Source organism: Microbacterium sp. 1S1, assembly GCF_008271365.1.
Lineage (GTDB): Bacteria > Actinomycetota > Actinomycetes > Actinomycetales > Microbacteriaceae > Microbacterium.
On record NZ_CP043430.1, the window covers coordinates 1,571,293 to 1,628,061 of the forward strand.

Annotated in this window: 56 protein-coding genes and 3 tRNA genes (2 of these 59 cut by a window edge); 46 read left to right on the forward strand and 13 right to left on the reverse strand. The window is 69.8% G+C overall.

Annotation, left to right across the window (positions count from 1 at the left end):
- The 3 genes in view from FY549_RS07695 to FY549_RS07705 are tightly spaced (at most 26 nt apart) and all read left to right on the forward strand, a layout consistent with a single transcriptional unit that may run on beyond the window.
- Positions 1–116: the 3' end of an ABC transporter permease gene (locus tag FY549_RS07695; protein ID WP_149084518.1), read on the forward strand. Its footprint begins 1,345 nt before the window's first position; 116 of the gene's 1,461 nt are visible here — the last part of the coding sequence; its start codon lies beyond the left edge, outside the window; its stop codon occupies positions 114–116.
- 18 nt (positions 117–134) lie between these two features.
- On the forward strand, positions 135–794 hold the full coding sequence (locus FY549_RS07700) for a 2-phosphosulfolactate phosphatase (RefSeq protein ID WP_149084519.1): 660 nt from the start codon (positions 135–137) through the stop codon (positions 792–794).
- Positions 795–820: 26 nt separating this feature from the next.
- A complete protein-coding gene (locus tag FY549_RS07705) occupies positions 821–1,213 on the forward strand; it encodes a DUF3054 domain-containing protein (RefSeq protein ID WP_149084520.1) in 393 nt (130 codons plus the stop codon).
- A 2-nt stretch (positions 1,214–1,215) separates the two neighbouring features.
- Here FY549_RS07705 and FY549_RS07710 read toward each other — a convergent pair whose 3' ends face one another.
- The 4 genes from FY549_RS07710 to FY549_RS07725 all read right to left on the reverse strand — a co-directional run bounded on the left by FY549_RS07710 (position 1,216) and on the right by FY549_RS07725 (position 4,515).
- Complete coding sequence (locus tag FY549_RS07710; protein ID WP_149084521.1) at positions 1,216–1,704, reverse strand: SprT-like domain-containing protein; 489 nt, start codon at positions 1,702–1,704, stop codon at positions 1,216–1,218.
- A gap of 44 nt (positions 1,705–1,748) precedes the next feature.
- A complete protein-coding gene (locus FY549_RS07715; protein WP_149084522.1) occupies positions 1,749–2,276 on the reverse strand; it encodes a hypothetical protein in 528 nt (175 codons plus the stop codon).
- 81 nt (positions 2,277–2,357) lie between these two features.
- Positions 2,358–3,218 (reverse strand): spermidine synthase, encoded by an 861-nt coding sequence (locus FY549_RS07720; RefSeq protein WP_149084523.1) that lies wholly within the window; start codon positions 3,216–3,218, stop codon positions 2,358–2,360.
- 31 nt (positions 3,219–3,249) lie between these two features.
- Positions 3,250–4,515, reverse strand: a complete 1,266-nt coding sequence (locus FY549_RS07725; RefSeq protein WP_149084524.1) for an LCP family protein — start codon at positions 4,513–4,515, stop codon at positions 3,250–3,252.
- A gap of 147 nt (positions 4,516–4,662) precedes the next feature.
- Here FY549_RS07725 and FY549_RS07730 point away from each other — a divergent pair, with 147 nt between their 5' ends.
- The 5 genes from FY549_RS07730 to FY549_RS07750 are packed head-to-tail and all read left to right on the forward strand — an operon-like array spanning position 4,663 to position 10,185.
- Entirely contained in the window at positions 4,663–5,952 is a 1,290-nt protein-coding gene (locus FY549_RS07730; protein ID WP_149084525.1) for a sugar ABC transporter substrate-binding protein, read from the forward strand.
- Between the two features lie 15 nt (positions 5,953–5,967).
- On the forward strand, positions 5,968–6,942 hold the full coding sequence (locus FY549_RS07735; protein ID WP_149084526.1) for a carbohydrate ABC transporter permease: 975 nt from the start codon (positions 5,968–5,970) through the stop codon (positions 6,940–6,942).
- Complete coding sequence (locus tag FY549_RS07740) at positions 6,939–7,772, forward strand: carbohydrate ABC transporter permease (RefSeq protein WP_149084527.1); 834 nt, start codon at positions 6,939–6,941, stop codon at positions 7,770–7,772. Before FY549_RS07735 ends, FY549_RS07740 begins: the two co-directional genes overlap by 4 nt.
- Positions 7,769–9,295, forward strand: coding sequence for a glycoside hydrolase family 3 protein (locus tag FY549_RS07745; RefSeq protein ID WP_149084528.1), 1,527 nt, complete (start codon positions 7,769–7,771; stop codon positions 9,293–9,295). The genes FY549_RS07740 and FY549_RS07745 overlap by 4 nt, the downstream gene beginning before the upstream one ends.
- A gap of 14 nt (positions 9,296–9,309) precedes the next feature.
- Positions 9,310–10,185, forward strand: coding sequence for a MurR/RpiR family transcriptional regulator (locus FY549_RS07750; RefSeq protein ID WP_149084529.1), 876 nt, complete (start codon positions 9,310–9,312; stop codon positions 10,183–10,185).
- 9 nt (positions 10,186–10,194) lie between these two features.
- Here the strand turns inward: FY549_RS07750 and FY549_RS07755 are convergent, their stop codons facing one another.
- Positions 10,195–11,115: a sugar kinase gene (locus tag FY549_RS07755; protein WP_149084530.1), complete on the reverse strand. Its 921-nt coding sequence runs from the start codon at positions 11,113–11,115 to the stop codon at positions 10,195–10,197.
- A 167-nt stretch (positions 11,116–11,282) separates the two neighbouring features.
- Between FY549_RS07755 and FY549_RS07760 the strand changes: the two genes are divergently transcribed.
- From FY549_RS07760 to FY549_RS07830, 15 genes are all read left to right on the forward strand, one after another.
- Positions 11,283–12,956, forward strand: a complete 1,674-nt coding sequence (locus FY549_RS07760) for an ABC transporter substrate-binding protein (protein WP_149084531.1) — start codon at positions 11,283–11,285, stop codon at positions 12,954–12,956.
- An 83-nt stretch (positions 12,957–13,039) separates the two neighbouring features.
- Positions 13,040–14,044, forward strand: a complete 1,005-nt coding sequence (locus FY549_RS07765; protein WP_149084532.1) for an ABC transporter permease — start codon at positions 13,040–13,042, stop codon at positions 14,042–14,044.
- Between the two features lie 34 nt (positions 14,045–14,078).
- Positions 14,079–15,044 carry an ABC transporter permease gene (locus FY549_RS07770; RefSeq protein WP_149084533.1) on the forward strand — a complete coding sequence of 322 codons (966 nt, stop codon included), beginning with the start codon at positions 14,079–14,081 and terminating at the stop codon, positions 15,042–15,044.
- Positions 15,041–16,756 (forward strand): ABC transporter ATP-binding protein, encoded by a 1,716-nt coding sequence (locus FY549_RS07775; protein ID WP_187614945.1) that lies wholly within the window; start codon positions 15,041–15,043, stop codon positions 16,754–16,756. Before FY549_RS07770 ends, FY549_RS07775 begins: the two co-directional genes overlap by 4 nt.
- Before the next feature lie 286 nt (positions 16,757–17,042).
- Complete coding sequence (locus FY549_RS07780; RefSeq protein WP_149084534.1) at positions 17,043–20,546, forward strand: DNA-directed RNA polymerase subunit beta; 3,504 nt, start codon at positions 17,043–17,045, stop codon at positions 20,544–20,546.
- Between the two features lie 87 nt (positions 20,547–20,633).
- Positions 20,634–24,509 (forward strand): DNA-directed RNA polymerase subunit beta', encoded by a 3,876-nt coding sequence (gene rpoC / locus FY549_RS07785; RefSeq protein ID WP_149084535.1) that lies wholly within the window; start codon positions 20,634–20,636, stop codon positions 24,507–24,509.
- 205 nt (positions 24,510–24,714) lie between these two features.
- Positions 24,715–25,644: a PfkB family carbohydrate kinase gene (locus tag FY549_RS07790; RefSeq protein ID WP_149084536.1), complete on the forward strand. Its 930-nt coding sequence runs from the start codon at positions 24,715–24,717 to the stop codon at positions 25,642–25,644.
- Positions 25,645–25,730: 86 nt separating this feature from the next.
- Positions 25,731–25,815: transfer RNA gene (locus tag FY549_RS07795), tRNA-Tyr, on the forward strand.
- A gap of 72 nt (positions 25,816–25,887) precedes the next feature.
- Positions 25,888–26,379, forward strand: coding sequence for an FBP domain-containing protein (locus tag FY549_RS07800; protein ID WP_149084537.1), 492 nt, complete (start codon positions 25,888–25,890; stop codon positions 26,377–26,379).
- Positions 26,380–26,424: 45 nt separating this feature from the next.
- Complete coding sequence (locus tag FY549_RS07805; protein ID WP_149084538.1) at positions 26,425–27,225, forward strand: enoyl-CoA hydratase/isomerase family protein; 801 nt, start codon at positions 26,425–26,427, stop codon at positions 27,223–27,225.
- 116 nt (positions 27,226–27,341) lie between these two features.
- Positions 27,342–28,325, forward strand: coding sequence for a hypothetical protein (locus FY549_RS07810; RefSeq protein WP_187614946.1), 984 nt, complete (start codon positions 27,342–27,344; stop codon positions 28,323–28,325).
- A gap of 48 nt (positions 28,326–28,373) precedes the next feature.
- Complete coding sequence (locus FY549_RS07815) at positions 28,374–29,171, forward strand: inositol monophosphatase family protein (RefSeq protein ID WP_149084539.1); 798 nt, start codon at positions 28,374–28,376, stop codon at positions 29,169–29,171.
- A gap of 239 nt (positions 29,172–29,410) precedes the next feature.
- A complete protein-coding gene (locus FY549_RS07820) occupies positions 29,411–30,559 on the forward strand; it encodes a M23 family metallopeptidase (protein ID WP_259614066.1) in 1,149 nt (382 codons plus the stop codon).
- A 68-nt stretch (positions 30,560–30,627) separates the two neighbouring features.
- A tRNA-Thr gene (locus tag FY549_RS07825) sits at positions 30,628–30,699 on the forward strand.
- Between the two features lie 32 nt (positions 30,700–30,731).
- A tRNA-Met gene (locus tag FY549_RS07830) sits at positions 30,732–30,805 on the forward strand.
- Positions 30,806–30,878: 73 nt separating this feature from the next.
- Here FY549_RS07830 and FY549_RS07835 read toward each other — a convergent pair.
- Entirely contained in the window at positions 30,879–31,703 is an 825-nt protein-coding gene (locus tag FY549_RS07835) for a type II CAAX prenyl endopeptidase Rce1 family protein (RefSeq protein ID WP_200838847.1), read from the reverse strand.
- Positions 31,704–31,862: 159 nt separating this feature from the next.
- Between FY549_RS07835 and FY549_RS16500 the strand changes: the two genes are divergently transcribed.
- Complete coding sequence (locus FY549_RS16500; RefSeq protein ID WP_159463287.1) at positions 31,863–32,018, forward strand: hypothetical protein; 156 nt, start codon at positions 31,863–31,865, stop codon at positions 32,016–32,018.
- A 6-nt stretch (positions 32,019–32,024) separates the two neighbouring features.
- On the opposite strand, the gene FY549_RS07840 is transcribed toward FY549_RS16500, so the two are convergent.
- Complete coding sequence (locus FY549_RS07840) at positions 32,025–33,695, reverse strand: MDR family MFS transporter (protein ID WP_149084541.1); 1,671 nt, start codon at positions 33,693–33,695, stop codon at positions 32,025–32,027.
- Entirely contained in the window at positions 33,695–34,306 is a 612-nt protein-coding gene (locus tag FY549_RS07845) for a TetR family transcriptional regulator (RefSeq protein WP_149084542.1), read from the reverse strand. Before FY549_RS07845 ends, FY549_RS07840 begins: the two co-directional genes overlap by 1 nt.
- 176 nt (positions 34,307–34,482) lie before the next feature.
- On the opposite strand from FY549_RS07845, the gene FY549_RS07850 reads away from it, so the two are divergent.
- The 9 genes from FY549_RS07850 (at position 34,483) to FY549_RS07890 (ending at position 38,555) form a co-directional block, all read left to right on the forward strand.
- The gene (locus FY549_RS07850) at positions 34,483–34,917 is read left to right on the forward strand and encodes an Asp23/Gls24 family envelope stress response protein (RefSeq protein WP_200838849.1); all 435 of its coding nucleotides are present in this window, start codon (positions 34,483–34,485) and stop codon (positions 34,915–34,917) included.
- Positions 34,914–35,105: a DUF2273 domain-containing protein gene (locus FY549_RS07855; RefSeq protein ID WP_149084544.1), complete on the forward strand. Its 192-nt coding sequence runs from the start codon at positions 34,914–34,916 to the stop codon at positions 35,103–35,105. Before FY549_RS07850 ends, FY549_RS07855 begins: the two co-directional genes overlap by 4 nt.
- Entirely contained in the window at positions 35,102–35,443 is a 342-nt protein-coding gene (locus tag FY549_RS07860) for a hypothetical protein (RefSeq protein WP_149084545.1), read from the forward strand. The genes FY549_RS07855 and FY549_RS07860 overlap by 4 nt, the downstream gene beginning before the upstream one ends.
- Entirely contained in the window at positions 35,440–36,006 is a 567-nt protein-coding gene (locus FY549_RS07865) for a hypothetical protein (RefSeq protein ID WP_149084546.1), read from the forward strand. The genes FY549_RS07860 and FY549_RS07865 overlap by 4 nt, the downstream gene beginning before the upstream one ends.
- Positions 36,003–36,701: a hypothetical protein gene (locus FY549_RS07870; RefSeq protein WP_149084547.1), complete on the forward strand. Its 699-nt coding sequence runs from the start codon at positions 36,003–36,005 to the stop codon at positions 36,699–36,701. Before FY549_RS07865 ends, FY549_RS07870 begins: the two co-directional genes overlap by 4 nt.
- A gap of 14 nt (positions 36,702–36,715) precedes the next feature.
- Complete coding sequence (locus FY549_RS07875) at positions 36,716–36,889, forward strand: CsbD family protein (protein ID WP_149084548.1); 174 nt, start codon at positions 36,716–36,718, stop codon at positions 36,887–36,889.
- Between the two features lie 114 nt (positions 36,890–37,003).
- Positions 37,004–37,570 carry an RNA polymerase sigma factor gene (locus tag FY549_RS07880; RefSeq protein ID WP_149084549.1) on the forward strand — a complete coding sequence of 189 codons (567 nt, stop codon included), beginning with the start codon at positions 37,004–37,006 and terminating at the stop codon, positions 37,568–37,570.
- On the forward strand, positions 37,567–38,169 hold the full coding sequence (locus FY549_RS07885) for a hypothetical protein (RefSeq protein ID WP_149084550.1): 603 nt from the start codon (positions 37,567–37,569) through the stop codon (positions 38,167–38,169). The genes FY549_RS07880 and FY549_RS07885 overlap by 4 nt, the downstream gene beginning before the upstream one ends.
- On the forward strand, positions 38,169–38,555 hold the full coding sequence (locus tag FY549_RS07890) for a hypothetical protein (RefSeq protein ID WP_259614061.1): 387 nt from the start codon (positions 38,169–38,171) through the stop codon (positions 38,553–38,555). The genes FY549_RS07885 and FY549_RS07890 overlap by 1 nt, the downstream gene beginning before the upstream one ends.
- Before the next feature lie 24 nt (positions 38,556–38,579).
- On the opposite strand, the gene FY549_RS07895 is transcribed toward FY549_RS07890, so the two are convergent.
- Positions 38,580–39,425, reverse strand: coding sequence for an SDR family oxidoreductase (locus FY549_RS07895; protein WP_149084551.1), 846 nt, complete (start codon positions 39,423–39,425; stop codon positions 38,580–38,582).
- A gap of 93 nt (positions 39,426–39,518) precedes the next feature.
- Here FY549_RS07895 and FY549_RS07900 point away from each other — a divergent pair, with 93 nt between their 5' ends.
- The 7 genes from FY549_RS07900 to glmM all read left to right on the forward strand — a co-directional run bounded on the left by FY549_RS07900 (position 39,519) and on the right by glmM (position 45,653).
- Positions 39,519–39,884, forward strand: coding sequence for a winged helix-turn-helix transcriptional regulator (locus FY549_RS07900; protein ID WP_149084552.1), 366 nt, complete (start codon positions 39,519–39,521; stop codon positions 39,882–39,884).
- Positions 39,885–39,982: 98 nt separating this feature from the next.
- Positions 39,983–41,521, forward strand: coding sequence for an APC family permease (locus tag FY549_RS07905; RefSeq protein WP_149084553.1), 1,539 nt, complete (start codon positions 39,983–39,985; stop codon positions 41,519–41,521).
- Positions 41,522–41,559: 38 nt separating this feature from the next.
- Complete coding sequence (gene truA / locus FY549_RS07910; RefSeq protein ID WP_149084554.1) at positions 41,560–42,408, forward strand: tRNA pseudouridine(38-40) synthase TruA; 849 nt, start codon at positions 41,560–41,562, stop codon at positions 42,406–42,408.
- Positions 42,409–42,462: 54 nt separating this feature from the next.
- On the forward strand, positions 42,463–43,131 hold the full coding sequence (locus FY549_RS07915) for an endonuclease/exonuclease/phosphatase family protein (protein ID WP_149084555.1): 669 nt from the start codon (positions 42,463–42,465) through the stop codon (positions 43,129–43,131).
- A gap of 190 nt (positions 43,132–43,321) precedes the next feature.
- The gene (gene rplM, locus FY549_RS07920; RefSeq protein WP_025104385.1) at positions 43,322–43,768 is read left to right on the forward strand and encodes a 50S ribosomal protein L13; all 447 of its coding nucleotides are present in this window, start codon (positions 43,322–43,324) and stop codon (positions 43,766–43,768) included.
- A 26-nt stretch (positions 43,769–43,794) separates the two neighbouring features.
- A complete protein-coding gene (gene rpsI, locus FY549_RS07925; RefSeq protein WP_025104384.1) occupies positions 43,795–44,280 on the forward strand; it encodes a 30S ribosomal protein S9 in 486 nt (161 codons plus the stop codon).
- Positions 44,281–44,294: 14 nt separating this feature from the next.
- Positions 44,295–45,653 (forward strand): phosphoglucosamine mutase, encoded by a 1,359-nt coding sequence (glmM, locus tag FY549_RS07930; RefSeq protein ID WP_149084556.1) that lies wholly within the window; start codon positions 44,295–44,297, stop codon positions 45,651–45,653.
- Between the two features lie 69 nt (positions 45,654–45,722).
- Here the strand turns inward: glmM and FY549_RS07935 are convergent, their stop codons facing one another.
- Positions 45,723–47,174, reverse strand: coding sequence for a hypothetical protein (locus FY549_RS07935; RefSeq protein WP_149084557.1), 1,452 nt, complete (start codon positions 47,172–47,174; stop codon positions 45,723–45,725).
- On the reverse strand, positions 47,171–47,956 hold the full coding sequence (locus tag FY549_RS07940) for a glycosyltransferase family 2 protein (protein ID WP_149084558.1): 786 nt from the start codon (positions 47,954–47,956) through the stop codon (positions 47,171–47,173). Before FY549_RS07940 ends, FY549_RS07935 begins: the two co-directional genes overlap by 4 nt.
- A gap of 54 nt (positions 47,957–48,010) precedes the next feature.
- Between FY549_RS07940 and FY549_RS07945 the strand changes: the two genes are divergently transcribed.
- Entirely contained in the window at positions 48,011–48,457 is a 447-nt protein-coding gene (locus FY549_RS07945; protein ID WP_149084559.1) for a GtrA family protein, read from the forward strand.
- Positions 48,458–48,476: 19 nt separating this feature from the next.
- On the opposite strand, the gene FY549_RS07950 is transcribed toward FY549_RS07945, so the two are convergent.
- Complete coding sequence (locus FY549_RS07950; protein ID WP_149084560.1) at positions 48,477–49,940, reverse strand: polysaccharide biosynthesis tyrosine autokinase; 1,464 nt, start codon at positions 49,938–49,940, stop codon at positions 48,477–48,479.
- A gap of 103 nt (positions 49,941–50,043) precedes the next feature.
- Entirely contained in the window at positions 50,044–51,408 is a 1,365-nt protein-coding gene (locus tag FY549_RS07955) for a polysaccharide biosynthesis tyrosine autokinase (protein WP_149084561.1), read from the reverse strand.
- Between the two features lie 70 nt (positions 51,409–51,478).
- On the opposite strand from FY549_RS07955, the gene FY549_RS07960 reads away from it, so the two are divergent.
- From FY549_RS07960 to FY549_RS07980, 5 genes are all read left to right on the forward strand, one after another.
- Positions 51,479–52,624 (forward strand): hypothetical protein, encoded by a 1,146-nt coding sequence (locus tag FY549_RS07960; protein ID WP_149084562.1) that lies wholly within the window; start codon positions 51,479–51,481, stop codon positions 52,622–52,624.
- A gap of 72 nt (positions 52,625–52,696) precedes the next feature.
- Complete coding sequence (locus FY549_RS07965) at positions 52,697–54,568, forward strand: polysaccharide biosynthesis protein (protein ID WP_262381149.1); 1,872 nt, start codon at positions 52,697–52,699, stop codon at positions 54,566–54,568.
- Positions 54,565–55,695, forward strand: coding sequence for a DegT/DnrJ/EryC1/StrS family aminotransferase (locus tag FY549_RS07970; protein ID WP_149084563.1), 1,131 nt, complete (start codon positions 54,565–54,567; stop codon positions 55,693–55,695). Before FY549_RS07965 ends, FY549_RS07970 begins: the two co-directional genes overlap by 4 nt.
- Entirely contained in the window at positions 55,692–56,309 is a 618-nt protein-coding gene (locus tag FY549_RS07975) for a sugar transferase (RefSeq protein ID WP_149084564.1), read from the forward strand. The genes FY549_RS07970 and FY549_RS07975 overlap by 4 nt, the downstream gene beginning before the upstream one ends.
- Positions 56,306–56,769: the 5' portion of a NeuD/PglB/VioB family sugar acetyltransferase gene (locus FY549_RS07980; RefSeq protein WP_149084565.1), read on the forward strand. The gene runs 178 nt beyond the window's last position; the window shows 464 of its 642 coding nt (coding positions 1–464); the start codon lies at positions 56,306–56,308; its stop codon lies off the right edge, out of view. The genes FY549_RS07975 and FY549_RS07980 overlap by 4 nt, the downstream gene beginning before the upstream one ends.

The following is a 56,769-nucleotide window of genomic DNA, read 5'->3' on the forward strand; positions in this document are numbered from 1 at the left end:
GGCTGCCCGTGGCGATCATCGTCGCGGCGACGGCCCTGCTCACGCTCGTGGCGGCTGCGACGCCGACCCGGCTGGCGACCCGCGTCGCTCCGGTCGAGGCGCTCGCCGCGGACTGACGGCTCTAGGCTGGACGGATGCCCTCGCCGTTCGATCAGTCCCCGTATCAGGTCCGACTCGACTGGGGCGTGTCCGGGCTCGCCCGGCTCGCCCCGGCCGACATCGTCGTGGTGGTCGACGTGCTGCGGTTCTCCTCGACGGTCATCGATGCCGTGGCCGAGGGGATGGAGGTCGACCTCGCGACCGCGCTCGAGTGGTCCCGCAACGGGGCGGCGGTGGCAGCCGCCGCCCCGACCGGCACGACAGTCCTGGTCGGCGGGATCCGCAACGCCGGTGCCGTGGCCAGGGCGGTGCAGGTGGAACAGGAGCGACGCCGGGGCCGCACCTCCGTCGCGCTCGTCCCGGCGGGCGAGCTCGATGGCGCGGGCGAGCTGCGCGTCGCCGTGGAGGATCAGCTCGGAGCCGGGGCGATCGCCGCAGCGCTCACCGACCTCGGCATCGACCACACGGCCCCGGATGCGGCGGTGGCCGCCGAGGGTTTCCGCTCCCTCCGTCGCGCGCTGAAGCACCTGATCGGAGCGTCGGGCTCCGGGCGGGAACTGCAGATCGGGGTGCCGGCGACGGACCGGATCCAGGCGGCAGGACTCGTGCCGACGAGCACCGCGGCTGCAGCGGTCCTCGACGCCGTGGACGCGGTCCCGGTCCTCCGCGACGGGCGGTTCACGCTCTTCGCCTGAGCCGGCGTTCCCCGTAGGGTCGAGGGATGAGGTTCCTCCCCGCTCTCCTCGTCGACGCCGTCCTCGTCCTCGTCTTCGCCGCCATCGGGCGGGCTTCCCACCAGGAGGACCCGGCAGGGTTCCTCCTCACGGCCTGGCCCTTCCTCGTCGGCCTGGTGCTCGGGCACGCCGTCGCGCTGCTGCTTCCCGGGAGGCCGCGTCGGCCCTGGTCGATGCTCTGGGGCGTGGTCGTCTGGGTGGTCACGGTCGTCGGCGGCATGCTGGTGCGAGTGCTGAGCGGCGAGACCGCGGAGGTGCCGTTCATCGTCGTCGCCACACTCGTGCTCGGCGTCTTCCTCGTCGGGTGGCGTGCTGTCGCCGCACTCGTACGCCGTCTCCGCGGTGGAGCGACGGAGGAGGACACCACCGCCTCCCGGTGAGATCAGCGGGGTGCCTGCGCGGCGAGGCGGGCGTCGGTCGTGATCTCGCGGCGGGTCCACGCGAACAGATGCTGCGCGTCGAACGTGCGAGAGCACCGTGCGCAGGAGGTGGCGCGCGTCGGACGACGATGGCGGTACGTGACGTGACCGGCGGGGCAGCGGCCCACCCACGGGGCGAGTTCGACCGCGGTCTCGCCGTGGTGCGTCGTCCCGCCGACATATCCCAGCTCACGGGCGACCCGCTTCCAAGCGGGGCCATGCGCGGCCTGGGGTCCGGCGAGGGCGTGGGCGACCTCGTGCAGGAGCACCTGGTGGATCTCGTCGTCCTCGAAGCGCGCCGCGAGGTACCGGGAGACCGTGATGCGCCTCCTGGTGTAATCGCATTGTCCGGCACGCCGCTTCGCGTGGTCGAAGTCGAACGACCAGCTGTCGTCCAGATGCAGCCGGATCAGTGCCTCGCCCCAGACGCGCACTCGGTCAAGTTCCGCCATGCGCTCAGGCTAAGGCATGCGGCGGACACTCCGGCGCTACGACGTCAGCCGGCGATGAGCTGCGACGGGCGGCGGCGCTCCACGGCTTCGATGGCGAGGAGCACGGTCTCGAGTTCCCGGTCCTCGGCGCCGGATTCGCGTCGCAGGAACAGCGACTGCTTGAAGCTCTCCCGCGCCGTCTCGTAGTCCCCGGCGTCGTAGGCGTTCTTGCCGTGGTGCTGGTACGCGAACGCCGCGATCGACAGCCAGCGCTGCCCTTCCGCCTCCGCGGCACACGTCGCGAGCTCCTGCTCGGCGGCGGCGTGGGCTCCCCGGTATTGCAGGATCGTCGCGTGGAGTACGCGGGCGCGGAGGACGTCCTTGCGGGTTCCGGCCATGCGCGCCTGCCGCACGGCCTCGTCGGCCAGCGCGAGGGCGTCATCGAGGCGACCGAGCACCTTCAGCAGCCAGACGCGCTCGAGCAGGGCCGGAAGACTGCGCTGCTCCTCGATCTCGGACAGGCGGGCGGCGCACTCGTCGAGATCAACCCGTTCGCGGAGGCTCTCCTGGTCGTATCCCCGGATCAAACTCATTGCTCTCCTTCCGCGCGTCCCCGCAGCTGTCCCTTTCCAGTGTGCCTGCCGCTCCCGCGGTCCGCGGGGCGGCGCGCCCGGTCAGCGCAGGAACAGCGAGGCATCCGGACGCGGCGAGGCGACGGCGTCCGCGTCCGTGACGATCCGGGCGCCCTGGAGGAAGGCGCGGGCCTCGTCGCCCTGCGCGATCTTCGCCGGATGCGGGCCGGCGGCGAGCAACCGTGGCAGCCACTCCGTGGGCAGCGGGGCGGCGGAGGCGGCCACGACGAGGTTGCCGAAGCGGCGCCCCTTGAGCACCTGGGTGTCGGCGAGGATCCCGATCTCGGGGAGCACATCGGCGATCGTCGCCGCCTGTCGCCGGGCGAACGCGAGGCCGGGGCCGTCCGCCACGTTGACCAGCAGCACTCCGCCGGGGGCCAGCAGCGCGGCGAGCTCTCGGTAGAACTCCACGCTCGTGAGATGGGCCGGGGTCTGCGCCCCCGAGTACACGTCCGAGACGACGAGGTCGCACGCGCTGTGGAGGGCGGCCGGGAGCTTGCGGACTCCCTCCCTGGCGTCGCCGATGCGCAGTCGGATGGACGCCCCCTTCGGGAGCGGCAGATGCTCACGGACGAGGTGGACGAGGGGGGCCTCCAGCTCGATGACCTGCTGTCGGGAGCCCGGCCGCGTCTCATCGATGTAGCGGGGGATCGTCAGGGCGCCGGCGCCGAGGTGCACGGCCGTGAGCGGCCCGGGGCGGAGCTGATCGATCACCGCGCCCATCCGCACGATGTACTCGAAGTGCAGGTGCGTGGGGTCGTCCAGGTCGACGTGGGACTGCGGGGTGTCGTCGACGACGAGCTCGAAGCCGCTCGTGAACTCGGAGGGGACGATCCGCGCGACGCCGCCGTGGTCGAGACGCGTCTGGGGGTGCTCGGTGTCCCGCGATCGCGTCCGTCCCATGAGGTCGAGCCTACGCCGCCCGAGTCCGGGGTCAGCGCTGGTTGCCGACCGCGCACGTCTCCTGCTCGAGCGTCTGACCGGAGATCTCCGGCGGCAGCGTCGCCCGGGCATCCGGCGCTGCGCTCGCCCCGGGCGCCGGGGAGGTCTCCGGGGTCGCCGGGGTCTCAGGCGCGGGGGTCACCAGCTCCACGCCGCGGTGCGTCGCGACATCGCCGGTGAGCTGTACGGGCTTCCCGGCCCGCACCGCATCCCACAGGGCGGCGGCGGCGCTCTCGTCCGGCACCACCTTGTCGTCGTCGAACGGGTCGGCGACGTTCGGGTACTGCACGAACACGAAGTCGCTGAACTCCACGTCCTTCAGCGCGAGTGCGAGCTGCGTCAGCCGCAGCGGGTCGGCGAGCTCGTCGCTGGGGTCGATGTTGTCGGCGATCGCGTTGGTCACCCGCAGCACCTTGGGGATGTCGGTGAGCGTCTCCTCGCTGAGGACCTTCTTCGCCAGCCGGGACATGTACTGCTGCTGGTTGGAGATGCGCGCGAGGTCGCTCTCGTCCCCGACGCCGTGCCGCGTACGGATGAACTGGAGCGCCTCCACTCCCGACACCGTGCGCATGCCCGCAGGCCAGTCGATGCCGGTGTGGCGATCGCGGATGCCGTCCCCGGCGATGCAGACCTCGACCCCGCCGATCGCGTCGGTGACGGCCATGACACCGTCGAAGCCGATCTTGGCGGCGAACTCGACCGGGATGTCGCCCAACTCGCTCACCGTCTTCGCCACGCACGACAGCCCCGCGTGCTCGAAGAGCGCGTTCATGGGTGCCTTCTCCATCGCCGAGGCGACGGAGCCGTCCTCGCGCGTGCACTCGGGTACGGGGACGCCCAGGTCGCGGGGGAGGGAGACCACGGTGACGTTGCGCGGCGCGGCGGAGACGTGCACGAGGAGGTTGACGTCGTTGCGGCTCCGGCCGTCGGCTTCGGCACAGCGCTCGTCGAACAGCGCGGTGGCCTTGGGGCCGCACTCGTCCGTCCCCACGATGAGGATGCTGAAGGCCTTGTCGTCCGGATATGCGCCGATGGACGGCGGCTCGACCTCGGGCGCCCCCTCCAGGGTCACCGCCCCGTCGCCCACGCGATTGAAGACGTCCCACACGAGAAACCCCGCGACCGCCGCGGTCGAGACGAGGACGACGGCGAGGCCGATCCCCAGCCCGCGCAGGACGCGGGACGCCCGTCGGCGTGCGGGCTGCGGGGCGTGCCGGGGAAGCGGGCGGCGGTCGGCGTCTGGTCCTCGGCGGGGCATGCGGGGAGCCTACCCCGAGGGCCTGATGTTACGGGGGTATGACGATTGTGGGAGGAACTTGCAGCGAATTAGTTAGTCGTGAATACTTTTTCCTATCCCCGGTACGCACCCGATGCACACCTGGACTTTCAAAGAGGAGATCCCCCCATGCACAAGCGCATTCTTCCGGCGGTGGCGCTCGGCGCCGTCGCCTCGATCGCTCTGGCCGGCTGCGCCGGCGGCAGCGGCGACAACGGCTCGACCAACGGCGAGGGCCAGGAGCTGACCGTCTGGATCATGAAGGGGACCAACCCCGACGCGACCGCCTTCTACGACAAGGTCTCGGAGGCCTTCGAGGAGGAGACCGGCGCGAAGGTCACCATCGAGGAGATCCAGTGGGCCGACGCCCACGACCGCTTCGTGACCTCGATCGCCGGCGGTACGACGCCGGACATCGCCGAGACGGGCACCACGTGGACCGCCGAGTTCGCCGACGCCGGCGCGCTCCTCCCGCTCGACGAGTACGTCGACGCCGAGGACGGTCTGCGTGACGACCTGGTCGAGGGCCTCGCCGTCGCCGGCACCTACGAGGACGAGCTGTACGGCATGCCGTGGTACGCGGGTGTCCGCTCGATCGTCTACCGCACCGACGTGTTCGAGGAGCTCGGCCTCGAGGCTCCGAAGACTTGGGACGACATCGTCGCCGCCGGCGAGGCCATCAAGGCCGCCAAGCCCGACATGCTGCCCTTCCCCGTCGCGGGCGACGCCGAGTTCCAGGTCTACCCCTGGGTCTGGGGCGCCGGCGGCGAGATCGCCACGAAGGACGGCGACACCTGGACCAGCGAGCTCGACAGCGCCGAGTCGCAGGCCGGCATTGAGTTCTACACGGGTCTCGCGACCGAGCACGGCTTCTCGTCGGCCGGTGCCACCACGTGGAAGGAGACCGACCTCCGGGACGCCTTCACGCAGGGCAACGTCGCGATGATGCTCTCCGGCTCCTGGACGCCGAACGCCCTGATCGAGGCCAACCCCGAGCTCGAGGGCAAGATCGGCGCCGCGGTCATCCCCGGCCAGGACGGCGGCATTGCACCCTCCGTGCTCGGCGGGTCGCACCTGTCGGTGTTCAACACCACGAAGAACGCCGACCTCGCGTGGGAGTTCGTCAAGCTCATGACCACCGGTGAGTTCGCCGAGCAGTGGTCGAACGAGACCGGTTACTTCCCCGGCGTCCAGTCCGCGATGGAGGAGGCCCTCGCCTCGACCGACCCGCTCGTCGCTCCGTTCGCCGAGCAGATGGTCGACGGCGGCGCGTCCGTCCCGGTCACGCCGAACTTCGGTGCCGTCCAGGCGAAGAAGACCACCAACGCCATGATCCAGGCCATCCTCAGCGGGCAGAAGGACGTCGCGACCGCGACGAAGGACGCTGCCGCCGAGATGACCGAACTGCTCAACCAGTAAGGAACCATTCCTTCCATGTCGATGGTGCAAGCGCCACTGCCGGCCACGAAGGCGGAGCCCTCCTCCGCCTCCGTGGCCGGCGGCCGGAAGCGTCGGGGTCTCTCGATCGTCACGGCCCGCCCCTGGCTCCTCCTCGCTCCCGGGCTGATCATCCTCGCGGGGCTCATGCTCTGGCCGCTCGTGCAGGTGTTCCTCTACTCGCTGCAGGACTACGGTCTGCGCGAGATCAACACCGGTGAGAGCAACTGGATCGGGCTGGACAACTACGCCGAGGCGCTCACCAATCCGACCCTGTGGACGGTGGTGCTCCCCAACACGGTCGGCTTCGCGGCCGTCGCGGTGTTCACCACCGTCGCACTCGGGACCCTCGTCGCGCTGCTGCTGGCGCGCCTGGGCACCGTGTGGCGCACCATCGTCTCCAGCTGCATCATGGTCGCGTGGGCGATACCCGCCGTGACCGGCACGTACGTCTGGACGTTCATCTTCGATGCCGACCGTGGCATCTTCAACAGCGTGTTGCAGGACCTCGGCCTCATCGACGGTCAGGTCAACTGGTTCACCAACCAGTGGTCGTTCTACGCGATCGTCCTCCTGAACGTCGTCCACCACGGCTTCCCGTTCGTCGCGATCACCGTGCTCGCCGGGTTGCTGGGCGTCTCGAAGGAGATGCTCGAGGCCGCGGCGCTCGACGGAGCCGGCGCGTGGCGCCGCTTCTGGAAGATCATCTTCCCGACGCTCAAGCCCGTCTTCTCCGTCGTCATCATCCTGTCGACGATCTGGGACTTCAAGGTCTTCGCGCAGGTCTACCTCATGCCCGGCGGCAGCGGCGGCAACCGTCAGGTGCTCAACCTCGGCGTGTGGTCGTACGTGGAGTCGTTCGGTCAGAACCGGTACGGCTTCGGTGCCGCCCTCGCGGTGCTGCTGACGCTCGTCCTGATCGGCATCACGATCGTGTACATCCGCTCCCTCATGAAGGAGGACGAGCTGTGAACCCCCGCCCCAGGCTCCGGTCGCGCATCGGACTCGGCATCGGCGTCGCCGCCGTCCTCGTCTTCACCCTGTTCCCGGTCTACTGGATGGTCTCCAGCGCGTTCGACGCCAAGGCTTCCAGCGGTGGGCAGTCGCTCCTTCCGCAGGAGTTCACGTGGGACAACTTCGCCTTCGTGCTCACCGATGGCGGCTTCGGTACGTACCTGCGCAACTCGGCCATCGTGGCGCTCGTCACCGTGCTCGTCAGCGCCATCGTCTGCCTGCTCGCCGCGGTCGCCGTCGCGCGGTTCCGCTTCAAGTTCCGCACCACCGTCCTCATGATGATCCTCGTGGTGCAGATGGTGCCGCTCGAGGCGCTCGTCATCCCGCTGTTCCTCCAGGTGAAGAGCCTCGGTCTGCTCAACAGCATCATCGGCCTCATGGTCGTGTACGTGGCGCTGTCGCTCGCGTTCGGGATCTGGATGCTGCGCGGCTTCGTCGCCGCCGTCCCGGTCGAGCTCGAGGAGGCCGCGTACATCGACGGCGCGAGCTGGTGGCGGATGTTCCGCTCCATCCTGCTGCCGCTGGTGATGCCGGGTCTCGTCGCGACGAGCATCTTCAGCTTCATCACGGCATGGAACGAGTTCATCTTCGCCATGACGATCCTCGGAGCGCAGACCGACCAGTACACGGTCTCGATCGGACTCAAGTCGTTCTTCGGCCTGTACTCCAACGACTGGGGCAGCATCATGGCCGCCTCCACGATCATCACGTTGCCCGTCATGATCTTCTTCGTCATCGTGCAGCGCCGGCTCTCCGCCGGCATGGTCGCGGGAGCGGTGAAGGGATGACCGACGATCTCGAGCGCCTCGCCAACGGCGTGCTCTGGCCTGGATTCTTCGGCACCACGGCACCTGCCTGGCTCGTGGAGGAACTGCGCGACGGCCTGGCCGGCGTGGTCTATTTCGGGCAGAACGTGGGGGAGGGGCTGTCAGCACTGAGCGCACAGATCCTCGACGCGAACCCGGACGCTCTGATCGGCGTGGACGAGGAGGGCGGCAGCGTCACCCGTCTGGAGTCCGCGACCGGTTCCACGCTCCCCGGCGCCGCACAGCTCGGCGCGCTCGACGACGTCGTCGCGTCGGAGCGCACCGGCGCCGAGCTCGCCCGCCGCGTGCGCGCCGTCGGCGCGAACGTCGTGCTGGGCCCGGTCGCCGACGTCAACACCGACCCCCGCAACCCCGTCATCGGCGTGCGCTCGTTCGGTTCCGACGAGGCGCTCGTGACACGTCACGTCGTCGCGACCGTCGACGGCATCCAGGACGGCGGAGCGGCCGCGTGCGTGAAGCACTTCCCCGGACACGGGGACACGCACCTCGACTCGCACCACGCGCTGCCGGAGATCTCGCTCGATGTGGCCGAGTACCAGCGTGTGCACCTCGAGCCCTTCCGGGCGGCCGTCGAGGCCGGGGTCGACGCCATCATGACCGCGCACATCGTCGTCCCCGCGTGGGGCGAGCAGCCGGCGACGCTCAATCCGCGGGTGCTCGGCATGCTGCGCGAGTGGGGCTTCCAGGGCGTCATCATCACCGACGCGCTCGATATGGCCGCGATCAGGGAGACCGTGGGGCTCGGCGGCGGTGCGGCACAGGCCCTGGCGGCCGGCGCCGACCTCCTCTGCATCGGCAACCCGACCAACCCCGGCGATGCCGCACTGCCCGACCAGGACCTGCGGGACTTCCTCGCCGCCCGCGACGGGATCGTCGCCGCCCTGCGCGACGGCTCGCTCGCACGGGAGCGGGTCGAGGAGGCGGCCGGCCGCGTCTCCGCCCTCGCCGCTCGCCTGCGCGCTGCCGCGACGGCCGACGACCCGTCCGAGACGCCCGCCGCCGACGCGGCGTACGACGCCGACGAGATCGTCCGCGGGGCCCTGTCGCTCTCCGGCGACGTCCCGCTCGGCGCCGACGCGCTCGCGGTGATCGACGCCCGACGCCGCTCGACGCTCGCGGTGGACAGCGCCGCCTCGTATGTGGCCGAAGCGCTCGCGGGAGACGGACTGCGGGTGCGGCTCGACGTGGCCGCCCGCCCGGTGGACGAGCAGGACGCGGTGATCGCCGAGGTCGCCGCAGCGACCGGCACGACGGTCCTCCTCGTGGACCGCCCGAACACCGAGCCCGCGCAACGTGCGCTGATCGAGCGGGCGGCGCTCCGGGACCCGAAGGCCGTCGTGGTGAACGTCGGCCTCCCCGTGGAGGATCCGCTACCGCTGCCCACCGTCGAGGTCGGCGCCGCCAGTCGGCTCGGCGCCCAGGCCGCGCGGGATGCCCTCCTCGGCGGGTTCCGGCCCCGACAGAGGACGACCGCCGCCGGTTGAGACGGGATCAGCGCATGGACGACGACGTTCTGGCCGTGGTGCGGCGCTCCCTCCCCAAGCTCAGCGCGGCGGAGGGACGCGTCGCCGAGACGATCCTCGGGGACCCCACCCTCGTCGTGGACCTCGCGATCAACGACCTCGCGCTCCTCTGCCGGACGTCGCTCTCGACGGTCGCGCGCTTCGCGCAGTCGCTGGGGTACAGCGGCTATCGGGAGCTCCGGGTGGCCGTCGCTCGAGCGGTCACGCTGGCTCAGGCGCAGCAGGCGCGCTTCGGCCTCGACTCCACGGCGATCGATCCTGACGACGGACCGGCCGCGATCGCCGCGAAGCTCGCGGCGCAGGAGATCGACGCGATCGAGAAGACCGCACGGGCTCTGGACGCGGATGCCCTCGACCGGGTGGCGAGGGCAGTCGTCGCCGCCCGGCACATCGATCTGTTCGGCCAGGCCGCCTCGTCGCTGACGGCTCAGGATCTCCAGCTCAAGCTCTCCCGCATCGGCTGCTCGGTGACGCATTCGGCCGATCCGCACCTCGCGATCACCGCAGCCTCTCTGCGTTCCTCCGCTGACGTGGCGATCGCGTTCTCACACGGTGGCGAGACGGCCGAGACCGTTCGCGCTCTGGAGGTCGCGCGTGGCACCGGTGCGCTCGCGGTCGCGGTCACGAGCGCGGCGGGTTCCCCGCTCGCGGCCGTCGCCGACGTCGTCCTGCTCAGCCAGGCGCAGGAGTCGCCGTTCCGGATGGCCGCGATGTCGAGCCGGATCGCGCAGCTCGCGCTCATCGACGTGCTCTTCGTGCGGATCGTCCAGCAGAGCGGGGAGCACGTCGCGGTCTCCCTGCAGCGCACCCACGACGCGGTGCCCCCGCGGCGCGGGCGTGAAGCGGACTGAGGGCCTCTGTCAGTCGACGTGGTCGCGCGTGCTGGCGATGGCGCGCGTCGCGATGCGGTGCGCGCGGGCGAGGCTCCCCGCCAGCGACAACCCGGTGAGCACACCGGCGAGGAAACCCGCGGCGAACGCGTCGCCCGCACCGATCGTCTCGACGACCGGTGCGTCGAGGGCGTCGCTCGCCGCACGGTCGCCGCCGTCGAACGCGACGGCCCCTGCCGGATCCGTCACGACGAGGTACCGGGGTTCGGGGAGGAGCGCACGGAGGTCGTCCGGCGCGCTCGTGCCGAACACGGCCTCGGCGTCCGGGCGCGTGCAGAACACGACGTCGGCGCGGTGGGCGAGGTCGGTGAGAACAGCGTGCGCCTCGGCCTCCCGGCCCCGCCACAGCGCCGGACGCCAGTTGAGGTCGAAGCTGACGAGGCGGCCGGGACGAGGTGCTGTGACCAGAGCCTCCTGGGCCGCACGTGCCGAGGGCGACAACGCGGGCGTGATGCCGGTGGTGTGCACGAGGGCCGCCGTCGCGAGCAGTTCGGCGGCCACGGGCGACTCCAGGGAGCGCGGCGACAGCGCGGCGGCCGCGGACCCGGCCCGGTAGTAGTGCATGGTGCCGTCCACCGCGCCGTCCGGACGCGGGGACAGCTCCTTGACGTACAGCCCCGTCGGTGCCAGCGGGTCGACCTCCACCGCGCGGTCGTCGACGCCGTGCGCCCGCAGCTCCGCCGTCAGGAATCGTCCGAAGCCGTCGTCGCCCACCCTCGACACGACCGCGGTCCGGATGCCGGCGGAAGCGAGGGCGATCGCGGTGTTCCACTCGGCGCCCGCGAGCGAACGCTGGAAGGTGCGGCAGGTCTCGAGCGGTCCTGCGGTAGCGGAGACGAGGGCGACCAGACCCTCGCCGAGGCACACGACGAGGGGAGTGGTGTCCGGCACGTTCTGGACATTACCGGATCGAGGGTGGCCGTGCGTCGATACCGGATCGCAACCTCGGAGCCTTGGCATCGGACGGACCTCTGGGTACCTTCGAGGAATCACCGTCTCCGCAGCGACGATGCCCGGAGACGCGCAAGGAAGCGCCCGACAGGGAAGGTCATACACACATGCACCAGTCAGCCATGCCTCGGCGAGGAATCGCCGCCGTCACCGGAGCGACCATCGCCGCTCTCGCTCTCGCCGGATGTGTCGCCAGCGAGCGCGGGGACAACGGGTCCGAGGGTTCCGGTGACGTCGACGGGACGTTCGTCTTCGCCGCCTCGTCCGATCCCGCGAGCCTCGACCCGGCGTTCGCGCAGGACGGCGAGACCTTCCGCGTCTCCCGGCAGATCTTCGAAGGTCTCGTCGGCACCGAGCCGGGGACGGCCGATCCCGCGCCGCTGCTGGCGGAGTCGTGGGAGTCGTCCGAGGACGGCATGTCGCACACCTTCGCGCTCAAGGAGGGCGTGACCTTCCACGACGGCACCCCGTTCAACGCCGAGGCCGTCTGCGCCAACTTCGATCGCTGGTACAACTGGACCGGTCTCGCCGCCTCGGAGGCCTTCGGGTACTACTACAACAAGCTGTTCAAGGGCTACGCGTCCAACCCGGAGGACGCGGTCTACAAGTCCTGCACGCCTGACGGCGACAACTCCGTCACGATCGAGCTGAACAAGCCCTTCGCCGGCTTCATCGCCTCGCTCTCGCTCCCGGCCTTCGGCATGCAGAGCCCCTCGGCCATGCAGGAGTTCGGGGCGGACGAGGTCGGTGGCACCGCCGAGGCTCCGCAGCTCTCCGAGTACGCCATGGGCCACCCGGTCGGCACGGGGCCCTACCAGTTCGACGAGTGGGCACCGGGCGAGCAGGTCACCCTCAAGGCCTACGACGACTACTGGGGCGAGGCCGGCCAGATCGACGAGATCATCTTCCGGACGATCGACGACCCGACGGCACGCCGTCAGGCGCTCGAGTCCGGCTCGATCGACGGCTACGACCTCGTGGGCCCGGCCGACACGAAGGCATTGGAGGAGGACGGCTTCACGATGGTGTCGCGCCCGCCGTTCACGATCCTCTACCTCGCCTTCAACCAGGCGATCCCGGAGCTGCAGGACCCGAAGGTGCGTGAGGCGCTCTCCTACGCGATCGACAAGGACGCCCTGATCAGCCAGGTCCTTCCGGAGGGCACCGAGAAGGCGACGCAGTTCGTCCCGCCGGTGGTCAACGGCTACAACGACGAGGTCACCACGTACGACTACGACCCCGAGAAGGCCAAGGAGCTCCTCGCCGAGGCAGGCTACGACGAGGCGAACCCGCTGTCGCTGACCTTCAACTACCCGGTCAACGTCTCGCGTCCGTACATGCCGGACCCCGAGCAGATCTTCACCGTGCTGTCCTCGCAGCTGTCCGAGGTGGGCGTGGAGACCACCCCGGTGTCGGAGGAGTGGGTCGAGTACCTCGACCGCACGACGGGGACCGCGGACCACGGCATCCACCTGCTCGGCTGGACCGGCGACTACAACGACACCGACAACTTCGTCGGCGTGTTCTTCGGCCAGCAGAGCTCCGAATGGGGCTTCGACAACCCCGAGCTGTTCCAGGCGCTGACCGAGGCGCGCGGGGTCTCCAACCTCGAGGAGCAGACGGCGCTGTATGAGGACATCAACGAGATGGTCGCCGAGTTCATCCCCGGCGTCCCGCTCGCGCACCCGGCGCCGACGCTCGCGTTCGACCCGCGCGTCGAGAGCTACCCCGCCAGCCCGGTGAACGACGAGGTCTTCACGGACATCGTCCTCACGAAGTAGGCCTGACCATTTGGCACGCCGAGCCCCGGTTCCGCTCTCGCGGGACCGGGGCACGGCGTACCTTCTGATCGACGGAGAACTCTGTGCTGCGCACCATCGGCAGGCGACTGCTGTTCCTCATCCCCACCCTGTTCGGGCTCAGCATCCTGCTGTTCGCCTGGGTCAGGGCCCTCCCCGGCGGCCCCGCGGTCGCCCTGCTCGGCGAGAAGGCGACGCCGGAGGCCATCGCGAGAGTCAACGAGCTCTATGGCTTCAACAAGCCCCTCATCGAGCAGTACTTCATCTGGATCACCCGGCTGCTGCAGGGTGACTTCGGCACCTCCATCCAGACCAATCGCCCGGTCGTCGAGGAGTTCCTCCGCCGGTTCCCCGCGACGATCGAGCTGAGCGTCACGGCGCTCATCTTCGCGGTCGGCGTCGGCATCCCCCTCGGGTACTGGGCGGCTCGCCGCCACGGGAAGTTCACCGATCACGCGTCGGTCGTCCTGAGCCTCGTCGGCATCACGATCCCGGTCTTCTTCCTGGCGTTCATCCTCAAGTACGTCTTCGCGGTGCAGCTCGGCTGGCTGCCCTCGGACGGCCGGCAGAATCCTCGGATCGATGCGACCCACCCCACCGGCTTCTACGTCTGGGACGGCATCATCACGGGGGAGTTCGACGCCGCGTGGGATGCGATCCTCCACCTCATCCTCCCGGCGCTCGCCCTCGGCACGATCCCGCTCGCGATCATCGTCCGCATCACGAGGGCGAGCGTGCTGGAGGTGCAGAACGCCGACTACGTCCGCACCGGCCGCGCGAAGGGTGTCGGCTCCGGCACGCTGCGCAGCCGCTTCATCCTCCGCAACGCGATGTTGCCGGTCATCACGACCATCGGCCTGCAGACCGGTCTGCTCATCTCGGGGGCGGTGCTCACCGAGACGGTGTTCGCCTTCCCCGGCATCGGGTCGTTCCTCGCGCGGGCCATCTTCACGCGCGACTTCCCGGTGCTGCAGGGGTTCATCATCTTCATCGCGATCGCCTACGCGCTCATCAACCTCGCGGTGGACGTCTCGTACAGCCTCATCGACCCGAGAGTGAGGGTGCAGTGATGTCGTCCTCCCTCATCCGAAAGGAGGCGACCGCATGAGCATCGCCCTCCCGCCCGCACAGGGGCCGTCCGCCGAGAGCGGCGGCAGCATCGACACGGTCGCGATCGCGCAGGCCGATCTGAAGGACGGCGGCGGCGGCTTCTGGCGCGACGTCTTCCGACGCCTCCGGCGCAACCCGACGGCTTGGATCGGTGCGGTCATCGTGCTCCTCTTCCTCGTCGTCGCGGTGCTCGCACCGGTTCTCGCCCCGTATCCCGAGACGGCGCTCCCCGGAGCGAAGGAGATCACCCCGACACACATCCCCGGGCCGGGGGAGCTGCCGCAGTTCCCCCTCGGCCTCGACCGCTTCGGCGGCGACGTGCTCTCCAAGCTCATCTGGGGCGCCCAGGCCTCGCTGCTGATCGGCGTCGTCTCCACGGCCATGGGTCTCGTCGGCGGCATGATCCTCGGGCTCCTCGCCGGCACGTTCGGCGGCTGGGTCGACACGGTCATCATGCGCCTGGTCGACATCATCCTCTCGGTCCCGAACCTCCTGCTGGCGGTGTCGATCGCCGCGATCCTGGGGCAGACGCCCTTCGCGGTGATGATCGCCATCGGAGCCTCCCAGGTGCCGATCTTCGCGCGCCTGCTGCGAGCATCGATGCTTCAGCAGCGCTCCAGCGACTACGTCCTCTCGGCCCAGACCCTGGGTCTCGGGCGTGGCCGGATCACGATGTCGCACGTCCTCCCGAACGCCATCGGGCCGGTCATCGTCCAGGGCACCCTGACGCTCGCGACGGCCGTGATCGACGCCGCCGCGCTGTCGTTCCTCGGGCTCGGCGGCGGGCGGCCGGAGACGGCGGAGTGGGGACGCATGCTCACCTACGCCCAGGCCGAGCTCGCCATCGCGCCGTGGCTGGCGTTCTTCCCCGGCATCTGCATCGCCGTCACCGCGCTCGGGTTCACCCTGCTCGGCGAGGCATTGCGCGAAGCCATGGACCCGAGGACGAGGGCACGATGACCACCCGTGACGAAGGCGCCGTGCGCGCCGCGAAGGAGGACCGCATGGCAGACGAACCCCTGCTCTCGGTCGAGGGCCTGGCGGTGGACTTCGCCACCATGGACGGCGTCGTGCACGCCGTCGAAGGCGTCGACCTCGAGATCCGGCCCGGCGAGACCGTGGCGATCGTCGGCGAGTCCGGATCCGGCAAGTCGACCACGGCCATGGCGATCATCGGGCTGCTCGCGGGCGGCGGGAAGGTGGCTGCGGGACGCATCCGCCTCGACGGTCGCGACATCTCGCACGCGTCGGAGAGCGAGCTGCGCACGATCCGGGGCCGGGACATCGGGCTCGTGCCGCAGGACCCGATGTCCAACCTGAACCCGGTTGCGAAGATCGGGACCCAGGTGGCCGAGACGCTGCTCGCCCACGGCCTCGCGACCCGACAGAACGTGCAGGCCAAGGTCGTCGAGGCCCTTGCCGCGGCGGGTCTGCCGGATCCGGAGCGGCGGGCGAAGCAGTATCCGCACGAGTTCTCCGGCGGCATGCGACAGCGGGCCCTCATCGCGATCGGCCTGGCGTGCAAGCCCCGGCTGCTCATCGCTGACGAGCCCACCAGCGCGCTCGACGTGACGGTGCAGCAGACGATCCTCGACCAGATCGGCGAGATGACCAGGGAGCTCGGCACGGCCGTGCTGCTCATCACGCACGACCTGGGGCTCGCCGCGGAGCGCGCCGAGCGCGTGATCGTGATGCACCGCGGCAAGGTCGTGGAGCAGGGGCCGGCGCGGCGGATCCTCGAGGATCCCCAGCACCCGTACACGCAGTCGCTGGTGAAGGCCGCGCCGTCCGTGGCGGTGGCGCGACTGCGTCCGGAGGCCTTCGTCCGGGACGCTTCGACAGACCCAGCGTCCCAGGAGACCCCGGGGTCCCTGCGCTCGTCGAAGGGCAACATCGTCGAGATCCAGAACCTCACGAAGGTGTACCCGGTGCGCGGCAGGCATGAGGACTTCGTCGCGGTCGACGACGTCTCGCTCGCGATCCCGCGGGGGGAGACCGTCGCGATCGTGGGGGAGTCGGGGTCGGGCAAGACCACGACGGCGCGGATGCTGCTCAAGGTGATCGAGCCCACGAGCGGCCTCATCCGCTATGAGGGCAAGGACATCTCGACCCTGAGTCGCGCGGAGACGAAGGACTTCCGGCAGCGGGTGCAGCCGATCTTCCAGGACCCGTATTCGAGCCTGAACCCCATGTTCACGATCGAGCGCCTGATCGCCGAACCTCTGGAGTTCTACAAACGGGGCAGCGGGGCGGACCGCCGCAAGCGCGTGCGACAGCTCCTGGACGACGTCGCGCTGCCACAGTCGATGCTGCGTCGGTACCCGTCCGAGCTGTCCGGTGGCCAGCGGCAGCGTGTGGCGATCGCGCGGGCGCTGGCGCTGTCGCCCGACCTGATCGTGTGCGACGAGCCGGTGTCGGCGCTCGACGTGCTCGTGCAGGATCAGATCCTGCGGCTGCTGGGCGACCTGCAGCGTGAGTACGGTCTCAGCTACCTCTTCATCTCGCACGACCTCGCGGTGGTGCGGCTCATCAGCGACTACGTGTGCGTGATGAAGGACGGGAAGCTGGTGGAGGCCGCGTCGTCGGAGGAGATCTTCACGAACCCCCGCGACCCCTACACGCGCCGCCTCCTCGCCTCGATCCCCGGCAACGAGCTCAACATCGCGTCCTGACGGTTCCTGGCCCGAGACCCCGTTCTCGCGTCGAAACCCCGCCTTGCCCCCGCGGCGAGGGTGGGGTTTCGACGCGCAGGCGGGGTCTCGGCGGTCCCATTACCGCAGCATCGAGAATTGGTCAAGGATTGCGCTTGCCATGTCGCGAGATCGCGTCTATAGTTGGTAGTTGCGCTCGCTTCTCCCTGCCCTCATATGGTGGTCGGCATCTCGTGAGCTTCTGAGCGCACTCCACCTGACGACAAAGGAATCGAGAAGCCCTGCGGGGCTCACGGAGGTTATTCCCTTGGCTGCTGCTCCCAACGCATCCACATCCACCACCACCAAGAACGGACGCGGAGCTTCCCGTCTCTCGTTCGCCAAGATCTCCGACACGCTGACGGTCCCCGACCTTCTCGCCCTGCAGACCGAGTCCTTCGGTTGGCTGGTCGGCAACGACGCCTGGAAGGCGCGCGTGGCCGAGGCCAAGGCCGCCGGTCGCACCGACGTGAACGAGAACAGCGGTCTGGGCGAGATCTTCGAGGAGATCTCCCCGATCGAGGACCTCGGCGAGACGATGCAGCTGTCGTTCACGAACCCGTACCTCGAGCCCGAGAAGTACTCCATCGAGGAGTGCAAGGAGCGGGGCAAGACCTACGCGGCGCCGCTCTACGTCGAGGCTGAGTTCATGAACCACCTCACGGGTGAGATCAAGACCCAGACGGTCTTCATGGGCGACTTCCCGCTGCAGACCGACAAGGGCACGTTCATCATCAACGGCTCCGAGCGCGTCGTCGTCTCGCAGCTCGTGCGCTCGCCGGGTGTCTACTTCGACAAGACCCCCGACAAGACGAGTGACAAGGACATCGTCTCGGCGCGCGTCATCCCGAGCCGTGGTGCGTGGCTCGAGTTCGAGATCGACAAGCGCGACCAGGTCGGCGTCCGCGTCGACCGCAAGCGCAAGCAGTCCGTCACGGTCTTCCTCAAGGCGCTGGGCATGACCAGCGAGGAGATCCTCGCGGAGTTCGCCGGCTACACCTCCATCGAGGAGACGCTCGCGAAGGACACGATCGTCACCAAGGAAGACGCGCTGCGCGACATCTACCGCAAGCTGCGTCCGGGCGAGCAGGTGGCCGCCGAGGCCGCCCGCGCGCTGCTCGACAACTTCTACTTCAACCCGAAGCGCTACGACCTCGCCAAGGTCGGCCGGTACAAGATCAACCACAAGCTGGGTCTCGACACCCCGCTGACGGAGTCGGTGCTGACGGTGCAGGACATCGTCGCCACCATCAAGTACCTCGTGCGTCTGCACGCGGGCACCGAGGAGACCTTCGAGGGCATCCGCGGCGGCAAGAAGACCGAGATCCGTCTCGCGACCGACGACATCGACAACTTCGGCAACCGTCGCATCCGCGCGGTCGGCGAGCTGATCCAGAACCAGGTCCGCACCGGTCTGTCCCGCATGGAGCGCGTCGTCCGCGAGCGCATGACCACGCAGGACATCGAGGCCATCACGCCGCAGACCCTGATCAACGTGCGCCCCGTGGTCGCCGCGATCAAGGAGTTCTTCGGCACCTCGCAGCTGTCGCAGTTCATGGACCAGAACAACCCGCTCGCGGGTCTGACCAACAAGCGCCGCCTGTCGGCTCTGGGCCCCGGTGGTCTGAGCCGCGACCGCGCCGGCGTCGAGGTCCGTGACGTCCACCCCTCGCACTACGGCCGCATGTGCCCGATCGAGACGCCGGAAGGCCCGAACATCGGTCTGATCGGTGCGCTCGCGACCTTCGCGCGCATCAACTCGTTCGGCTTCATCGAGACCCCGTACCGCAAGGTCGTCGACGGTGTCGTGACCGACCAGATCGACTACCTGACCGCGTCCGAGGAGGTCGACTACAACATCGCGCAGGCCAACGCGCCGCTCGATGCGAAGGGTCGCTTCCGCGAGAGCCACGTGCTCGCGCGCCCCAAGGGCGGCAGCGGTGAGGTCGACCTGTTCCTCCCGGAGGAGATCGGCTACATCGACGTCTCGCCGCGCCAGATGGTGTCGGTCGCGACCTCGCTCGTGCCCTTCCTTGAGCACGACGACGCGCAGCGCGCCCTCATGGGCGCCAACATGCAGCGTCAGGCGGTGCCGCTGCTGCGCAGCGACTCGCCGCTCGTCGGAACCGGTATGGAGGGCTACACCGCCATTGACGCCGGTGACGTGATCACCGCCGAGAAGGCCGGTGTCGTCTCCGAGGTCTCCGCGGACCGCGTCGTCGTCATGCTGGACGAGGGCGGCACGCAGGAGTACCACCTGCGCAAGTTCGACCGCTCGAACCAGGGCACCTCCTACAACCAGAAGGTCGTCGTCTCGGCCGGTGAGCGCGTCGAGGTCGGAGAGGTCATCGCCGATGGCCCCGCCACCGAGAACGGCGAGCTGGCCCTCGGGAAGAACCTCCTCGTCGCGTTCATGACGTGGGAGGGCTACAACTTCGAGGACGCCATCATCCTGAGCCAGGACCTGGTGAAGGACGACACCCTCTCGTCGATCCACATCGAGGAGTACGAGGTCGACGCCCGCGACACGAAGCTCGGCAAGGAGGAGATCACGCGTGACCTCCCCAACGTCAGCCCTGAGCTGCTGAAGGACCTCGACGAGCGCGGCATCATCCGCATCGGCGCCGAGGTGCGCCCCGGCGACATCCTCGTCGGCAAGGTCACGCCGAAGGGCGAGACCGAGCTGTCGGCCGAGGAGCGCCTGCTCCGCGCGATCTTCAACGAGAAGAGCCGCGAGGTCCGTGACACGTCGCTGAAGGTGCCCCACGGTGAGCAGGGCACGATCATCGCGGTCAAGGAGTTCAACGCCGAGGACGGCGACGACGAGCTCGGCTCCGGCGTGAACCGCCGCGTCGTGGTCTACATCGCCCAGAAGCGCAAGATCACCGAGGGCGACAAGCTCGCCGGCCGCCACGGCAACAAGGGTGTCATCGCGAAGATCCTGCCCGTCGAGGACATGCCGTTCCTCGCGGACGGCACCCCGGTGGACATCGTCCTCAACCCGCTCGGCATCCCGGGTCGAATGAACTTCGGCCAGGTCCTCGAGACCCACCTCGGGTGGATCGCGAAGCAGGGCTGGAAGGTCGAGGGCACCCCGGAGTGGGCCGCCAAGCTGCCGCAGCAGGCCTTCGAGGCCGCCCCCGGCACCAAGGTCGCCACCCCGGTGTTCGACGGCGCCAGCGAGGAGGAGATCGCGGGCCTGCTCGACTCGACGCTCCCGACCCGTGACGGCCTGCGCCTGATCGACTCGAGCGGAAAGACGCAGCTGTTCGACGGTCGTTCCGGCGAGCCGTTCCCGGCACCGATCTCCGTGGGCTACATGTACATCCTGAAGCTCCACCACCTGGTGGACGACAAGATCCACGCCCGCTCCACCGGTCCGTACTCGATGATCACCCAGCAGCCGCTCGGTGGTAAGGCGCAGTTCGGTGGACAGCGCTTCGGTGAGATGGAGGTGTGGGCCCTCGAGGCCTACGGTGCGGCTTACGCCCTCCAGGAGCTCCTCACGATCAAGTCCGACGACATCCTCGGCCGCGTCAAGGTGTACGAGGCGATCGTCAAGGGCGAGAACATCCAGGAGCCCGGCATCCCGGAGTCGTTCAAGGTGCTCATGAAGGAGATGCAGTCGCTCTGCCTGAACGTCGAGGTCCTCTCGGCCGACGGCACGCTGGTCAACCTCCGCGACACCGACGACGAGGCGTTCCGCGCCGCAGAGGAACTCGGTATCAACATCTCCAGCCGCTTCGAGGCCGCCTCGATCGACGAGATCTAATCCTTCGACGGGCTCAGCCGCCCCCGCGGCGGCTGAGCCGGTCGAAGCCCAGACTTCTCAAACAGAATTTCCGACACAGGAGAACTAGTGCTCGAGTCCACAACCTTCGATGAGCTTCGCATCGGCCTGGCGACCGCAGACCACATCCGCGCGTGGTCCTACGGCGAGGTCAAGAAGCCCGAAACCATCAACTACCGCACCCTCAAGCCGGAGAAGGACGGTCTCTTCGGAGAGCAGATCTTCGGCCCGTCCCGCGACTGGGAGTGCGCCTGCGGCAAGTACAAGCGCGTCCGCTTCAAGGGCATCGTCTGCGAGCGCTGCGGCGTGGAGGTCACCAAGAGCTCCGTCCGTCGTGAGCGCATGGGTCACATCGAGCTCGCCGCTCCCGTCACCCACATCTGGTACTTCAAGGGCGTGCCCTCGCGCCTCGGCTACCTGCTGGACATGGCGCCGAAGGACCTCGAGAAGGTCATCTACTTCGCCGCGTACATGGTCATCTCGGTCGACGAGGAGGCTCGTCACCGCGACCTGGGCACCCAGGAGAACAACATCCGTCTCGAGCTGAAGACGCTCGGCGACCGTCGCGACGCCAAGATCGCGGAGCGCCTGGCGAAGCTGGAGGAGGAGCTCGCGGCCCTCGAGGCCGAGGGCGCCAAGGCCGACGCCAAGAAGAAGGTCAAGGACGCCGCCGAGAAGGAGATGTCGCTCATCCGCAAGGGTGCCGACGAGGCGATCCTGAAGCTGGAGCGCGTGTGGGAGGACTTCCGCACCCTCGAGGTCGGTGCCCTGCGCCCGGAGGACGACGTCTTCCACGAGCTGCAGGACCGCTTCGGCCAGTACTTCGAGGCCCACATGGGCGCCGAGGCGATCCAGCGTCGCCTGGCCGCGTTCGACCTGGCCGCCGAGGCCGAGAGCCTGCACCTGCAGATCTCGGAGGGCAAGGGCCAGCGTAAGATCCGTGCGATCAAGCGCCTCAAGGTCGTCAACTCGTTCCTCGAGACCGGCATGAGCCCGGCCGCCATGGTGCTCGACGTCGTCCCGGTGATTCCGCCGGAGCTGCGTCCGATGGTCCAGCTCGACGGTGGCCGCTTCGCCACCTCCGACCTGAACGACCTGTACCGCCGCGTGATCAACCGCAACAACCGCCTCCGTCGCCTGATCGACCTCGGTGCCCCCGAGATCATCGTCAACAACGAGAAGCGGATGCTGCAGGAGGCCGTCGACGCGCTGTTCGACAACGGCCGCCGCGGTCGCCCCGTCACCGGTACCGGCAACCGTGCCCTGAAGTCCCTGAGCGACATGCTCAAGGGAAAGCAGGGTCGCTTCCGCCAGAACCTGCTCGGAAAGCGTGTCGACTACTCGGGCCGTTCGGTCATCGTCGTCGGCCCGCAGCTCAAGCTGCACCAGTGCGGTCTGCCCAAGCAGATGGCGCTCGAGCTCTTCAAGCCGTTCGTCATCAAGCGCCTGATCGACCTCGGTCACTCGCAGAACATCAAGGCCGCGAAGCGCGCCGTCGAGCGCACCCGTCCCGAGGTCTGGGACGTGCTCGAGGAGATCATCCGCGAGCGTCCGGTGCTGCTGAACCGTGCACCCACCCTGCACCGTCTCGGCATCCAGGCGTTCGAGCCGCAGCTCGTCGAGGGCAAGGCCATCCAGCTGCACCCGCTCGTCTGCGCGGCGTTCAACGCCGACTTCGACGGTGACCAGATGGCCGTGCACCTGCCGCTGTCGGTCGAGGCTCAGGCCGAGGCCCGCGTGCTGATGCTCGCGTCGAACAACATCCTGAAGCCGTCGGACGGTCGTCCGGTGACCCTGCCCTCGCAGGACATGATCATCGGTCTGCACCACCTGACGACGGTCAAGGCCGGCGCCAAGGGCGAGGGTCGTGCGTTCGGCTCCGTCGGCGAGGCGCAGCTCGCGTACGACGAGGGCACGCTCGACCTGCAGGCGAAGGTCCGCATCCGTATCCCGGGTCTGGCCTTCCTCGAGGGCGAGGCTCCCGAGGGCTACGAGAAGCACGGTCTGGTCGACGCGTCGCTCGGTCAGGCGATCTTCAACGACGCGCTGCCGAAGGGCTACCCCTTCGTCCGCGAGCAGGCCGACAAGGGCAAGCTGTCGCAGATCGTCAACAAGCTGGCCGAGGAGTACCCCAAGGTCGAGACGGCCGCCACGCTGGACCGCATCAAGGATGCCGGTTTCTACTGGGCGACCCGTTCGGGTGTGACCGTCGCGCTGAGCGACATCCTCACCCCGCCGAACAAGGCGGAGATCGTCGCGGGCTACGAGAAGCAGGCCGCGAAGGTCCAGTCCCAGTACGAGAAGGGCCTCACGACCGACGCCGAGCGTCGTCAGGAGCTCATCAAGATCTGGACCGAGGCGACCGACGAGGTGCAGGCCGCGATGAAGGCGCACTTCCCGGAGGACAACACCATCAACCGCATGGTCTCCTCTGGCGCCCGTGGTAACTGGCTGCAGATCCGGAACATCGCCGGTATGCGTGGTCTGGTGAACAACCCCAAGGGTGAGATCATCCCGCGTCCGATCATCTCCTCGTACCGCGAGGGCCTGTCGGTGGCGGAGTACTTCATCGCGACGCACGGTACCCGTAAGGGTCTGGCCGACACCGCTCTGCGTACCGCCGACTCGGGTTACCTGACCCGTCGTCTGGTGGATGTCTCGCAGGACGTCATCATCCGCGAAGAGGACTGCGGCACGTCGAAGGGCCTCGAGCTCCCGATCGCGGCTCCGAACTCGCAGGGCGAGCTGGTGCGCGACGCGAACGTCGAGAACTCGGTGTTCGCCCGTACGCTGGCCTCCGACGTGGTCAACGCGTCGGGCGAGGTCCTGGCCGCGGCCGGCGACGACGTGGGCGACGTGCTCATCGACAAGCTGGTCGCCGCGGGTGTCGAGACCATCAAGGTCCGCTCGGTCCTGACCTGCGACTCCGCCGTCGGCGTGTGCGCGCAGTGCTACGGCCGTTCGCTCGCGACCGGCAAGACCGTCGACATCGGCGAGGCCGTCGGCATCATCGCGGCCCAGTCGATCGGTGAGCCCGGTACTCAGCTGACGATGCGTACCTTCCACACCGGTGGTTCGGCGTCGGCGGATGACATCACGCAGGGTCTGCCCCGTGTGCAGGAGCTGTTCGAGGCGCGTACCCCCAAGGGCGCGTCGCCGATCGCCGAGGCCGACGGCCGCATCACGATCGACGAGACCGAGAAGGCCAAGAAGGTCATCCTCACGCCCGACAACGGCGACGAGCCCGTCGTCTACCCGGTGCTGAAGCGTGCCACCCTCCTCGTCGAGGACGGCCAGCACGTCTCGGTCGGTCAGCCCCTGCAGGTCGGCACGCTCGACCCCAAGGAGGTCATGCGCGTCATGGGTGCCCGTGAGGTGCAGAAGTACCTCGTCGGTGGCGTCCAGGGCGTCTACCGCTCGCAGGGTGTGCCGATCCACGACAAGCACATCGAGGTCATCGTCCGCCAGATGCTCCGCAAGGTCACCGTCGTCGATCACGCCGACACGACCCTGCTGCCGGGTGAGATGGTCGACCTGAAGCGCTACCAGCAGATCAACCGCGAGGCCGTGGCCGAGGGCAAGCGCCCCGCGTCCGGCCGCCCGGAGCTGATGGGTATCACGAAGGCGTCGCTCGCGACCGAGTCGTGGCTGTCCGCTGCGTCCTTCCAGGAGACGACCCGCGTGCTCACGCAGGCCGCCATGGAGGGCAAGCGCGACCCGCTGGTCGGTCTCAAGGAGAACGTCATCATCGGAAAGCTCATCCCCGCCGGAACCGGTCTCTCGAAGTACCGCGACGTCACGGTCGAGGCCACCGAGGAAGCCAAGAGCGAGCGCTACCCGAACCGGATCTTCGCATCCGACGGCGCGTACGCGGACGGCGACTTCGGCTACGTCGACTTCGACGCGTTCTCGACGGACGACATCACCCCCGGTACCTACAACTGAGGTGTGAGTGAGTGAACGAAGGCCCCGGGCATCAGCCCGGGGCCTTCGTCGTCCTCGGCGCGTTCGGGTGTTCATAACTCAGGAGATCCGTGGCGACACGCCGCCTTCGGGCCCTGGCGGCAGCGTGCAGGCGATGATCTCCTGAGTTGTGCACGCGGCTCCGCAGGGGGCCGCGGACCGCGGACGGGCGCGGTAGGGTCGGCGAGTGAGCACTGAGATTTCCCCCGGCGGCGCGGCCGTCGTCATTGGAGACGCCCTGATCGACGAGATCCGGGATGAGAGCGGCGTCCGTGAGTTCGTCGGCGGTGCGGCCCTGAACGTGGCGGTGGGGCTGCGGCGGCTCGGAATCCCCACGACGCTCATCGCGATGGTGGGGGAGGACGTCGCCGGGGCGCACATCCGCGAGTACCTCGCGGACCACGGCGTGCGGCTGATCGCGAGTGCGGCGCCGCATGGGTCGTCGCGGGCGGTCGTGACCCGGGCGGCGAACGGTGAGCCGAGCTACGTCTTCAACCGCGCGGCCCAGGAGCGCACGATCCGGTACTCGGAGGAGGGCAGGGCGGCGATCGCCGAGGCGGATATCGTCGCCGTGAGCTGCTTCCCCTTCGATGTGCCGGCGGAGGTCGCTGCCCTCGCGAGTGCGGTAGAGGGCGCACGGCTGGCGATCGATCCGAATCCGCGCACGGGGATGCTGAGCGACCGTGAGCAGTTCGTCCGCGGCTTCGAGCAGCTCGCCGCACACGCACACCTCGTGAAGGTCGGCGCCGACGATGCGGACGTGCTCTATGACGGCGACCTCGATGCCCTCCGCGCGCGGCTCCGGGACCTGGGAGTCACCGCGGTGCTCGCGACGGCCGGGGCGGACGGTGCGGTGCTCGAGACGGACACCGGATCGGTCTCCGCGCCCATCTCCGCGCTGCCGGGTCGTGTGGTCGACACCGTGGGCGCGGGGGATGCGACGCTCGCCGCCGTCGCCGCCGGGCTGGTGGACGGCACCCCGGAGACGGCCGAAGAGTGGGCGGCACTGCTGGAGCGGGCCATGGATGTGGCCGCGGCGACCTGCCGCGCCGAGGGCGGACTGCTGCGCACGCCGGAGTCACTGGCCGCCGCCGACCGAGGCGTCTACGGGAGCTGACGCCTCGATTTCTCGCGCCCGCATCCGACAGGTATGATTGTTCTTCGTGCCCCCGGTTGGCTGTTCAAGTCGGGCGGGTGCGCTCTGGCGAGTTACCCAAGTGGCCAAAGGGATCTGACTGTAAATCAGCCGTCTTCGACTTCGGGGGTTCGAATCCCTCACTCGCCACCACGGAAGCCCCCGCTCGCGGGGGCTTCTCCCGTTCCCGGCCTCACCTCCGCGCCGAGTTCCTAGACTGGAGCGATGCGACCTCTCACCGAAGCCGACGTCCGGGCCTCGTTCGTGAACGCGGACGCCGAAGAGCTGCGCGTCATGGAGATGCCGCACGACTTCCTCCTCGTGGACTGGGACTACCTCGACTTCTTCGCCTGGCGTGACCCGAGCGCCGGTAAGCGCGGCTACGTCCTCATCCCGCACGAGGGGCGCGTGGTCGGTGTGGTGCTGCGGGCGTCGGAGCCCGGTCGCGGTCGCTCCGGCATGTGCAACATCTGCCACACGATGCAGCCGGGGAACCAGGTCTCGCTGTTCGCGGCGCGGCGTGCGGGGGAGGCGGGGGAGCGCGGAGACTCGGTCGGCACCTACATCTGCGCCGATCTGTCCTGCCACGAGAACGTGCGTCTGGCGCACCCGCTCGCACCGAATGAGATCCGAGCGGCCGGTCAGGTGGACTTCCGGCTCGACGGCACCCGGCGGCGCATGGAGCGGTTCGTCGCGCGCGTCTGGGAGGGCGCCTGAGCGCGACTAGCCTGGAGGCATCCGCCTGTGCTCGAAGGAGAAGCCATGAGTGATGCCATCCTGTTCGCCGTCGACGAGGGGATGGCGCGGCTGACGCTCAACCGTCCGACCCGTCTCAACGCCTTCAACGCCGACCTGGCCTACGCCTGGCGGGATGCGACGGTCGAGGCGACGTCGCGGGACGACGTGCAGGCCATCCTCATCGACGCGGCGGGACCGGCGTTCTGCGCGGGCGGCGATGTGATCGACATGGCGACGACCATGGGGTCGTCCGGGGCGGAGATCACCGCGCTCGCGGAGGTCATCAACACCGGTATCCGCGCGCTCACGGAGTCGAGCGTGCCCGTGGTCGCCGCGGCGCATGGCACGACGGCCGGCGGCGGACTCGGCATCCTGCTCGCCACGGACTACGCGGTCGTGGGGTCACGGTCGCAGCTCGGAAGCCTGTACGCGAACATCGGCCTCACGCCTGACCTCTCCGTGTCGGCCCAGCTCGCGCGTGCCGTGGGCCAGCGTCGCGCCCTCCAGCTCGTGCTGCAGGACCGGCTGCTCTCCGCTGCGGAGGCCCTCGACTGGGGGCTGGTGGCGGAGGTCGTGGAGGGTGAGGACGGCAGGACGGAAGCCGACCGAGTGCGTGCGCGCGCCGAGGAGATCGCGCGGTTCTGGCTCGCCGGAGCCGCCGATGCGTACGGTCAGGCCAAGCGTCTGGTGCGGTCCCAGCCCGAGCGCTCGTTCGCGGAGCAGCTGAGCGAGGAGGCCCGGTCCATCGGTGCCGCCCTGGAGACCCCGGACGCTCAGGCGCGGGTCGCGGCCTTCGCCGCCGCGTCCGCGAAGAAGGCCGGCTGACTCGTCCTCCCCAGAGCGCGGTCGCTTCGCGATCTTCCAGACCCCTGAAGGAACCCCGAACGAGAGGGCCCGCGCGTGGCAGGATGAAGGCATCGCCGCTCGACGAGAGGAACCCCATGTCCCAACCGGACATCGCCCGGCCGCAGCCGCAGGGTGAGAAGAAGAACATGTCGCTGCTCATCAGGGGGTCGCTGTGGGTCGCCATCGGTGCCCTGATCGCCGCCGCCCTCGTCTGCGTCGTGTGGGTCCTGGTCGGTGATCAGAACGGACTCATCGGACGGGCCTTCCTCACCATCCTCCTGCTGGCCGCTTTCGCAGGCATCGCCATCCTCGAGGCGGGCCTCGCGCCGAACCGGCCCGATTGGCTCCAGCTCGCGAGCATGGTGACCTGGGTCATCGCGCTCCTCGTCGGGCTCGTCAAGATCTGGCTCCCGGAAGACGGCCTCTACTTCGGGGCGGAGCGCTTCTTCCAGCTGCTGCTCGTGATCGGGATCCTGCAGCTCGCGCTGCTCCATGTGCGGTTGTTCACCCGTGCGGCGCAGCGCCACGTGACGACCTTCACGAAGGTGATCCACATCGTGACGATCGTCTTCCTCGGCGCCCTCGTCGCGCTGCTCGTGTTCTTCCTCGCCTTCCCGAACACCTTCGATTACACCGAGCTGTACTGGCGCATCGTCGTCGCGCTCACGATCCTCGTCGCCGTCGGCACCACGCTGATCCCGCTGCTGAACGCCCTGTTCGCCCCGAAGAAGGCCCCCGCCGCGCTGCCGGCCGCCTCCGCGGCGTCCTGGCCCACGTACGCGGACGGGATCACGCCGCTCCCGGTCCTCCCCGACGGGAGCCCCGACTGGAACGCCTATTACACCGGCTACCCGTCGACGGCGCCGCCTGCCCTCGGTCAAGCGCCCACCCCGGCGTTCCCCGCGGCGACGGCGCCCATCGCTCCGGCCGCTCCCGTCCTTCCCGACTTCGCTGCTCCTCCGGCTCCGGGACCGGTACCGCCTGCGCCATCAGACCCCGCGCCTCCGCAGCCGACGTCGGCGCCTCCGGTCCCGCCGCAGCCGGCCCCCGCCGCAGCCCGCTGCACCCTCGCAGGGTGAGCCCCCGGCCTTCCCGCCGCCGCCGCCCGCACCGTCGCACCCGACGCCGTGACCGATCCCCTCGAGCTCAGCGCGCTGGCGACCGAGATCGCCGAGGAGGCGGGGGCGCTCGCCCGGACCCGTCGACGCGAGGGCGTCCGCCTGGCCGCGACGAAGTCCACTCTCGCCGACATCGTGACCGACGCCGATCGCGAGGTCGAGGCGCTCATCCGCGAACGGCTGCACGCGGCCCGACCGGCTGACGGATTCCTCGGAGAGGAGTCGGGCGCAGCGAGCGGCGACAGTGGCATCACGTGGGTCGTCGACCCCATCGACGGCACGGTGAACTACGCCTACGGCATCCCGGCGTACAACGTGAGCATCGCGGCCGTCAGCGGTCCTCCCGAACCCGATGCCTGGGAGGCGCTGGCCGCCGCCGTCCACGCGCCCGCGGTGGGAGAGACCTTCACCGCCGCGCGCGGTCACGGCGCCTGGTTCGACGGGGTTCGTCTCGCGGTAACCGAGGTGACCGACGCCGGCGCACTCCTGGCGACCGGATTCGGCTACGACCCGGCGACCCACGACGGCGACCTCAGCACCGTCCGCCGGGTGATGCCCATGGCTCGCGATCTCCGCCGCATGGGTTCGGCGGCCCTGGACTTGGCCTACGTCGCCGCGGGGCGGCTGGACGGGTACTTCGAGCGGGGGCTGAAGCCGTGGGACCTCGCCGCGGGTGCCCTGCTGGTGCAGGAAGCAGGCGGACGGGTCAGCCGGATCGACCGGGGATCGCCTCGCCCCTTCCTCATCGCGGGCGGGGTGACAGTCCACGACCGACTTCGCGATATCCTCGATGAGGAAAAACACTGATCGATCCATGGCTTTCCCAGGTGGATCCGGGTAGTGTTTACCCGATCGTTACTTTCACCACCCGAAGGTGAGAGTTGTCATTGCGCCCCCGAGCATCACGAACGACCGAGAGATTAGTTTTGCCCTTCGAGAACCCCCAGGCTGCCGCTGCGCCCACGCGTCGGTCCAGCCGTCCTCGCACTGCGGCCTCCGAGGCCTCGGCGAGCGGGTCGACGGCGCCGCTCGCTGACGCGGAGACTGTGGTCGCCCTCTCCGCCGTCATCCCGCTCTCCCGCCGTGCCGCGCGTCAGCGGCAGGCCGACATCCCCCCGGTGCCGGTCGCGCCCGGAGAGCCGTTCATCGCGGTCGCGCCGCCGGTCATCGCCGACGTCCCCGCCGCGTCCGTCGTCGCGGAGATCGTCGAGAAGGCCGCGGACACCGTCCCTGTCGAGGACATCGCACCGGCCTCCGAGCCCTTCGCCGCCGAGGCGGACGCCGATGGCGACGCCTTCGAGCGGGCCTCCCGGGCCTTCCGCAACACCGGCTCCATCCCGACCTCGTCGGCCCCTCGCCGCTCGGCCTTCACCGCGAGCGCCACACCGCAGGCGGCGCCGAAGATCGACACCGCGGCCCTTGGCGCCGTCGGCCCGCGCCGCACCCGCAGCATCCGCAAGGCCCTGGCTGCCGGTGCCACCGTCGGCGCCATGGGGCTCGCCGGCCTCCTGGCCGTGTCCATGACCCTGCCCGCCGAGGCGGTCGCTGCTGCTCAGGGCGGTTCTCTCGCCTCGACCTCCCTCGTCACGTCGGCCGCCGCCGACGCGGCCGGTTCGGCGGACGAGGAGATCCAGGCGTTCGTCGCCCCGTCCGGTGTGCAGAACGAGCCGCTGTCCCGCGCCGACAACTTCAGCACGGTCTCGCTCGCCGAGGTCGCCGCGGAGCAGGGCATCAACTACTCGGGCGAGATCTTCACCAACGACCCGGACGCCGCGATCCAGTGGCCCTTCCTCGTCGGCGTCGGCATGAGCTACGGCTACGGCATGCGCAGCGGGCGCCTCCACGAGGGCATCGACTTCGTGCCCGGCAACGGCGCGCCCATCCAGGCCATCGCCGACGGTACGGTCCGCATCGCCACCGAGCAGGGCGGCGCCTACGGCGTCACGGTGTACATCGACCACGTCGTCGACGGGTCCGTCATCACGAGCCACTACTCGCACATGCAGTACGGCTCGCTGCAGGTCAAGGCGGGCGACACCGTCAAGGTCGGCGACATCGTCGGCAAGACCGGCAACACCGGCCGCTCCTACGGCGCGCACCTGCACTTCGAGCTCATCGTCAACGGGACGACGATCGACCCGATGCCGTGGCTCAAGAAGAACGCCGGACGCTCGTCGCTGACCTCAGAGGAGTGACCGTCTCGATTTCATGAGGACGCCACAGTGATGGTATTCTCGTGTGGTTGCCCCGCGAGGGGCAGCACGCCCCGATAGCTCAGTGGCAGAGCACTTCCATGGTAAGGAAGGGGTCGTCAGTTCAATCCTGACTCGGGGCTCGGAGTTCGCATCTGCGATGCGGATGCCGTGCGGCAGGGTAGCTCAGTTGGTGAGAGCGCACGACTCATAATCGTGAGGTCGCGGGTTCAAGCCCCGCTCCTGCTACAGATGAAAAACCCCCGGAACCTTCCGGGGGTTTTGTCGTCTCCGGAGGTCGCCAGGAGGCGGCCCCGCGCCGTCAGCGCTGCGGGGCGAACGATCCCCGCTCGGAGGCCCCGACCCGACCGCGGATGAAGATCATCAGCACGAGACCCGCGACGATCACGACGATGTTGCCGAGACCCGCGACGGCCGTGAGCCCACCCTCGGCGGGGTACAGCGTCTGCAGGAAGATGCTCGGGTCGGTGCTCGCGTGGAGGAGGATCGGGGCGATGATCGTCCCCGTGACGCGGAGCGCGAGGTACATGCAGATGCCGAACGCGAAGGTGTAGACGAGCTGGAACGCCGTCGGCAGCAGGTCCTGCCCGGTCAACAGGTTCCCCGCATGGAGAGCGGCGAAGACCGCCGCCGAGACGACCGCGACGACGAGCTCGCGCGCGCCCGCATCGCGCATCAGCTTCACGACGAGTCCGCGAGTGAGAACCTCTTCCGCGAAGCCGATGGCGAGTCCCGCGAGCAGCCATGTCGCGACCACGTCCAGCCCGACGCGACCGTAGTCGACCGTGAGGAAGCGGAGGATGTTGAACACCAGCACTGCCGCGATCGCGACCCACATCCACCCGGCTCCGCGGATCGGCTGGCGACCGAAGACCGGTCGCCACCACCGGACCGATGCGATGAAGGCGACCAGCAGCAGGCCGCCGACGAGGATCGGCAGGGTGTCATAGACGAGGACGCCCGCGGCGCTGTTGGGGTCGTCGACCCGGGCGGACAGCGGCAGGAACGCGAGCGAGAGCGCCTGATAGAGCCCGTAGTACACGGCGGCGAGCAGGAGCGCACGCCACCACCCCCCGCGGTCCCAGAAGTTCTGCCAGGCGGAACGGTGCGGGGCGGTCTCGATCACGGATGCTCCTCGACGGGAAAGGACTGGACACCTCCAGTGTGGCGGCTCCGTATCGGGCGGGCGGGCGCTCGGCCTGCGACACGCCGTGTCAACCCCCTCTGCGGGAGGCCGTGCGTCCGCGCAGACTGGCGGTCCGAATCCCCAACGTCAGGAGGCGCCATGTCTGACACGTCGAACAGCCAGGACAACCAGGAGGAGATCGAGGCCGTCGGCGTCGACCCCGACTTCGTCACCACCGACCACGACCCCGAGCCCGACGACCTGCCTTCGACGGGCGAGGGGGAGGACGACGTCGACGTCGCCGACCTCCCCTGACGCGGACTACCGCCCTGAGGACGCCGAGCCGGTCTCTCCCGGCTCGGCGTCCGTGCGTCCTGACGCGTCCGCACGGCTCGCCCCGCGGAGCTCCGCCTCCAGCCGTTCAGCTTCCTCACCGCTGATCGCCTCGCCGCGGGCGACGAGACCCGCCTGATCCGACAGCGGGATCTGCTTGAGGAAGAGCGACAGGATCAGCGCGAGGGCGATGAAGGGCACGAGGTACCAGAACACGGGAGCGAGGGCATCCGCGTAGGCGGTGACGATGCCGTCGCGCACCTCGTCCGGCAGGCTGTTCAACGTCGCGGGGTCGATCGTGGATGCCGCTTCGGACGCGGCATCCGGGGAGGCTCCGGCGCCCGCGAACACCCCGAGGAGGTTCTCGGTCAGCCGCGTGGTGAAGATCGTGCCGAACACCGCGGTCCCCAGCGAGGCGCCGACCTCGCGGAAGTAGTTGTTCGTGCTCGTGGCGGTGCCGATCTCGCCCGCCGGGACGGCGTTCTGCACCACGAGGACGACGACCTGCATGATGAGCCCGAGTCCGGCGCCGAACACGAAGAGGAACGCACAGATCAGCCAGATCGGCGTCTGCGCCGACAGCGTGGTCATGGCGACCATCGCGACACCGGTGATGATCGTGCCGAGGATCGGGTAGATCTTGTACTTCCCCGTCTTCGAGATCGCGATCCCCGAGAAGATCGAGGTCCCCATGAGGCCGACCATCATCGGGATCATCAGCAGGCCGGAGGCGGCTGCCGACGTGCCGGACGACATCTGCAGGAACGTCGGGACGAAACCGATCGCGGCGAACATGCCGATGCCGAGCACGAGGCCGATGGCAGTGGCGTTCACGAAGATCGGGTTGCGGAACAGGCTGAGCGGGATGATCGGGTCCTGCACGCGTGACTCGGTGATGACGAACGCCGTCGCCGACACCACGAGTCCGGCGCCCCAGGCCCAGGTCGCGAGCGAGTCCCAGCCGAAGGCGGCGTCGCCGCCGAAGTCGGTGAAGAAGATGAGGCAGGTGGTGGCCGCGGACAGGAAGACCACACCGAGGATGTCGATCGGCTTCTCCGCCTTCTTGCTGGGGAGTTTCAGCGCCACGAGGGCGATGAGGAAGGCGGCGATGCCGACCGGGATGTTGATGTAGAACGCCCACTGCCAGGTCAGGTGGTCGACGAAGAAGCCGCCGAGCAGGGGACCGGCAACGGCCGAGAGGCCGAACACGGCGCCGAGGGGACCCATGTATTTGCCGCGCTCGTTGGCCGGCACGATGTCGGCGATGATCGCCTGCGACAGGATCATGAGCCCTCCGCCGCCGAGACCCTGAAGGGCGCGGAAGACGACGAACATCCAGAAGTCGGTCGCGAACGCGCAGCCGACGGAGGCGAGCGTGAACAGGGCGATCGCGACGAGGAACAGCGATCGCCTGCCCAACACGTCGCCGAACTTGCCGTAGATCGGCATCACGATGGTGGTCGCGAGCAGGTAGGCGGTGGTGATCCAGACCTGATGGTCGACGCCGCCGAGCTGGCCGACGATGGTGGGCATCGCGGTCGACACGATGGTCTGGTCGAGACTCGCGAGCAGCATGCCCGCGATCAGGGCGCTGAAGATGATCCAGATGCGGCGCTTCGTGAGGAGGAAGGGGGCGTCCGCGGTGGCGGTGGCTGACATCAGGGGGCTTTCTGTGAGGGGGAGTAGAGGCCACGCGCGAGGCGCAGCCGGCGGGTGATCAGGTCGGCGAACGGCTCGGTGGAGTGGTGGTGCAGCAGCTGTTCCATGCAGAGACGGACGAGCGCGCCGACGGAATGCACGAGCACCTCTGCCCGGAGCTCCGCGTCGGCGTCCTCGCCGATCCGGCGGGCGACGAGGGCGATGTCGCGGCGCTCGTGCTTCTCCTGCTGCTCGAAGGCCGCGCGCAGCAACCGGGGCTCCTGCTCGATGACGGCGAAGAGCTCGGCAGCATGCTCGATCGGGTCGTAGAGGGCGAAGCGCTCGACCGTGAGCAGCACGAAGTCGTCCAGGAGGTCGCCGTCGCGTTCGAGGAAGTCCGCTTCGAGCTCCTCCTGTCGCGAGTCGACGACGGCGAAACCGAAGACCGCGTTCTCCTTGCTCTCGAAGTAGTTGAAGAACGTCCGTCGAGAGACCCCGGCGTCGGCGCACAGCTCCTCGACCGTGAAGCCGGCGAAGCCGCGCTCCGTGGTCAAGCGTCGCGCGGCCTCGGTGAGCGCGCGCGTGGTCCGGCGCTTCCGCCGCTCACGCGTGGATTCTGCACTGTTCTCCATAGAGTGCAATTTTGCACTTTCAACCTTGGAGTGCACTGAAAGCCCGCGCACATTGGTGCGGAAGAAATTCGTCGAAAGAAGTTTGTGACATCCTGTGCTCCCCGTACGTCTTAGTGGTGTCGTGAGAACACGGCCCGCGCCCGAACGGCGCGGACACACGGATGAAGGAGCTTGAGATGGCGAACGTGACTGGGGGCACCCAGCCCAAGGCTCAGGTCGTTCCGGCGTCGCAGGGAGCGGCGGGGAAGACCACGATCGAGGACGCGGTGGTCGCGAAGATCGCCGGCATCGCGGCGCGAGAGGTCGACGGCGTCTACGCGCTCGGCGGCGGCGCCGCCCGCATGATGGGCGCGATCCGCGACGCGCTCAACACGACCGACCTGGCGCAGGGGATCAGCGTCGAGGTCGGCGAGACGCAGGTGGCCGTCGACGTCACGATCGTGGCGGAGTACCCGGTCTCGCTGCAGAAGGTCGCCGACCAGGTCCGCGCTGCGATCCACCGGGCCATGGTGGAGCTCGTGGGCATGGACGTCGCCGAGGTGAACGTGACCGTCAACGACGTGCACATCCCCTCCGAGGACGACGACGCCCCGGAGGCGCGAGTCCAGTGAACGCCTCGGTGATCGGCGGAGCTGCGGCGACGGTGCTCGCGCTGACCTGGATCGTCTGGGGCTTCTGGGCGTTCCTGCTCGTCGCCCTCGCGATGCTCGTCGGCGGGGTCGCCGGCCGCATCGCCGACGGTCGCCTGGACGTACGGGCGCTCGCCGACGTGGTGCGGGGGCGGCGGTCGTCCTCATGAGCGCCGCACCGACCGGGGGATCGACGGCCGTGGCGGGGGCCACGGTCGTCGAGGCCCGCGCCTTGCATCGGCTCACCACGGGGATCGTCCAGGATGCCGCTCGGGTCGGCGCCGACGACGTGAGCGTCGAGCTCACGGACCGTCGCGGCGACCTGCGGGTGTCCGTCGTGGTCCCCGTCCTCCTCGGGAACCGTGGGGACGGTGACGTGAGGGTTCGGGCGGATGCCGTGCGCGACGCCGTGATGCGGGGCATGCGGGAGCTGGCGGCTCGTCGGGTGGCGGCCGTGGACGTGCGCTTCGCCGGAGTCCGGCGCGAGAGCGAGAGGAGAGTGGCATGACGATGAACACGGCGGTATCGAGGCGGCTGCTCCGTCGCGAGGCCAGGGCCACGCGCCGAGGCCCGGCGATCACTCTCGCGCTCCTGCTGACGGCGATCGCCCTGGTCCTGCTGGCGGGAGTGCTCGCCTCGACCCTCGACGCAGGGTTCCGCGCGCAGGCCGCGGAGTGGCTCGCCCCCGCCGCGGCGATCGTTCAGTCCCCGGCGGCCCTGATCGCGGTCGGGGCCGTGCTCCTGGCCCTGGCTGTGGTCCTCGTCGGGCTCGCCCTGGTGCCCGGGCGGCGCGCGAGGCGCACACGCCTCGACGCCCGAGCGGCCCTCGTGATCGACGACGGCGTGCTCGCCGACGCGCTCGCGGACGGTGTCGCGCGGCGGATCGGAGTGCCGCGCGGTCAGGTGAGCGTGACCGTGGCACGTCGCTCGGCACTGATCAGGGTCACGCCGACCAGCGGTGTGCCGGTGGATGCGGCGACCGCCGAGGAAGCGGCCCTCCGGGTGCTGGACGAAGCCGGCTTCCGGCTCTCGCCACGGGTTCACGTGGCCCGGGAAGGGGTGATCGCATGACATCGGCAGGAACGATGGCGAACCGGACCGTGCTCCTGGGGGGAGGTGTGCTCCTGCTCTGCGGGGGCGGTGCCCTCCTCGCCACGGGGCTCCGGAATGCGGGGGCGCTCCCGGCCGTCGTCGACGATGCGCTCGCTCTGGCCGACGCCCTCGTGGCGTGGTCAGGGGCACGGGGTCTCGACATCCCCGGCACCGGCTTCGTGCCGCTGTGGGCGATCGTGGGACTCGCGGTCGCTGTGCTGCTGGTGCTGCTGCTCGCGGCGTTCCTGCTCACCCGTCGGCCGCGGCGCGAACGCACCGTTCTCCGCCTCGTCGGCGAGCGGGGCGCGACCGCCGTCGACCGGAGTGTCGCGGAGGAACTTCTCGCAGCGCCCCTTTCGGAGCGCGCGGACGTGCTGACGGCGCGGGTGACCAGCCGGAAGGTCGGTCGTGAGGTCGCCCTCGGCGTCGTGGTGACCCCGCGCCAGGGCGCGGCGCTCGGCGCCGTGCTCGCGGCCGTCGACGCGGTGGCGCAGGAGTGGGACGCCCTGACCGGCACCCGCATGCCGCTCGTCGTGCACATCGCCGACCGTGGCTGGCGAGAGCTCTTCCGCTCACGGCAGCGGATGCGGCGCGCGCTCGCCGCTGACCAGACCGCGGCACCGAACGAACGGACTGCCGCACGGATGTCGACCTCGACCGTCGGGGTCGTGTGAGGAAAGGAGGCGCCATGGGCGCGGAGAACAAGATCAAGGCCGCCGCGGAGAAGGTGGCGGGCAAGGCCAAGGAAGTCGTGGGCGAGGTCACGAACAACGACAAGCTCGTGGCCGAGGGCAAGGCGGAGCAGGCCAAGGGCGACGTCAGGAACGCGGCCGAGGATGTCAAGGACACGTTCACCAAGTGACGGAGCGGGAGGAGACGCCTGTGGGGGCGTCTCCTCCCCCGCGCACCGGGTCACTCCGATCCGATGCGGCGCAGGCTCCGAACGCCTGGAGAACCGTGAACGAGGGGTGGGGGAATGGCAGCCGACCGCTGGGGTGAGGCGCTGGAGCAGGCGGGGGACGGTATCGTCGCCGGCCGGGCGATGGATGGCGACGTCGCCGCGTTCGCGGTGCTCGTACGCAGGTACACGCCGATGATGAGGGCCTACACGCAGCGGATGCTCAACGCGTCCGCCGAGGTCGACGACATCGTGCAGGATGCGTTCGTGACCGCGTGGCAGCGGTTCGGCGAGCTCGAGGATCCTGCGAAGGTCAAGAGCTGGCTCATGCGGATCGTGAGCCGGAAGGCGGTGGACCGGCTGCGTCGGACGCGACCGGCGCTCGACGTCGACGAGCTCGACCGTCCGGCGCCGCCGCAGGCCGCGCCGGACGCGGTCGTCGAGGCGCGGGCGGGCGTGGCGGCCCTGGGAGCCGCCCTGAACGAACTGCCGGAGGCGCAGCGGGAGTGCTGGGTGCTGCGCGAGCTGGGCGAGTACAGCTACGAGGAGATCGCCGAGGAACTCGGCATCCCCGTCAGCACGGTGCGCGGGCTGCTGTCCCGCGCGCGACGATTCCTGATCACGCGGATGGAGGCGTGGCGATGACCGACCACAACGAGCACGACGAGCTGCGCCGCCTCGGCCTGGAGCCCGACGACCTGGACGGGCACACGATCGAGGAGCTCAGCGACTACCTGGACGCCGGGCGCACCCCGAAAGACCTCACGATCGAGGAATCGCCGGGGTGCCAGCTCGCCCTCGACGCCCTGGAGCGACTGCGCGGGCTCGGCAGCGCACTGATGGACGAAGACGCGGCAGCGGCCCCACCCGCGGACGAGAGCTGGGTCGAGCGCGTTCTCAGTGGCATCGCGATGGATGCGCAGGCGGGACGACGCATCCCGTTCGCCTCCGACGATCCGGGCGTGGAGCTGGCGATCACCGAAGGGGCCGTGCGCGGACTGGTCCGTGCCGCAGAGGAGGCCGTTCCCGGAGTGCTGGTGGGCCGCTGTCGGCTGCACGGCGACGTCACCGTGCCAGGGGCCCCGGTGCGTGCGGCGATCGATGCGAGCGTGCGCCTCGGCGATCCGATCCGCAGCGCGGCCGATCGGCTGCGCGCGGAGGTGGATACCCGGCTGCGTCGTCATACCGAGTTGCAGGTCGTCGGGATCGATGTCGCGATCACCGACGTCAGGGAGGGGGCCTGATGAGCGAGGCAGAGCTGACGAAGGAAGCCCGCGCGGACCTCGCGTTCCGGATCGAGTCGGCGCTGCGCTCGTGCTCGGGCGTCCGCGGCGTCTACCGGTCCGCGTCGCTCGTCTCGAACCTCGTCCGCGCGGGTGCGGCGGCCTGGGGAGGCCCGCACGCAGCCGACCCGCTCGTGTCGGTCGCGGTCGGCGTGGACGGCGTCGCGGTGGGTGCTTCGATCGGGGTCGACGGGCGGGTGAGCAGCGTCGCGACGCTCCGGCACGCCCGCGACGCCGTGGACGCCGTGCTGCGAGCGGCCGGTCTGCACCGCACGAGCCTCACGCTGACCGTGGCCTACGTGCAGAGCGCCGGCGAGCCGGTCCCGGGGGAGCGCCGCCGACCGTGACCGCCGTCGGCAGCGCCCCTCCGCTCACACCAGGGCGCGGAGGCCCTCGACGAGCGGCGTCGTCGGGCGGCCGATGAGGCGCCGCAGCGTGCCGTCGGTGTCGGCAAGCGCCCCGTCGCGGATGCCCGCGTCGAGCGCGACGACGAACCCGGCGGTACCCTCGTCGAGGCCGGCGGCCCGGAGCGCGGCGAACTGTTCGTCGGCGGACAGCGGCAGGAAGGAGACCTCGCGTCCCGTGACCTCGGACATCGCGGTCGCCAGGTCGGCGTAGGTCCAGGCGACGTCTCCGGCCAGTTCGTACACCGCGCCGATGTGGCCGTCCTCGGTGGCGACGACGGCCGCCGCCTCGGCGAAGTCCTTGCGGCTGGCGGAGGCGACGCGGCCGTCCCCGGTCCCGGCGCTGAGCGTGCCGGTCTCCGCGGCACGAGCGAGATCAGCCGCGTAGTTCTCGGTGTACCAGTTGTTGCGGAGGATCACGGCGGGGAGGCCCGCCGCCGCGATGAGCTCCTCGGTGGCCTTGTGCTCGGGAGCCAGGACGAGAGCGCTCGTTGTGGCCTTCGGAGCACTCGTGTAGATGAGCTTCGACACGCCGGCGTCCGTGGCGGCGTCGATGACCACCCGATGCTGCGCGACGCGCTGCCCCACCTCGGAGCCGGAGACGAGCACGACGGTGTCGACGCCGTCGACCGCGGCCGTGACCGAGGCCGGGTCGGTGTAGTCCAGGTGCACGACCGGGACGCCGAGGTCGGAGCCCTTGGCGACGTCGCGAGCGCCGGCGCGGATCGCCTGCGGGTCGACACCGCGGTCGAGGAGCGCGGCGATGATGAGGCGGCCGAGGTGACCGGTGGAACCGGTGACGAGGATGGTCATGGGGGTCCTTTCGTTGCTGACACCCCGGACAACCACCGGGGCGGGGCCTGACATTCCGGCGGGAGGGTACCCACTTTTTGGTAAGGTACCCACGTGACGGTGAGTTTTGCGCAGATCCGCGGTTCGCAACCCGCTCTCTTCGACCAGGGCTGCGGCACGCGCATTGTTCTGGACCACATCATGAGCAAGTGGGGCGTTCTCGTGCTCTCGAGCCTCTCCGACGGCACGCGGCGCTGGGGTGAGCTCCGGCGCGAGGTGGATGGGATCAGCGAGAAGATGCTGGCCTCCACCCTCCGCACGCTCACCGACGACGGCCTGGTGCACCGCGAATCGCTGCCGACCGTGCCGCCGCACGTCGAGTACAGCCTCACGCCTCTCGGGCGCGACCTGATGGAGCGGATGCTCCCCTTGATGGAGTGGGTGGCTGCACACGCGGACGGAATGCTCGGTCGGGAATGAACTACGGAATCCTTCGCTGATCGCGCAACGACATATGGAATCCGTCGCGGGATGAAAACTATTGACGGGATCCCGCGGTCAGCCCTACTGTTCTGAGCATGGCAACGACGCCCATCCACCTCGAACGTCCCGACGGCAAGGGCCTGGCAGCAGGCACGCTCGGCCTGTGGGGATCCACCGTCATCGGCCTGGCCTCCACGGCCCCGGTCTACTCGCTCGTCGCAACGCTCGGCTTCGTCGTGCTCGCCGTCGGCGCGCAGGCGCCGATCGCGTTCATCATCGCCTTCGTGCCGATGCTGCTGATCGCCTTCGCCTACCGCGAGCTCAACAACGCCGTGCCCGACTGCGGGACCACCTTCACCTGGGGCACCAAGGCCTTCGGGCCGTGGGTGGGGTGGATGGGCGGCTGGGGGGTCGCGGTCGCCGGAATGGTCGTGCTCGCGAACCTCGCGCAGATCGCCTCCGTGTACTTCTGGTCGCTGCTCGGTCAGGACCTGGAGAACAACGACTGGCGGGTCGTGGTCGTGGCCGTCCTCTTCATCGCCGCGATGACGTGGGTGAGCTGGCGCGGCGTCGAGATCGGCGAGCGCATCCAGAACGTGCTCCTCGCGATCCAGTACCTCGCGCTCGCGATCTTCGTCGTCACGGCCCTCTGGCAGTTCTTCACGGGCGACGCCCCCGACGCCACCCCGTTCTCGTGGGAGTGGCTGAACCCGTTCGGGTTCACCGACTGGTCGGGCTTCACGGAGGCCATCCTCCTCGCGCTCTTCATCTACTGGGGCTGGGACACGTGCCTGGCCCTGAACGAGGAGACGAAGGACCCGAAGCGCATCCCCGGACGGGCCGCGGTGCTCACCTGCGTCATCCTCCTGGTGACCTACGTCGCCGTGACGATCGCCGCGATGATGTACGCCGGTCTGGGTGAGGACGGCACCGGGCTCGGCAACGAGGCCAACGCCGACGACTTCTTCCTCGCCATCAAGGACGGCCTGCTCGGTCCGTTCGGCTGGGTGCTGGTGGTCGCGGTCATCATCTCGGCGATCTCGTCCACTCAGACGACGATCCTCCCGACCGCCCGCGGCACGCTCGCGATGGGTGTCTATCGCGCGCTCCCGGCGAAGTTCAAGGACGTGCACCCGGTCTACAAGACGCCCTCGTTCTCGACCATCGTCATGGGCGTCGTCGCCTCGCTGTACTACGTCGGCATGACGCTGATCAGCGACAACATCCTGCAGGACTCGATCCTGTCGCTGGGACTCGCCATCGCCTTCTATTACGCGATCACCGGCTTCGCCTGCGTCTGGTACTTCCGGGCCGACCTGCGCCGCTCCGCCCGCGACCTGTTCTTCAAGGGGATCTTCCCGCTGCTCGGTGCGCTGCTGCTGACGGGGGCGTTCGTCCAGTCGGCGATCGACATGTGGGACGTGGACTACGGCTATACCGTGCTCTTCGGGATCGGCGGCACGTTCGTGATCGGCATCGGCTCGCTGGCGATCGGCCTGGTCCTGATGTTCCTCTGGTACCTCTTCCCGCGGTCGAAGCGGTTCTTCCGTGGCGAGAGCCTGAACCGCGAGACCCAGGTGATGGTGCCGGAGGAGCCGGGCGCGATGATCCGCTCGGTCGACGGGGGCATCTGAGACGCAGGATGCGCGCGTGGCTGTCCTAGGCTGGCCTCGTGCGCATCCGGCTCGACATCGCCTACGACGGCACCCATTTCCGCGGGTGGGCCACGCAGCCGACACTCCGCACCGTGCAGGGGACGCTGGAGGCGGCGCTCGCCCGGATCGTCGGCTCCGACGTGCGGTTCGTCGTGGCCGGCCGTACCGATGCCGGCGTGCATGCGAGCGGGCAGGTGGCGCACGTCGACCTCGACGACGCGCAGTGGGCACGGATCCAGGCGCGGCACGGCCGCGCCGCCGAGGACCCGGCGGGCAGCATCGCGGCGCGGATGCGCGGGGTGCTCGGCGCCTACCCGGATGTGACCGTCACCCGTTCCTCCCTCGCTCCGGCGGGATTCGACGCCCGTTTCTCCGCCGTCTGGCGGCGCTACCGCTATCGCCTGGCCGACGACCTCGCCGGTTATGACCCGTTGCGGCGTCTCGACACCACGACGATCCGCGGTCGGCTGGACGCGGAAGCCATGGACGCCGCCGCCCGGACGCTCATCGGGTTGCATGACTTCGCGGCGTACTGCAAGCCGCGGGAGGAAGCCACGACGATCCGCACGCTGCTCGACTACCGGTGGGAGCGCGACGCGGACGGTGTGCTCGTGGCCGAGGTCAAGGCCGACGCGTTCTGTCACAGCATGGTGCGGGCACTGGTCGGCGCCTGTGCGGCCGTGGGGGAGGGGCGCCTCGACGTGGGCGACCTCGTCGTCCTCCGCGACGCGCTGACGAGGACGAGCGAGTTCAAGGTGCTCGCGGCCCGCGGGCTCACCCTCACCGAGGTCGGATACCCCGCCGACGACCTCCTCGCCACCCGGGCGGCGCAGACCCGCGCTCGGCGCGACCACGAGGCCGGCTGATCGTCGGGATCCGGAGCCGGGGGCACAGATGGGGCGGGTAGCGTGGGGACGATCATGAAGGTCATCTCCTACAACCTGCGCAAGCACCGGGCCGCCGGCGAGCTCGCGGCGCTCGTCGACGAGCATGATCCCGACATCCTCTGCCTGCAGGAGTGCGACGTCCCAGAGCTGCCGGATCGGATCGGCGGTCTCGTGCTCGCGGACGCGACGCAGGGCAACCGGCTCGGGCTCGCGCTGTTCTACCGCGAGAGCACCTACCGCCTGCAGGGCATCCGGACCCTCGGCCTCAAGAAGTCGCTGCACGACCGGATCGCGAAGCCTGCGCACGAGCGCGTCCTCGGGGCGCGCCTGCGGGACATCGACGACGGGGGCGAGTTCATCGTCGCATCCTTCCATGCCGCGCCCCTGACGGCCTTGAACTCGCTGCGCCGGCATCAGATCCGCGCCGCCCTCGCGGAGCTCGCGACCCTCGGGGAGGGGCTGCCGCAGCTCATGGTGGGGGACTACAACTACCCCGTCTTCAAGGAGAACCTCGGTCAGGCGGTCCGCGATCAGGGGTATGCGCTGTCCCTCAGCGACGACCACACCTACACGCGGTACCGCGTCTTCCGCGGGCACTACGACTTCGCGACCTCGTCCGGGTTCGAGATCGAGCGCATCACCACCTTGCCCCAGCGCTCCAGTGATCATCGGCCGATCCTCGTGTCGGTTCGTCCGAACTGAGCGGCGGACCGGGCGGTTTGGGAATGCCGTCCGGGTGGCGTATGCTGACTCTTTGGTGCCCTTCCCTGCCTGCGGGGAAGACGCACATCCGAACGTGAGCCCTCCACTGGCGTGTTCCTCCCCGTAGGGAAGGAACCACCCCGGAGTGGGATTCACGAACACCTCCGTTCGACAAGAAAGCAGCACTATCGTGACGCGCACATACACCCCCAAGGCTGGCGAAGTCCAGCGCGACTGGGTCGTCATCGACGCCACCGACGTCGTTCTCGGCCGCCTCGCCTCGCACGCGGCGACGCTCCTGCGTGGCAAGCACAAGCCGACCTTCGCCAACCACATCGACTCGGGTGACTTCGTCATCATCGTGAACGCCGACAAGGTCGCGCTCACCGGTCAGAAGCTCCAGAAGAAGATGGCCTACCGCCACTCCGGCTACCCGGGTGGCCTCAAGGCCGTCAGCTACGCCGAGCTCCTCGAGAAGAACCCGGTCCGCGCCGTGGAGAAGGCCATCCGCGGCATGCTCCCGAAGAACAGCCTGGGCCGCCAGCAGCTGTCGAAGCTGAAGGTGTACGCCGGTGCCGAGCACCCGCACGCCGCTCAGCAGCCCCAGCCGTACACCCTCGACCAGGTCGCCCAGTAAGCGCCGTACAGACTAAGGACATACTCGTGGCTGACATCCAGGACTCCACCGAAAACCTCCAGAACTTCTCGACGTCGACCCCGGAGACCGACGCGGTCGAGGCGGCTCCCCGCCCCGTGCTGAGCGTCCCCGGCGCCGCTGTCGGCCGTCGCAAGCAGGCCATCGCCCGCGTGCGTCTGGTTCCCGGCTCGGGCACCATCACGGTCAACGGCCGCACGCTCGAGGACTACTTCCCGAACAAGCTGCACCAGCAGCTCATCAACGACCCGTTCACCGCGCTGAACCTCGCCGGTGCCTACGACGTGATCGCCCGCATCTCGGGTGGTGGCGACTCCGGCCAGGCCGGCGCCCTGCGTCTCGGCATCGCCCGTGCCCTCAACGGCATCGACGCGGAGAACAACCGTCCGACCCTGAAGAAGGCCGGCTTCCTCTCCCGCGACGCCCGCGTCAAGGAGCGCAAGAAGGCCGGACTCAAGAAGGCCCGTAAGGCGCCTCAGTACTCGAAGCGTTAAGGTCCACTGCTCCGATGCCGATCTTTGGCACGGACGGCGTGCGAGGACTCGCCAATGGCATCCTCACCGCCGACCTGGCGCTCACCCTGGCCCAGGCGACTGCTGTCGTCCTGGGCCAGGGCCGTACTGCGGAGGCTCGCAAGGCCGAAGGCAAGCGACTCACCGCAGTAGTCGCCCGTGACCCCCGGGTCTCCGGACACTTCCTGACCGCCGCCGTCGCCGCGGGTCTCGCCTCTTCCGGGGTCGACGTCCTCGAGGCCGGGGTCATTCCGACGCCCGCTCTGGCGTTCCTCGTGGCGGATCGCGACGCCGACTTCGGCGTCATGATCTCCGCATCGCACAACGCGGCGCCCGACAACGGGATCAAGATCTTCGCCCGCGGCGGGCGCAAGCTCCCCGACATCGTGGAGCAGCGGATCGAGGAGGCCATGCACGGCGAGATGCTGCGCCCGACCGGCGCCGGCGTCGGCCGTATCGACCGTTTCTCCGACGCGGAGGACCGGTACGTGGTGCACCTACTCGCGTCGCTGCCGCACCGCCTCGAGGGCATCCACGTGGTGCTCGACTGCGCCCACGGTGCCGCCTCCGGGGTCTCGCCGGAGACGTTCCGCGACGCGGGTGCCGAGGTCACGGTCATCGGCGCCGACCCGGACGGGTGGAACATCAACGACGGCGTCGGGTCGACACACCTCGACAACCTCGCGGAGGCGGTCGTCCGGCTCGGGGCGGACGTGGGCATCGCGCACGACGGTGACGCGGACCGCTGCCTCGCCGTCGACGCGCAGGGCAACGTCGTGGACGGCGATCAAATCATGGCGATCCTGGCCCTCTCGATGAAGGAGCGCGGCCGTCTCACGGACGACACGCTCGTCGCGACCGTCATGAGCAACCTCGGTCTGCACGTCGCGATGCGCGAGCACGGCATCACGGTGCGCCAGACCGCCGTGGGCGACCGGTACGTGCTGGAGGACATGAACGAGGGCGGCTACGCGCTCGGCGGTGAGCAGTCCGGCCACGTGATCATGAGCGAGTACGCCACGACCGGCGACGGCCTGCTCACCGGCCTGCACCTGGTCGCGGAGATGGCGCGGCAGGGCAAGTCCCTCGCGGAACTCGCGTCGATCATGACGGTCTACCCGCAGCTGCTGATCAACGTCCGCGACGTCGACAAGGATCGCGTCGCCGAGGACGAGGTGGTCCAGCAGGCGGTGCGTGACGTCGAGGCCGAGCTCGGGGACACCGGACGCGTGCTGCTGCGCAAGTCCGGGACCGAGCCGCTCGTGCGGGTCATGGTCGAAGCGGCCGACTCCGAGTCGGCCCGCTCCTATGCCGAGCGCCTCGCGGCGGTCGTGCAGGAGCGCCTGGCTCTCTAGGACAGCAGTGCCCGAACCGGCCGGTCGCCTCGGCGACCGGCCGGTTCGTCGTCTCCGGTCGTCGGCAGGTCAGGGAGCCGCGCAGAGGCGACTGGTGGTCCCCTCGGCCAGCGTCGCCGTGGTACACGTGCCGAGCGTGAGGCGCGGAGCCTCCGACATGGAGGGCGCGTCGTGCAGGCCGAGATGCGCGCCGGTGAGCACCACCAGGGGCACCGCCCATCCCCAGGGCTCCGCGGCGACCCACTCGACGTCGTTCTCCGCCACCCAGGCTTTCAGCGGGGCCACGTCGGCGCGTTGCATCGCGAGCGTCAGCCCGCGGGGGCTCGCGGCGTTTGCGACCTGCAGCACGGCGCCCGTCGCGACGATGACGCCGATCATCGACACCGCCACGGTTCCGCCGACCCGCCACGCGCGTCGCTCGGGAAGCCGCCTGACCGCCCAGACCGCGACGGCGGCGAGGACCGGGAAGAACGCGAGGATCCCGGGGGCGGGATGGCGGACCCACAGGGGCAGCCGTGACGCCGTCGCCCACCAAGCCACGAACGCGAGGGCGCCGACGACGGCGGCGAGCGCGTACGCGATGACGACCCGCTCCTCGGCGGTGGCCGTGCGCCAGCGACGGACGACGCCGACCGTCGCGAGCGTGAGGGCGAGGACCGCGCCGACCACCGCAACGGCCGGCGGCAGCGACCAGGAGTCGGCGAGGGTGCCGAGCTTCTGCAGCACGGTCGTGGCGGCGTCCGTCTGACCGCCGCTGCGCACGAAACGGACGAACGCGCGCAGATGCTCGATGAACCCCGCTGGGCCGAGGGTGAGGAGCGCCCCCAACTCGAAGAGAGCGGTCGGTACCGCCGAGAGAAGGAGCGGAAGCCAGGCGCGGCGAACGGTGTCGCGAAGACGCGCCCACCCGTGGCCGTCGGCGAGGACCCAGAGCGCGACCGCGAAGGCCGGGAGGGCAAGGGCGGCGATCAGCTTGGCCTGCACGGCGAGGCCGACGAGCAGCCCCGCGAGCCAGGCCCGACGCGGCAGGACGGCCAGAGCCCAGACCAGGAGCGCCGCCGCGGGGATCTCACCGAGGAGGTCGGCCGGCCCCTGCAGGGGAGAGACACCGGCATCGGCGGTGAACGCGAGCGGGACGGCCACGGCGAGGAGCGCGGCCCACCGCCCCGCGATCCGACGCCCGAGGACCGCGAGCCCCGCGAGGAGGAGCACCCAGAAACCGAGCGGGACGAGACGCGCGGCCAGCACCGGATCCATCCCGGTGGCCAGCAGCGCCGCGACGGGCAGGAGCACGACCGGTCCGGTGGAGATGCGTGGGTCGAACGGCGTGATGGTCGATCCGGAGAGAGCGCCGTCGCTCGCGTAGCCGAGACCCGCGAGGAGGTTGCGCGGCACGGTGAGGTTGAACGCCTCGTCCTCCCAGAAGCGCGCCACCGTGAGGCTCTGCCAGGCGAGGACGACATGGCCCACCACGAGGGCGGCGACCGCCACCCCGAAGAGGACCGTGCGTAGCCGGCTCATCGTCGCACGGGCTCCGGGCGGCGGACGGCGCGGAGCGGAGCGGACGGGCGCAGCGAGAGCAGCCAGGCTTCGGCGAGGGCCGAGCGGACGAACACGCGCAGGCGCTTCGGGGGCAACGGGAGCCCACCGCCCCGGCCCCACATGGTGCCCGTGGCCGACGTCCCGCGACGGGGGAGGCTGGCGACCCGGACGTAGCGGACCCGGAAACCGCCGCGAGCCTCCGCGAGGGAGAAGTGCACGTGGGGCACGGTCGCGTCTGCCGGCACCGCGTCGACGAGTACCCGCAGCGCCTCCGGACGGTAGGCCCGCAACGGCGTGTTCACATCGGGGACGCGCCGCCCTGCCGCGACGGCGATGAGAACGCCGACCGCTCCGGTCAGGGCTTTCCGATACCAGGGGTCGGTGCGTCCGTCTCGCACGCCGTGCACGACGTCGGCGTCCTCGGTCGTGAGCGCACGGAGGAGCCGGGCGAAGTCGGCGCCGTGGAACTGGCCGTCGCCGTCGACGTGCACGAGAGCATCCGGCTCGACGGCGAGGCCGGCGCGGTACGCCGCCAGGGCGGTCGGGCCGTGGCCGCGGTTGGTCGGCTGCACCTGGACGGTGGTGTCGACGACATCGTCGAACACGGCGGCCGTCGCGTCGGTCGAGCGGTCGTCGGCGATGTGGAAGGTGACCTCGTCGGCGAGCGGGGCGACGGCGTCCCTGATCTCATCGATGAAGCCCCGGATGCCCTCCACCTCGTTGTAGGCGGGCATGACGATGGCGAGGTGGCGGAGAGTCACGGAGTCCTTGCGGTGGCGGTCTGCGGGGGTATCAGCCAGTAGCCTAGTTGAGCCATGAATCCTCCCTCCCGACTGCGTCGCCTCGCCGGCGTGGGCAGCCGCTTCCTCGTGGTCGGTGCCCTGAGCACCCTGATCGAGGTCGGCGTCTTCAATCTGCTGGTCTATGCGTGGGGATGGGACGTCGTCGCCGCGAAGGTCGTGGCCTCGCTCGTCGCGCTGATCAACGCCTACATCGGCAATCGGGAGTGGACCTTCCGGCACCGGGACCGTCGGGGACGCGTCGCCGAGGTCGCCCTGTTCCTCGCGACGAACGCCGTGTGCACCGCCCTCGGCGCGGCGCTGGTGTGGATCGGCGTCGAAGCGGTCGGCGGCGTCCTCGGCCGGACTCCCGGAGCCGTGGCGGTCAACGTCGTGAACCTGGTCAGCATCGTCGTCGTCGTGCTGCTGCGCTTCGTGCTGTACCACTCCATCGTCTTCCGCGTCGCGACGCCGAAGGCCTGATCGGCCGCCGGGATCGCCGTCAGACACGGGCCGTCGTGCGCTTCTTCGGAGCGCTCTTCTTGCCCTTCCGGCTTCCGAGCTTCGTGGTGGTCTTCGCCGAGGTGGTGCCGTCGAGCTCGTGGGTCGAGCCGTACGTGTAGGCCCCGTACCCGTAGCTGTCCGGTCCCTTCGTGGGCAGCATCGTGACCACGACGCCGAGCATCTGGACGCCCGCGTTCTCCAGCGCCCGTACGGCCCCCGAGAGTTCCTGCTTCTTGGTCTTCCCCGAGGCCGCGGCGAGGATCACGCCGCGCGTCTTGGTGCCGAGCACCGCCGCGTCCGTCACGAGGAGCAGCGGCGGAGCGTCGATCAGGACGTAGTCGAAGTACTCACCCAGGGACTGGAGAACGTCGTCCATCGCCGCCGAGCCCAGCAGCTCACTGGGGTTCGGCGGGACCTGGCCGCTGGGCAGCACGTACAGGTCGTTGCGTCCCCACTTCTGGAGGGCGTCCGCCACGTCCAGGCGGCCGATCAGGACGTCGGTGAGGCCCGCGCCGCCCTCCAGCCCCATGTAGTCGGCGACGCGCGGAAGACGGAGGTCGCCGTCCAGGAGCGCGACCCGCGCACCGGTCTCGGCGAGAGCGATGGCGAGGTTCGCCGTCGTGGTCGACTTGCCCTCGCCGGGGCCGGCGCTGGAGACGACGAAGATGCGGGGTCCGCTGTCGAGGTTCAGGAACTGCAGGTTCGTGCGGAGGCTGCGGAAGGACTCGGCGCGCGGGCTGCGGGGGTCGGCGTGGACGATCAGCGGCCGCTTCGGCGCCTCGGGGTCGAAGGCGATGCCGCCGAGCACGGGGCGGTCGGTCAGCGTCTCGATGTCGTGCAGGGTGTGGATGCGGTTGTCGAGCATGGTGCGGAGCACCGCGATGGCGACGCCGAGGGCGAGACCGATCACGGCGCCCAGCAGGATCAGCATGCGGGTGTTGGGGCTCACCGGCGAGGTCGGGACCTCGGCCGGCTCGGTCACGGTGATCTGTACGGGGCTGGTCGCGCCCTCGGCGGCCGGCTGCTCCAGCGTGTTCTGCACCGCGTTCTGGAAGCTCACGGCCACGGCGTCGGCGATCTCGGCCGCTCTGGCCGCATTCCCATCGGTCACGCTGACGTCGATGAGGACGGTGTTCAGCGGGGTCGTGGCGGTGATGCGGCGGCTCAGGCCGGCGACCGAGTCGTCCAGGCCCAGGTCTTCGATGACCGGGTCGAGCACGAGGGCCGTGCCGACCACGTCGACATAGCTGGTGACCATCTGCCGCGCGAACGTCGTCCCCTGCACCAGGTCGCCGGTCGCGGCGCCTTCTGTGCGCACCGAGACGTACAACTGGGTCGAGGCGACGTATGTCGGCTGCTGGAGTGCCGCGTATCCGGCACCGCCCGCGACGCCGAGGACGAGGAGGACCAGGATCATGATCCAGTTGCGGTGCAGGATGCGCACATAGTCGCGAAGTTCCACGCGGCAGTTCTTTCTGTTGCTGGGCAGCTCCCGGTCATCGGTGAGCCGCAGAGTCAAATCCCGATATTCTCACAAAAGCCGCGCGTCGTGCCCCACGTCTCCGTCATCGCGTCGCCCCGGCCCCGGTGGAGGCCTGCGCGGCGGCATCCCGCCGGCCGAACGGCGCCTTGGTGAGGACGGTGCCGAGAACGGTGGCGCCGACGGCCTCGATGCTCTTGGCGGCAGCCGAGAGTCGGCCCGAGGGGGTGCTCCCCGACGCGGCCACGAGGATGGCACCCGTCGTCACGCGAGCGATGACCGCGGCGTCCGTGACCAGCAGGAGGGGCGGCGCGTCGATGATGACGACATCGAAGGCGGAGGCCGCCGCCTGCACGAGCTGCTCCATGGCCGAAGACCCCAGCAGCTCCGCGGGATTCGGGGGCACGGTTCCGGCGGGGAGGACGAACAGGGCGCTGCGTCCCCACCGCTGGATGACGTCGTTCAGGCGCACGCGGCCGACGAGGACGTCGCTGAGTCCGACCCCGCCTTCGATCCCGAAGTACTCCGCGACGCGCGGGAGCCGCAGGTCGGCGTCGATGAGCGCGACCCGATGTCCGGCGTCGGCGAAAGCGAGGGCGAGGTTGGCAGCGGTCGTGGACTTGCCCTCGCCGGGTCCGGAGCTGGTGATGACGAAGACCCCGCGGTTCTCGCGGAACAGGAAGTGCACGTTCGTGCGCAGGGCCCGGTAGGCCTCGGCTCGCGCGCTCTGCGGTGCCGAACTGATGGCGAGCGGTCGGTCGCTGGTGTCCGTGTCGAAGGGAATACGGCCGAGCAGGGGAGCGGACACCGCCGCCTCCACGTCGGCGCCGGTTCGCACCCGCTGATCGAGGAGTGAACGCAGCAGCGCCGCGGCCAGGCCGACGCCGAGGCCCAGGACCGCGCCCACCGCGAGGGAGAGCTGCATGTTCGGCGCGACGGGCGTGGTCGGCACCTGGGCCGCCTGCAGGGTCACGACGCGGATGGAGAACGGGGTCTCCTGGCCGCGGTTCTCGAGGGTGTCGGCCACGACGGCGGTGAAGCTCTCGGCGATCCCGTTCGCGACCCGTGCGGCCTGGCCCGGATTCGTGTCGCGCACCTGGATGGAGAGGATCGCGCTGTTCAGCTCCGACGACACCGAAGTGGTGGAGGCGATGTCGGACGGCGACACGGACAGGCCGAGGTCTTCGATCACGCGGTCGAGCACGAGCGAGCTCGTGACGACGTCGCGGTAGGTCTGGACGATCTGGGTGGCGTAGCCGGTGGCCTGCGCCCGCTCCGTGGGGGAGGCCGTCTCGGACAGCTGTACCGTGACCATCATCTGCGTCGTCGCCTCGAAGCGCTGGGGCGTGAGCATCGCCGTCATGGCGCCCACCGACAGGCCGATGAGCAACCCGGAGAGGATCACGACGATCTGCCGTCGGACGACCCGGAGATAGTCCTGGAGCTGCATCGGTCTCCCCGTGTGGTCGGTCCGGATCGGCGGTATGTTCTCTTGAGACTACCGATTCCTTGAAGGCGGCATGACGGCTCTCGACGAACTCTTCCCCGACGGCCCGCGCACGGACCGTGGAGGCTCCGGCGCGCGCGAGGCGGCGTCGGACGCGCGGCTGCGGGAACTGGTCGGGGATCCGCGCACCCGGTCGCCCCGCCCCGCGGAGCTGACGGACACGCGGGAGATCGCGCGCCGCGCGGAGGCCGCTGCCCGCAGCGCCGTCCCTTTCGCGGCAACGGCGCCCACCGTCGCCCGCGAGGCCCCGCGCCGTCGTCGTCGGCCCGATCTGCTGTCGGCGTCCGCCGCCGGACTCGCCGTCGTCGCCGTCATCGCGGCGGTCACCGTCGGCGGCATCCAGGCGGCGACTGCGAGCCCCGCGGACAGCGCCCTCGAGTCCCTCCGGGCCGACGAAGCGACCATTCAGAACGCGCAGCAGGCCCTCGTGACGACCAGGGACGGCATCGTCGCCGACATCGGCACGCAGACCGCGGAGGCGACGGCGCTGCGCAGCGCTCTGCTCGACACGGCGACCGTGCCCGATCCGCTCTCCTCCGAGGAAGGCGTCCTCGACGTGACGGACCCCGGCCCGCGGCAGGCGGCGGTGGCGGCCCTCGACACGTACCTCGCGGGTCTCGCCGCCATCGAGGTGCCCGACGCCCCGGCCGAGTACCGGCGCGAGGAGCTGGACGAGGATTCGCTGGTCGAGGTGGGCAGCGCCATCGACGAGGCGCAGGAACACCTCGTCGCCCTCGACCGCGAGACCGTGGAGATGCGAGCAGTGCGGACGAGGCTCGACGGGCTCCGACCCGCCGCCGAACCGGCATTGACCGCTTTCACCGCCTCCTTCGTCCCGTCCGCCGAGACCGCGACGGACGAGCGGCCCGGTGCCGAGGAGTCGTTCCGCGTGGCGGTGACGCAGACGGCCGCGACGATCTCGGCCGCTGACCCCTGGAGCGCCGAGGCGCAGACGGCCTACGCGGCGTACCGCGATGCCTTCCGTGCCCTCGTCGAGGATCAGGTGCGCGCCGAGCGTGAAGAGGCCGATCGCCGAGCCCAGGAACAGCAGCCGGTCTTCCCCCAGAACCCGCCGGACGAGGGTACCGGCGAGCCCGAGCCCGTCGACACCGCCGCGCCCGCCGAGCCGGACACGCAGGAGGGCGAAGGAACGCCATAACGCACGGACCTTCTCGTTTCCTGTGAGAGCATGGCTTGCAGCTGGAGAAAAATACGAGGGGGGCACACTGTCGTGGAGGGCGCACATGCGGGCGTCGACGAGTCCGGAGGCACCCGGATGGCGTCGCAGGCGTCGGTGAAGCAACGGCGACGACGCTGGCTCGCCGCGTTGGTCGACGGTCTGTGCTGGAGCTTCGGAGTCATCCTCGCGGTGGCGCTCCGGTTCGAGTTCCAGATGGACGCTCGCGTGTGGATCGCGACCACCGTGCTCGCGGTCGTCGCCGGTGCCATCCAGATCCTCGTCGGATTCCTGACCGCGCTGTACCGGGGACGCTTCACGTACGGGTCTTTCGATGAGGTCCGCACGCTGGCGCTGATCGTCGTCGTGGAAGCACTGCTGCTGTCGCTCGTCGTGGTCCCTCTCGGCCCGCTCATCGGGATCCCCCGCGCCACCCTGCTGCTGGCCTTCCCCTTCGTGCTGCTGCTCATGTTCGGGGTGCGATACGTGGCCCGGCTCGTCATCGAGCGGTCGCGCAAACCCGGGTCCGACGCCGAACCCGCCCTCATCCTCGGAGCCGGATTCATCGCCGACAAGCTCCTCGCGAACCTGACCACCGACCCGCTGTCGCCGATCCGGCCCGTCGGTCTCCTCGACGACGACCCCGACAAGCGCAACCTGCGCCTGCGGGGGGTCGCCGTGATCGGCACGACGCGCGACATCGCCTCCGCGCGCGCCCGCACCGGGGCGACTCTCGCCGTGATCGCCATGGCCCGTGCCGACAGCTCGTTGCTGCGCACGCTCACCGACCGCGCCGAGGCCGCCGGGTTGCGCGTGGCGGTGACCCCCAGTATCGAGATGATGGCGTCGGGGAAACGGGCGCTCACCGACGTCCGCGACATCAGCATCGAAGACCTCATCGGCCGCCATCCCGTGGACACCAACGTCGAGCTCATCGCCGGCTACATCACGGGCCGTCGGGTGCTCGTGACGGGTGCCGGCGGCTCCATCGGCGCGGAGCTGTGCCGCCAGATCGCCAAGTTCGGCCGCAGCGAGCTCATCATGCTCGACCGTGACGAGACGGGATTGCAGGTCGCACAGCTCGGCACTGCAGGGCACGGGCTTCTCGACACCCGCGACGTCGTGCTGGCCGACATCCGTGACACGGTGACGCTCCACCGCATCTTCGACGAGCGCCGGCCGGAGGTCGTCTTCCACGCCGCCGCGCTCAAGCACCTGCCGATGCTCGAGCAGTACCCCGACGAGGCGTGGAAGACGAACGTCATCGGAACGCTCAACGTCATCAACGCCGCGCGCCGTGTCGAGGTGGCGACCTTCGTCAACATCTCCACCGACAAGGCGGCCAATCCCACCAGCGTGCTCGGCCACTCCAAGCGCGTGGCGGAGAAGCTCACTGCCTGGGCCGGAGAGGACACCGGTATGCGCTACCTGTCGGTGCGCTTCGGGAACGTCATCGGCAGTCGGGGTTCCATGCTGCCGACGTTCCAGCGGCTGATCGCGGAAGGGCGGCCCATCACGGTCACCCACCCGCAGGCGACGCGGTACTTCATGACCATCCCGGAGGCGTGCCAACTGGTCGTGCAGGCCGGCGGCATCGGGCGAGCCGGCGAGGTCCTCATCCTCGACATGGGCGAACCCGTCTCGATCCTCGAAGTCGCGAAGCGGATGATCGCGATGTCCGGGAAGAACGTCGAGATCGTGTTCACGGGGCTGCGGTCCGGCGAGAAGCTGCACGAGGAGCTCGTCGGCTCCCGGGAGAACCTCGAACGGCCGTTCCACCCGAAGGTCTCCCACACGCGTGTCGACACGATCACGCCCGAACGCCTCGACAAGGAAGGCTGGATGCGCCGGATGTTCGCGACGCCCCGCGAGAACGACACCGTCACCATCACTCCGGTGAGGATCGGAGGGGTGGCCGAGCGATGAGCGCGCGGATCTACATGTCCTCGCCGGACGTCGGGGAGGCGGAGGAGGAGGCGGTCGTCGCGGCGATGCGCTCCGGATGGATCGCCCCCCTCGGGCCGGACGTCGACGCGTTCGAGCGGGAGCTGGCGGAGCGGGTCGGCGTCGCGCACGGCGTCGCGCTGAGCTCCGGCACTGCCGGGCTGCACCTGGGTCTGCTCACCCTCGGGGTGAAGCCCGGGGACGTGGTGCTGACCTCGTCGATGACCTTCGCCGCCACGGCCAACGCGATCACGTACACCGGCGCGGAGCCGTACTTCATCGACGCCGATCCGCGCACCGGGAACATGGACCCGGCGCCGCTGCGGGAGGCGTTGACCGAGCTCCGCGACGCCGGGGAGCGCGCGGCCGCGATCGTCCCCGTCGATCTCCTCGGCAAGGCCGTGGACTACACCGCCATCCTGGCTCTGGCGGAGGAGTTCGGCGTGCCGGTGCTGGCGGATGCCGCCGAGTCGCTGGGCGCGACCCACGCCGGGCGTGCGGCAGGGAGCTTCGGACACGCGTCGGTGGTGTCGTTCAACGGCAACAAGATCATGACCACGTCCGGCGGCGGCATGCTGCTGACCGATGACGAGAGGTTCGCGCAGCACGTGCGATACCTCGCGACCCAGGCGCGGCAGCCGGTCGTGCACTACGAGCACACCGACGTCGGCTTCAACTACCGGATGAGCAATCTCCTGGCGGCGCTGGGGCGGGCGCAGCTCGCCCGTCTCGACGCGATGATCGCGCGGCGCAGGGAGATGCGCGAGCTCTACAAGCGCCTGTTTGCCGACGTCGACGGCGTCGAGGTGTTCGGAGCCGAGGGCGACGATGCCGACAACGTCTGGCTCACGTCGATCCTCGTCGACTCCGAGGCGACCGGGTGGGAGCCGTCCGCGCTGGCCGCCGCGCTCGCGGAGGACGAGATCGAGAGCCGCCCGCTGTGGAAGCCGATGCACGCGCAGCCCGTGTTCGCGGCGGCCCGTCGACGGATCACCGGCGCCTCGGACTCCCTGTTCGCCCGCGGCCTGACGCTGCCCAGCGGCTCCGCCCTCACGGACGACCAGCGCGAGCGCGTGGTCACCGCGATCCGCGGCTTCCTGAACCGATGAGCGCCGGCTTCCGGCCGTACGACATCGTGAAGCGCGGCCTCGACGTGCTCGTCGCCGCGGCGGCCCTCATCCTGCTCTCGCCGGTGATCGTCGCCACGGCGGTCCTCGTCGCGCTCCGTCTCGGACGGCCGGTGCTGTTCGCCCAGCCCCGCCCCGGACGGCACGGCCGCATCTTCACGCTCTACAAGTTCCGCTCCATGCGATCGGTGGACCCGGCCCGGGGCTGGGTGACCGACGCCGACCGGCTCACTCCCTTCGGGGTCCGTCTTCGATCGACGAGTCTGGACGAGCTCCCCAGTCTGTGGAACGTGCTGCGCGGCAACATGAGTATCGTCGGACCTCGTCCGCTCCTGGTCGAGTACCTCGACCGTTACACGGCGGAACAGGCGAGACGGCATGAGGTGCGGCCGGGCATCACCGGACTCGCCCAGGTCACAGGGCGCAACGCCGTGACCTGGGAGCAGCGCTTCGCGCAGGACGTGCGGTACGTGGACCACCGCAGCGCCGGGCTGGATCTGCGTATCGTGATCGCGACGATCGGCGCGGTGTGGCGCCGAGAGGGGATCACCGCGGAGGGGCAGGCGACCATGGCGAAGTTCGGAGGCGACGCATGACGGAGCGGATCATCGTGATGGGGGCCGGAGGATTCGGCCGGGAGACGCTCGACGTCCTCGCCGCCCTCATCGCGGGCGGCGCCGCGCTGGACCTCGTCGGCGTGATCGATCCCGGTGCCCGCGACCTCGATCGCGAGCGGCTCGCGGCACGCGACGTCCCCCTGCTCGGCACGTTCGAGCAGTGGCGGGAGGAGGCGCGTGGCGACGAGCGCTTCGTCGTCGGAATCGGTGCGCCCGCCGTGCGCCGGAAGGTCGCCGCCACCCTGCACGACGCCGGGTTCCGCGCCGCCACCCTCGTCCACCCGACCGCCGTGATCGGCACCCAGACGAGAATCGGCGCGGGCGCCGTGATCACCGCGGGGGTGCAGGTGTCGACCAATGTCGACATCGGTGCGCACGTCCACCTCAACCCAGCGAGTGTCGTCGGCCATGACGCCGCCCTCGCCGACTTCGTGTCCGT

Bases quoted from the DNA above. Each gene is read 5' to 3' on its own strand.
- FY549_RS07700 (WP_149084519.1), top strand. From the start codon at position 135: ATGCCCTCGCCGTTCGATCAGTCCCCGTATCAGGTCCGACTCGACTGG.
- FY549_RS07705 (WP_149084520.1), top strand. From the start codon at position 821: ATGAGGTTCCTCCCCGCTCTCCTCGTCGACGCCGTCCTCGTCCTCGTC.
- FY549_RS07710 (WP_149084521.1), bottom strand. From the start codon at position 1,704: ATGGCGGAACTTGACCGAGTGCGCGTCTGGGGCGAGGCACTGATCCGG.
- FY549_RS07715 (WP_149084522.1), bottom strand. From the start codon at position 2,276: ATGAGTTTGATCCGGGGATACGACCAGGAGAGCCTCCGCGAACGGGTT.
- FY549_RS07720 (WP_149084523.1), bottom strand. From the start codon at position 3,218: ATGGGACGGACGCGATCGCGGGACACCGAGCACCCCCAGACGCGTCTC.
- FY549_RS07725 (WP_149084524.1), bottom strand. From the start codon at position 4,515: ATGCCCCGCCGAGGACCAGACGCCGACCGCCGCCCGCTTCCCCGGCAC.
- FY549_RS07730 (WP_149084525.1), top strand. From the start codon at position 4,663: ATGCACAAGCGCATTCTTCCGGCGGTGGCGCTCGGCGCCGTCGCCTCG.
- FY549_RS07735 (WP_149084526.1), top strand. From the start codon at position 5,968: ATGTCGATGGTGCAAGCGCCACTGCCGGCCACGAAGGCGGAGCCCTCC.
- FY549_RS07745 (WP_149084528.1), top strand. From the start codon at position 7,769: ATGACCGACGATCTCGAGCGCCTCGCCAACGGCGTGCTCTGGCCTGGA.
- FY549_RS07750 (WP_149084529.1), top strand. From the start codon at position 9,310: ATGGACGACGACGTTCTGGCCGTGGTGCGGCGCTCCCTCCCCAAGCTC.
- FY549_RS07760 (WP_149084531.1), top strand. From the start codon at position 11,283: ATGCACCAGTCAGCCATGCCTCGGCGAGGAATCGCCGCCGTCACCGGA.
- FY549_RS07770 (WP_149084533.1), top strand. From the start codon at position 14,079: ATGAGCATCGCCCTCCCGCCCGCACAGGGGCCGTCCGCCGAGAGCGGC.
- FY549_RS07775 (WP_187614945.1), top strand. From the start codon at position 15,041: ATGACCACCCGTGACGAAGGCGCCGTGCGCGCCGCGAAGGAGGACCGC.
- FY549_RS07800 (WP_149084537.1), top strand. From the start codon at position 25,888: ATGCGACCTCTCACCGAAGCCGACGTCCGGGCCTCGTTCGTGAACGCG.
- FY549_RS07805 (WP_149084538.1), top strand. From the start codon at position 26,425: ATGAGTGATGCCATCCTGTTCGCCGTCGACGAGGGGATGGCGCGGCTG.
- FY549_RS07810 (WP_187614946.1), top strand. From the start codon at position 27,342: ATGTCCCAACCGGACATCGCCCGGCCGCAGCCGCAGGGTGAGAAGAAG.
- FY549_RS16500 (WP_159463287.1), top strand. From the start codon at position 31,863: ATGTCTGACACGTCGAACAGCCAGGACAACCAGGAGGAGATCGAGGCC.
- FY549_RS07840 (WP_149084541.1), bottom strand. From the start codon at position 33,695: ATGTCAGCCACCGCCACCGCGGACGCCCCCTTCCTCCTCACGAAGCGC.
- FY549_RS07845 (WP_149084542.1), bottom strand. From the start codon at position 34,306: ATGGAGAACAGTGCAGAATCCACGCGTGAGCGGCGGAAGCGCCGGACC.
- FY549_RS07850 (WP_200838849.1), top strand. From the start codon at position 34,483: ATGGCGAACGTGACTGGGGGCACCCAGCCCAAGGCTCAGGTCGTTCCG.
- FY549_RS07860 (WP_149084545.1), top strand. From the start codon at position 35,102: ATGAGCGCCGCACCGACCGGGGGATCGACGGCCGTGGCGGGGGCCACG.
- FY549_RS07865 (WP_149084546.1), top strand. From the start codon at position 35,440: ATGACGATGAACACGGCGGTATCGAGGCGGCTGCTCCGTCGCGAGGCC.
- FY549_RS07870 (WP_149084547.1), top strand. From the start codon at position 36,003: ATGACATCGGCAGGAACGATGGCGAACCGGACCGTGCTCCTGGGGGGA.
- FY549_RS07875 (WP_149084548.1), top strand. From the start codon at position 36,716: ATGGGCGCGGAGAACAAGATCAAGGCCGCCGCGGAGAAGGTGGCGGGC.
- FY549_RS07880 (WP_149084549.1), top strand. From the start codon at position 37,004: ATGGCAGCCGACCGCTGGGGTGAGGCGCTGGAGCAGGCGGGGGACGGT.
- FY549_RS07885 (WP_149084550.1), top strand. From the start codon at position 37,567: ATGACCGACCACAACGAGCACGACGAGCTGCGCCGCCTCGGCCTGGAG.
- FY549_RS07890 (WP_259614061.1), top strand. From the start codon at position 38,169: ATGAGCGAGGCAGAGCTGACGAAGGAAGCCCGCGCGGACCTCGCGTTC.
- FY549_RS07895 (WP_149084551.1), bottom strand. From the start codon at position 39,425: ATGACCATCCTCGTCACCGGTTCCACCGGTCACCTCGGCCGCCTCATC.
- FY549_RS07905 (WP_149084553.1), top strand. From the start codon at position 39,983: ATGGCAACGACGCCCATCCACCTCGAACGTCCCGACGGCAAGGGCCTG.
- FY549_RS07915 (WP_149084555.1), top strand. From the start codon at position 42,463: ATGAAGGTCATCTCCTACAACCTGCGCAAGCACCGGGCCGCCGGCGAG.
- glmM (WP_149084556.1), top strand. From the start codon at position 44,295: ATGCCGATCTTTGGCACGGACGGCGTGCGAGGACTCGCCAATGGCATC.
- FY549_RS07935 (WP_149084557.1), bottom strand. From the start codon at position 47,174: ATGAGCCGGCTACGCACGGTCCTCTTCGGGGTGGCGGTCGCCGCCCTC.
- FY549_RS07945 (WP_149084559.1), top strand. From the start codon at position 48,011: ATGAATCCTCCCTCCCGACTGCGTCGCCTCGCCGGCGTGGGCAGCCGC.
- FY549_RS07955 (WP_149084561.1), bottom strand. From the start codon at position 51,408: ATGCAGCTCCAGGACTATCTCCGGGTCGTCCGACGGCAGATCGTCGTG.
- FY549_RS07960 (WP_149084562.1), top strand. From the start codon at position 51,479: ATGACGGCTCTCGACGAACTCTTCCCCGACGGCCCGCGCACGGACCGT.
- FY549_RS07970 (WP_149084563.1), top strand. From the start codon at position 54,565: ATGAGCGCGCGGATCTACATGTCCTCGCCGGACGTCGGGGAGGCGGAG.
- FY549_RS07975 (WP_149084564.1), top strand. From the start codon at position 55,692: ATGAGCGCCGGCTTCCGGCCGTACGACATCGTGAAGCGCGGCCTCGAC.